The sequence below is a fragment of the Pseudomonas sp. UBA3149 genome, assembly GCF_002364655.1.
GTDB lineage: Bacteria > Pseudomonadota > Gammaproteobacteria > Pseudomonadales > Pseudomonadaceae > Chryseomonas > Chryseomonas luteola.
This window is the reverse complement of the sequence record NZ_DEYV01000026.1, coordinates 272,889-330,559: the sequence shown is the minus strand read 5'-3', so window position 1 is coordinate 330,559 and position 57,671 is coordinate 272,889. Positions and strand designations below refer to the sequence as shown.

Genomic DNA, 57,671 nt, shown 5'->3' with positions numbered 1-57,671 from the left:
CTCGCCCCAGCGACCTGCCGGAATGCGCCCCAGGATTTCTGCGTTGCGCTGCTCATCGGCACGCAAGGCTGCCGTGTTGTTCGTTACCATATAGCCGGGCGCAATGCCATTGACGTTGATACCGTGCTTGGCCCACTCGTTGGCCAGCGCCTTGGTCAGCCCCATCAAGCCACTCTTGGAGGCTGTGTAGGATGGGACACGGATGCCGCCCTGGAAAGACAGCATCGAAGCGATATTGATGATTTTGCCGCCGTCCTGCTGCGCTATGAATTGACGCGCCACGGCTTGAGAAAGAAAGAACACCGTCTTGAGGTTGACGCCCATGACATCATCCCAATCTTTTTCGGTGAAATTCAGTGCATCCTCACGCCGGATCGTTCCGGCATTGTTGACCAGGATATCGATACGACCAAAAGCCTGTAGCGCCTCATCCACAATAAAGGGCACCGCATCCGTGGCGCTGAGATCTGCCCGGATGCTCACGAATCGTCGGCCCTTGGCCTCTACCTCACCCTGGGTGTCATGGGGTTCGCGCCGGCTGATCCCAACAATATCGCAACCGGCACTGGCCAGAGCTACACACATGCTCCTTCCCAATCCGGCATCACACCCGGTGATGATCGCGACCTTGCCTGACAAATCGAATGGGTTAGCCACCATGATGCCTCCTGAGGGGTGGTAAACGCGGGCTGACCTGTCATCCTGAGCCCACAAAACGTCTGTTCGACCCGCCAGACGCCCGGCGCGTTCAGCCGGCATCCAGAGAAAAGAGCAGCATAAGCAATGCCGCTCCCCTACACTGACGCCTTTGTCGTCAGCTCCGATCTTCTGCCATGGTTCTACTGTCCACACCCTTTGCCCAGCTTGACCTGCACCGCCAGCCACCCCGTCGGGACGATCCGTTACAGGCTTTCGATGCGGCGGATGAATACCTGCTTAATCATCTGGCCGAACAGGGCCTGCCAGACAACGCCCGAATTCTGGTGTTAAACGATAGCTTCGGCGCCCTGGCGGCAAGCCTGGCTGATCAGGGTCACGTTGTTTCCAGTGGAGATTCCCACCTTGCAGCCCTTGCTCTTAACGATAACCTGCAGCGCAACGGGCGTGATGGTCGGGTGCTATTCGTGCCATCCAGCGAGCCGGTTAAAGGCCCCTTTGACCTGGTGCTGATCCGTATTCCAAAAACCCTGGCCTTGCTGGAGGAGCAGCTGATTCGCCTGCATGATCAGCTGGCACCGGGTGCGCGAGTCATCGCAGCAGCCATGATCAAGCATCTGCCGCGCGCGGCAGGAGATCTGCTTGAGCGTCATATCGGCAGTGTCCAGGCGTCGCTGGCGGTCAAGAAGGCGCGCCTGCTGTTTGCCACCCCCGAACCCAGGGAGCGGATAGCCTCACCCTACCCGACCCGCTACCGACTGGACGACCCAGCGCTGACACTGATCAATCACGCCAACGTGTTCTGCCGAGAAGGGCTCGATATCGGGACACGCGCCTTTCTTCCACATCTGCCTACTGACTTGGGCAATGCACGCGTGGCCGACCTGGGCTGCGGCAATGGCGTATTGGCCATCACCAGTGCACTGACCAATCCCCAAGCACAGTACACGCTGGTAGATGAGTCCTATATGGCTATCCAGTCGGCACATGAAAACTGGCGTGCCGCCCTGGGTGATCGTCCCGTCACGTTGCGCGCCGATGATGGGCTGGCCAGCCAACCGGCTCGCTCGTTGGATGTAGTCCTGTGTAACCCACCGTTTCACCAGCAACAGGTGGTGGGGGACTTTCTGGCCTGGCGGATGTTTCAACAGGCGCGTGCTGCTCTCGACCGCCAGGGTGAACTCTGGATCGTCGGTAATCGCCACCTCGGTTATCACCTCAAGCTCAAGCGGCTGTTCAAGCGCGTCGAACAGGTTGCTGCCACCCCGAAATTCGTGGTGCTGCGTGCGGTCGAAGCTAACTGAGCATGATGCTATGCCCTATGCCAGACCTTATTCAAGCGGGCTGGCATAGCGGGTAACGTGCCTCAGAGCAGTATCCAGACTGGATGATTCCGCCTAGGCTGGGTCGCCACCGTTTTAAGATAGGCGCCAGGTGATGCCTTTTGCCTACTGACAGGACGAACATACGCACCGGATGGGATCTTACGTGCCAGGGTTACCTTTCGATCTTCACATCTTTGCCATTTTGATAGAGATCTGCGGCGTTCTGGCGGCTATCCATGCCGTCATCACCGTTCGTACGGCTCAGGGCGCCATGGCTTGGGCCATTGCATTGGTCTTCATGCCGTTTCTGAGCCTGTTGCCTTATCTGGTTTTTGGTCGGCGTCGTTTCGATGGTTATGTAAAGGCGCGCCGACAGGCCGATGAAGAGATGGCCCGCGTTGCTGCCGAGCTGAACTGGCGCCCGTGGATCGCTGAGGCCCTGGCTGCCCAGCAATGCAGCGCGGCAAACCGCAAGCTCAAAGCCATGACGGCGCTGACCCGCACCCCCTGTGTAGCCAGCAACAAGGTGCGTCTTCTGGTCAACGGATCGGAAACCTTCAGCGCCATTCTGGGCGCTATTCGGGAAGCCCGGCAGGTCGTGCTGGTGCAGTTCTTCATCATTCATGACGACGCTCTTGGCCGGGCACTGCAAAACACGCTGATCGAGCGGGCCAGGGAAGGTGTTGAGGTGTTTCTCCTTTACGATGCCATTGGCAGCCATGCCCTGCCGCGGAGCTACGTGTCAAAGCTTCGTGAGGCAGGCGTGCAGGTCAAGGCATTCAGCAACCGCCGAGGACTGATCAACCGCTTTCAGGTCAACTTCCGCAATCACCGCAAGATCGTTGTGGTGGATGGTGAAGTAGGATTTGTCGGCGGACACAACGTGGGTGAAGAATACCTGGGGCACAAGCCACCGTTGGCTCCGTGGCGCGACACCCATATCGAAATTCGTGGGCCCGCTCTGGCGACTCTGCAGGAAACCTTTGCCCAGGACTGGTTCTGGGTGACCAAAAAGCTTCCAACCCTGGTGCTGCCTGAACGTTATGAGGATGGCGGCATGCTGTGCCAGGTGGTTGCCAGCGGTCCGGCGGACGATCAGGAGACCTGCTCGCTGTTTTTTGTCGAGGCGATTCACTCGGCGCAGCGGCGAATCTGGATCACAACGCCCTACTTCATCCCTGATGAGGCCGTCTCAGCCGCACTGCATCTGGCCGCTCTACGCGGCGTCGATGTGCGCATCCTTCTGCCGTCACGCCCGGATCATAAGGTCGTGTACGCCGCATCCTACCTGTATGCCTTCAAGGCGGTGGATGCGGGCATTCGAGTCTTCAGTTATCAACCAGGCTTTCTGCATCAGAAGGTGGTGCTGATCGATGAGGAGGTTTCCGCCATCGGTAGCGCCAATCTGGATAATCGCTCGTTCCGGCTGAATTTCGAGATCATGGTCATGACCGTGGATACTGACTTCGCCTGGGAAGTCCGCTCGATGTTGGAAGTCGACTTTTCCAAGTCGGTCGAGCTAACGCCCAAGGACAATGCCAATGTTCGGCGTCTGCACAAGGCAGCCATGCGGGTAGCCCGACTGTTCTCGCCGGTCCTTTAGCCCAGTGGAGCGACACCCAGGCCATCCACGAGTCGCTCCAGGGCACGCAGACCGGCAACGGAATTGCCGTAGCTGTCCAGGCGGGGCGACCAGACGCAAATGCTCATGCGGCCGGGAACGATGGCCACAATACCGCCACCCACGCCGCTCTTGCCGGGCAGCCCGACGCGCCAGGCAAAATCCCCCGCGGCGTCATACAGGCCGCACGTCAACAGTAATGCGTTGAGCTGCCGCGTCTGCTGAGGCGACAATACCTCGCTCCCATCGTGGGGATTGATGCCCCGGTGAGCCAGAAAGGCGAACGCGCGGGCTACATCCACACAGCTCATGGACAGCGCACAGCCATGGAAATAGGTTTCCAGCACCTCATCTACTTCGCCATGCAGGTTTCCATAAGCCTTCATGAGGTAGGCCAGTGCAGCGTTACGCGCCTTGTGATCCATCTCTGAACGCGCCACCCGCGTATCGAAGTTGATGGTCGGATTGGCACTTAACCGCCGCGCCTGTTCGCGCATCAGGTATTGGATGGACATGATGCGCGACACCAGGATATCGGTTACCAGCAACGCACCGGCATTGATGAAGGGATTGCGCGGGACGCCCCGCTCCACTTCCAGCTGTACGATGGAGTTGAACGCCTGACCGGAGGGCTCCCGGCCTACACGCGTCCAGATGTCCGCTTCCGGCAGCCGCTGCATGGCAATGACCAGGTTGAGCACCTTGGAAATGGACTGGATGGAAAACGGTGTATCCCCTGCCCCCGCCTGGAAGACTCGACCCTCTACATCGCATAGGGCAATCCCGAATTGATCGGGTTCTACCTGGGCCAGTGCCGGGATATAGTCAGCAACCTTGCCTTCTCCCATGTCTTGCCGTGCCTCCTGGGCAACACGATCAAGCAGGGTTTGCAGGACTTCAGGGGAGCATGTCTCGGGCATGGGCGGCTTCGCTGCTTACAAAGGAGTGCCAGTGTAAGAAAGCGCAGCCGCAACGCCTAGTGATCTGTCGTTAAAGTCCCAAATCACTCAGTCCTGGATGATCATCCGGTCGACGTCCCTGCGGCCAGCGGAACAGGCGCTCGGCCTCGGTGATCGGCAGATCGTTGATGCTGGCATGCCGCTCCACCATGAGCCCTTGCTCATTGAACGCCCAGTTCTCATTGCCATAGGCGCGAAACCAGTTGCCGGAATCGTCATGCCATTCATAGGCGAAGCGTACGGCGATCCGGTTGCCCTCATGGGCCCATAGCTCCTTGATCAGCCGGTAATCAAGCTCGCGCTGCCACTTGCGCGTGAGAAAATCCACGATGGCTTCGCGTCCCTTGATGAACTCGGCCCGGTTACGCCAGACACTGTCGTTGCTATAGGCCTGTGCAACCTTGTGGGGATCGCGGCCATTCCAGCCATCTTCCGCTGCGCGGACCTTTTGGCGTGCAGTTTCCTGCGTAAAGGGTGGCAATGGGGGTCTGCTTTCCATGGACGTGTCTCCAAAACGGTAAGACAGATAGCGTAGATGAAAGCCTACCGTGCAAGCGGACAATCTGCCTGGAGAAACGGACAAAATAAGACCCCGGCGAGTGCCGGGGTCTGGTGTATCAGGATTTAAGGCCGGCGGCAGTCATGACCAGCCGCAGCCCGTAGGACACAATGCCCAGGGCCACGATACTGCAGGCCCAGATCAGGACCATCCAGCCGAGACGCTTGATCAGCGGTTGGTTGTCAGCTGGATTGGGTTCACGCTCTTTGCCGGCCATGATCAATGATACCCCTCGCCTGTACGAACCTTACCGCGGAACACGTAGTAGCCCCACGCCGTGTACATCAATGTGATCGGGATGATGAACAGCGTACCGATGAGCAGGAACAGCTGGCTCTGCGGTGGCGACGAGGCTTCCCAGATCGAAATCGCCGGCGGGATGATGTTCGGCCACAGGCTGATGCCCAGGCCGCTATAGCCCAGGAAGATTAGGATCAGCGTTAGTACGAAGGGAGATACATGAGCCTCTTCCTTCAGGATCGCGCGCAGCAGGAACACGACTGTTACCAGCACGAGAATTGGCACAGGCAGGAACCAGAACAGGTTCGGCATGGTGAACCAGCGCTGGGAGATGGCGTCATGGGACAGCGGCGTCCACAGGCTGACGGCTACTATGAACAGCAGCAGCAACAGCACCAGCGGCTTGGTCATGCGACGCATGGAAGCCTGTAGCGGGCCTTCGGTTTTCATGATCAGCCAAGTACTGCCCAGCAGTGCGTAGGCAGCGATCAGGCCAAAACCACAGAACACCGAAAAAGGCGTCAGCCAGTCCAGCGAGCCACCGGCATACTGACGATTCTCCACATGGAAACCGTCGATGAAGGCACCCAGCGCGACCCCCTGACAGAAGGTTGCCAAGAGCGAGCCGAAGATAAAGGACTTGTCCCAGAGCCCTTCTTTGCCTTCCTGCACCTTGAAGCGGAACTCAAAGGCTACGCCACGGAAGATCAGGCCGATCAACATGAAGATCAGCGGCAGGTAGAGGGCCGGCAGAATGACGCCATATGCGAGCGGGAAGGCGCCGTACAACCCGGCCCCTCCCAACACCAGCCAGGTTTCGTTGCCGTCCCAGATCGGAGCCACGGTGTTCATCATGACATCGCGTTCTTCCTTGCCCTTCACGAAGGGGAAGAGAATGCCAATCCCCAGATCGAAGCCGTCCATGACTACGTACATCATCAGGCTGAAAATGATGACCACCGCCCAGATCAGCGCGAGGTCAATACCAACAATTCCAGAAGCCATGTTCAGTGCCCCGTCAGTTGATCATGGGAATGAGCCTTTTCGGTACCTTCATCAGTAGCCGAAAGGGGGCGCTTCGGATGACGATCGTGTCCCGGTCCACCCTGGGTGGGCAAGTCGCCTTCACCGGTATGTGGTCCCTTGCCAATCATGCGCAGCGCATAGACCGTACCGATACCAAAGACCGCGAAATACACAATTACGAAGCTGACCAGGGTAATGCTCAGTTGCGTCACGCTGTGATTGGCTACACCATCCTTGGTACGCAAGAGGCCATATACAATCCAGGGCTGACGACCCACTTCGGTGGTAAACCAGCCTGCCAGCAGAGCGATGAGACCGGCCGGCCCCATGCACATGATCAGGCGCAGGAAGGCCTTGGTTTCATACAGCTTATGTCTCCAGCGCAGGAACAGGCTCCACACACCGGCAGCAATCATGAGCAGCCCCAAGGCCACCATGATGCGGAATGACCAGAACACCACATACGCCGGCGGACGATCCTCTTTCGGGAAGTCCTTGAGTGCGGGAATCTGCTCGGTAAAGCTGTGCGTGAGGATCAAGCTGCCCAGCACCGGAATCTCGACCTTGAAGCGGGTTTCCTCACGCTCCATATCCGGCAGACCGAACAGAATCAACGGCGTTGCCTCACCGGGCGGATTCTCCCAGTGGCCTTCGATCGCCGCGATCTTGGCTGGCTGGTGCTCCAGCGTGTTCAAACCGTGGGCATCCCCCACGAACGCCTGGATCGGCGCCACGAACAGGGCCATCCACATGGCCATGGAGAACATCTTGCGAATGGCCGGGTTATTGTTCCCACGCAACAGGTGCCAAGCCGCCGATGCGCCGACCAGGAAGGCCACCGACAGGTAGGCCGCGATGGTCATGTGCGCCCAGCGGAAGGGGAACGATGGGTTGAAGATTACTTCCAGCCAATGGACTGGCACTACGCGGCCATCGACAATCTCGTACCCAGCCGGGGTATGCATCCAGCTGTTCGAGGACAAAATCCAGAACGTGGACATCAGGGTGCCAATCGCCACCATGATAGTGGACAAAAAGTGCAACCCACGTCCTACGCGGTTCCAGCCAAACAGCATGACCCCGAGAAAACCCGCTTCGATAAAGAAGGCGGTCAGCACCTCGTAGGTCAAGAGCGGACCCGTTACGGCACCGGCGAAGTCGACAAAGCCGCTCCAGTTGGTACCGAACTCATACGCCATGACCAGTCCGGACACTACACCCATTCCAAAGAAGACCGCGAAGATCTTCAACCAGAAGTGGTACAGGTCCTTATAGGTAGAGTCGTTGGTTTTGAGCCATAGTCCTTCGAGAACGGCTAGAAAGCTCGCCATTCCGATAGACAAGGCAGGGAAGATAATGTGGAACGAGACGGTGAATGCAAACTGGATCCTCGCAAGATCCAGAGCCTCCAAGCCGAACATAGGCGGTCCTCTTCAGGCAGCCGGTGCGTTTATCACGCAGGCGGTCAATAACGTTAAGCAAATCACAAGGCAATGTTTCGAGCGCTTGCGTGCTCAATTCGTTCTAACGGAACGCTTGAAAGGTGGTCCGACTATCGCATTTTAAGCCGCAAGGCTCTGACGCAGGTCAACGTCTGGATTCATTCTAGACCTCTAAAACGCAGTGGGGTCCGTGGTCAGATGTCGCGCGTCAAGGTGGCGCACACAACTTGTTACCCACCAACTGTTTCAGAATATATCTCGATCAGTGCACAAAAAACGCTTGCCGAGACTATGATGAGAGACCTCTCGAAGAGCCCCATCATGACCTCAGACCCTTTATATTTGCGTCATCACCGACCCTTTCTGGCGTTCTGGTTTGCCCGCGTCTGTACCGCCAGCAGCTTTCAGATGCTCACCGTAGCCATTGGCTGGCACATCTATTCACTGACACATAATGTGCTCGACCTAGGCCTGGTCGGCCTGGTGGAGTTCCTGCCGCGCCTGTTCTTCATGTTGTATACAGGGCATGTGGCGGACCGCTACGACCGACGTAAGGTAGCCGCACTCTGCCAGACAGGTCAGGCCCTTACCGCACTGGTGCTGGTCTACGGCAGCCTGACCGACAACGTGACTCGTGAGCTGATCTTTATCCTGGCCTTCATGCTGGGCACCTGCCGGGCCTTCGAAATGCCGGCGACCCAGGCGCTTCTGCCCAACATCGTCCCCGCCTCGTTATTTCCCCGGGCCGTTGCGGCCTCGGCCTCCGCCATGCAGGGTGCGACAATCGTGGCGCCAGCGTTGGGTGGTTTTCTGTACGCCTTGGGTGCCTTCTGGGTCTATGCACCGGCAACGGCCCTGTATGGTGTGGCAATTCTCCTCGTGCTGAGCCTGCCTGCGCGTGAACAGCAACCGCGTAAGGAAAAGGCCAGTCTGGATTCGCTACTGGCCGGGATTCGCTTCATTCGCAGCCGCCGCGATATTTTCGGCGCTATCTCCCTGGATCTTTTTGCCGTTCTGCTGGGCGGCGCAACGGCACTGTTACCCGTGTTTGCTCGGGACATTCTGATGACCGGCCCATGGGGGCTGGGCCTGTTGCGCTCAGCACCCGCCGTGGGCGCCCTGCTGATGTCGTTTTGGCTCGCGCGCTTTCCCATCGAGCGAAACGTCGGACGCATCATGTTTATCTCGGTAGGTGTGTTTGGCGTGGCAACCATCGCCTTTGGTCTTTCCACCTCGTTCTGGTTCAGCCTGGCCGTGCTGGCGGTTCTGGGTGCGGCTGACATGATCAGCATGGTCATTCGCGGCGCCTTTGTGCAACTGGAGACGCCGGATGAAATGCGCGGCCGCGTCAGTGCCGTCAACGGCCTGTTCATCGGTGCCTCAAACCAACTAGGCGAGTTCGAGTCCGGTGTAACGGCAGCCTGGCTGGGCACAGTGCAAGCGGTCGTGCTGGGCGGCGCAGGAACGCTGATCGTGACAGGCCTTTGGATCAAGCTCTTCCCTACCCTCGCCAAACGCGACCACTTGCATACCCTCAAACCCAGCTGATCTGCTGGAGGGCTGCCTGCGAGTCGGCAGGCAGCCCTTTACCCCTCTGAACTCTCGCAAGCTGCCAACGGTCAGGTGACAAGGACTTTTCACCGAATTGCTTGAGGGTTTGCCATGAAAATTTCACTCGATGGCCAGGTTGCACTGGTCACCGGCGGCAGTTCAGGGATCGGCGCCGCATCAGCCAAGGCCTTGGCTCAGGTAGGCGCAGCCGTTGTCATCAATTACCACTCCAATGCCGAGCCGGCTGAACAGCTTGCGGATGAAATCAAGGCGGCTGGTGGTCAGGCCATTGCCGTGGGCGCTGATGTCGGTGATGAGCAGGCCGTCGAACAGCTCTTTGCCAAGACGATTGAAGCTTTCGGCCGTCTGGACATCCTGGTCGCCAATTCCGGACTTCAGCGCGATGCACCCTCCCATGAGATGACCCTCAAGGATTGGAACATGGTCATCCAGACCAACCTGACCGGCCAATTCCTTTGCGCACGTGCCGCCATCCAGCAGTTCCTGAAGCAAGGCGTCAATGCCGAACTGTCACGCGCGGCGGGCAAAATCATTCACATGAGCTCGGTACATGAGGTCATTCCGTGGGCAGGCCATGTCAATTACGCGGCGTCCAAGGGCGGGGTCAGCCTGATGATGAAGACCCTGGCTCAGGAAGTGGCTGAAAAGCGCATACGCATCAATAGTATTGCGCCCGGCGCTATCGCTACGGCCATCAATGAAGACGTGACTGGCAATGAGGAAGGTCGCCGCGAGTTGCTCAAGCTGATCCCCTACAAGCGTGTCGGGGATGTGGAGGACATTGGTAATGCCGTCGTCTGGCTGGCATCCGACCTGTCTGACTATGTGGTAGGTACCACCCTCTTTGTCGATGGTGGCATGTGTCTGTATCCAGGATTCCAGGACAATGGTTGATCACAACGCCGGAATCCGGTCCATCGATGCCCATGGAGTCATCGGCGACATGCGTACCTGCGCGCTGGTCGCCGATGACGGCAGCATCGACTATTTCTGCTGGCCTGACCTAGATAGCCCCTCGGTTTTTACCGCCTTGCTCAATGGTGACGAGGCCGGACTGTTCACGATTGCACCCGACCGCCCTAATGCCAGGCGGCAACAGATCTACCTCCCCGACAGTAACGTCTTGCAGACCCGCTGGCTTGATGACGACGGCGCCGTCGAGTTGACCGACTGGATGCCCATCCTGACGGAAGAGAACACCATGCCCCGTCTGGTGCGGAGGGTTTATGCCGTCAAAGGCGACTCGCGCATTTGTCTGAAGTGTTCACCGCGGCTTGATTACGCCCGGGCTGAAACCAGGGCTACGGTAGAGCAAGGCAGCATTGTGTTTCAGGCCGAGGGCCAGCGCAGTATGCGCTTGGCCGGTTCCGAGACGCTTACGCTCGACGGGAATACGGCCGTAGCGGACTTCACCCTCAAGGAAGGAGAAAGCGCGACATTCGTCTTTGGCTGCGCCGAAGATCGACAGGTCATGGAAGAAGATCTTGATCTCTGCCTGAAGCATACACTCAGGTTCTGGCAGCGATGGGCTCGTCAAAGCAACTATACCGGCCGCTGGCGGGAAATGGTCTCGCGCTCGGCTCTGGTGCTCAAGCTTCTGGTCTCGCAGCAGCACGGTTCCATTGCTGCTGCGGCAACCTTCAGCCTGCCGGAAACACCAGGTGGCGAGCGAAATTGGGATTACCGGGCTACCTGGATACGGGACGCCTCGTTTACCGTCTATGCTTTCATGCGCCTGGGATACACCGACGAAGCCAACCACTTCATGAGCTGGGTGGGCGACTGTATCGAGCGCAGCAGCGATCTGCCGCAAAAGCTTCAGATCATGTATCGCCTCGATGGTGGACGGGAACTGCCCGAACAGGAACTGGACCACCTGAGCGGCCACGGCGGGGCAAAGCCTGTGCGTATCGGCAACGATGCATTCGGACAGGTTCAGCTCGACATCTATGGCGAGCTGATGGATGCCGTCTACCTGTCAAACAAGTACGGCCAGGCCATATCCCACCGCGGTTGGAAACATGTTGTCAGTATCATCGATTATGTCTGCAATCATTGGCAGACCAAGGATGCCGGCATCTGGGAAATTCGTGATGAGCCCAAGCACTTCCTACACTCGCGCCTGATGTGCTGGGTTGCCATTGACCGAGCCATTCGCCTGGCACAGAAGCGTTCCCTTGCCATGCCCTATGAACGATGGCTCAAGGCACGGGGCGATATCCAGAAAGATATCTGGACCCACTTCTGGAACAAGAAAAAAGGTCATTTCACAGCCATTCTGGGCCAGGATACGTTGGACGCATCTCTTCTCCTGATGCCCTTGCTGCGCTTTGTCAGCGCAACAGACCCGGCGTGGCTGGCAACTCTAGATGCCATCAAGGAGCGTCTGGTCTGCGATGGTATGGTCAAGCGCTACGATCAGTCTGAAATGTCCGATGGACTCTCAGGTGAAGAGGGCTCCTTTGCGGCCTGCTCATTCTGGTATGTGGAGTGCCTGGCGCGGGCCGGCAGGATAGACGAGGCGCATATGGAGTTTGAAAAACTCATGAAATACGCAAGCCCTGTGGGACTCTTTGCCGAGGAGCTTGACGCCCGTGGACGTCACCTGGGCAATACTCCTCAGGCCCTGACCCATCTGGCCCTGATCAGCGCCGCCTATTTCCTGAACCGCAAACTCTCCGGCAGTGATACCCAATGGCAACCTTAGCAGGCCTGCTTCCGCTCTGACTCAGGCCCTTCGGTTTCGCCCCTCCTCGACCGACTATAGCAAAATGACATATGGAGGCGATTCAAGCTCCGCTTGAACGTCTTTTCGTGTTATCTTTTTATATTGAACGATCAATTAATAAAAAATGACTACAAACGACGGGCAAGGAATGTCCCCTTTTCGAATCACCTTGAGCTACTAGCCCGACAGCATCGCGAGTGACCGGAAACCCGCGACTCGACTGTACGGACTCTTTGGCACCTGCCCTATAGGAGAACATGCTCCATGAGCAGCACGACCCCATCCGGTAACGTACGACTCAATCCGCCCGCTTTTTACAGCGCGGCCACAGCGATCCTGGTCTTTGCTCTGGTGGTAATCGCCTTTCCCGAGCGCGCCGGAGCCTGGCTGCTGGAAGCTCAGACATGGGCCTCACAGACGGTAGGCTGGTACTACCTACTGGCCATGACGCTTTATCTGGTCTTTGTCATCGTCACGGCCCTCTCAGGGTACGGCAAGATCAAGCTTGGCGCCGATCACGATCAGCCTGAGTTCAGTTACCTTTCATGGGCCGGCATGCTATTCGCAGCCGGTATCAGTATTACCCTGTTCTTTTTCTGCGTGTCAGAACCCCTGACGCATTTCATGCATCCCCCTCAAGGCGAAGGCGGCACGCAGGCTGCTGCACGTCAGGCCATGCAACTGCTCTTTCTGCACTGGGGATTGCATGGTTGGGGGGTCTTTGCACTCGTTGCCATGGCATTGGCCTATTTCGCCTATCGCCATAACCTGCCCTTGGCCTTACGTTCAGCGCTATACCCGCTGATCGGCAAGCGCATCAACGGCCCTATTGGCCATGCGGTAGATTGCTTTGGCATCATTGCCACCGTTTTCGGCCTGGGCGCCGATATGGGCTTTGGTGTGCTTCAGCTCAACTCGGGCCTGGACTATCTGTTCGGTGTACCCCATACCCAATGGGTACAAGCCCTGCTGATTGCCGTGATGATGGGAGCCGCCATTCTTGTTGCCGTATCAGGTGTGGACAAGGGTGTGCGCGTCATGTCCGATATCAACATGCTCCTGGCGGTCGGTCTGCTGTTGTTTGTCCTGTTTGCCGGGCCGACCCAGCACCTGCTCAATACGCTGATCCAGAACATCGGCGATTATCTGGGCGCTGTTCCCACCAAGAGCTTTGACCTTTATGCCTATGACAAACCGTCCGACTGGCTGGGCGGCTGGACCGTATTCTATTGGGCCTGGTGGATCGCATGGGCACCCTTTGTAGGCCTGTTCATCGCGCGAATTTCCCGTGGTCGTACCATTCGTGAATTCGTTTTTGGCGTACTGTTCATTCCGCTTGGCTTTACCCTCGCGTGGTTGTCCATCTTTGGTAATAGCGCGCTGGATCAGGTGCTAAACCACAACCTGACCAGCCTGGCCGAAACGGCTATTCGCGAGCCATCCATGGCGCTCTATCACCTCCTGGAAACGTATCCTGCCAGCCGTATTGTCATTGCGGTGGCGGTATTCGTAAGCTTTGTGTTCTTCGTGACATCGGCGGATTCGGGCACTGTGGTGCTGTCGACCCTGTCCTCGACAGGCGGCGAAGCGGACGAAGACGGTCCCAAGTGGCTGCGCGTCTTCTGGGGAACGGCTACTGCCCTTGTCACCGGTGGTCTGCTGGTCGCCGGTAGCATGGATGCACTAAAGTCTGCGGTGGTCCTGACCTCTCTGCCCTTCTCGCTAGTAACCCTGCTAATGATGTGGGGTCTGCACAAGGCGTTCTACACCGAATCGCAGCGGCAACGGGCACGATCACATTCCCTGGCCCCGGTATCCCAGGCCAACCCACGCCGCAGCGGTGGCTGGCGTCAGCGCCTTGCCAAGGCTGTTCACTTCCCGTCGCGCGATGAGGTCTATCGGGTAATGGATACCATTGTTCGCCCGGCAATTGAGGAAGTGGCCGAGGTATTCCGGGAAAAAGGACTGGCCGTACAGACCGAGCTTGATCCTACCAATGCCAACCTGAGCCTTGAGGTTGGTCATGGCGAACAGCATCCCTTTATCTATCGGGTCATCATGCAGGGGTATTTCACACCGAGCTTTGCCCGAGCCGGTATGGGCGGGCTGCACCTGAAAAACCGCCGCTACTACCGTGCAGAGGTCTATCTGGCTGAGGGCAGCCAGGATTATGACCTGGTGGGCTACACCAAGGAGCAAATCATCAACGACATGCTTGACCAGTACGAGCGGCACCTGCAGTTCCTGCATCTGGTCCGCTGACCTCAACTTACCCGGGCCGTCACTTGGCGGCCTGGGTGAATACCGGGGTTGCCCTTCTGGGCATGGCAGTGGTGAATGATGCTTCTTGCCCCGAATGCTGTTAGCAAGAACGGCTCGAACAGCCGAGGCATAAAGATCCGGGAGAATGCTTTGTTTCGTGGTCGTAACGCCCTCCCCACAAGGAATAACCCAAATACATCCGGCAATGCCTGCGATTGCTTCAGGACTGCCATTACGATTCGTGATCGTTTCGTTAGTTATCTTACTATCAAACTTTAGATGGAAGGCGCGTATAATAAGGCTCTAGCGCGGCTACGCCGTCTGTGGCTGCCACCTCTTGAGGAGGACGTCATTGCCTCACGCCCCTGTTTCATCTGCAGCACCGCCATCACGACATCCTGCCCTGCAGTGGGCTGCCCTGATTGTTGTATCCAGTCTGGCTTCCTTTTGCCTTGATCGTGCCGGTATCCCTGCGGCCATGTTCCTAGGGCCCATGCTGGTCGCCATCTGCTTTGGCGTCAAAGGGGCCACGATCCGTCTACCCAAACCACTGTTCCAGCTAAGCCAGGGCGTGGTGGGCTGTCTGATCGCCCACTCCATGACAGCGGCCGTTCTGCTTATGGTCGCTACGCACTGGCCAGTCATGCTGCTGGCCACTGCCATTACCGTTCTGCTCAGCGTACTGGTGGGTGTCATCCTGGTTCGCTTCGGCGGTTTACCCGGCTCCACCGCCGCCTGGGGTACTACGCCCGGCGCGGCCTCCGCCATGGTTGCCATGGCGGAAGAATACGGGGCGGATTCCCGCATCGTGGCAACCATGCAGTATGTACGTGTTGTTTGTGTGGTCGTGATCAGTGCCCTGGTTGGCCGCTTTTTAGGGGCTGAAGGTACAGGAGCAGCCTCTCACTCGGCCGCTATCACCTTTGACTGGAACACCCTGCAGTCATTTGGGATTACGCTGGCCGTCGTGGTGGTAGGCGTCTGGTTAGGCAAGCGCCTGCCAGCCGGTGCCCTGATGGTGCCTATTGCGTTGGGCACTGTCCTGCAGCTCAACGGTTGGGTAACCATTACCCTTCCCCACTGGTTGCTGGCCATCGCGTTTGGCTCGATGGGTTGCTATGTAGGCTTGCGGTTCGATAAAACCACGGTGCGCTATGTCACCCGAGCCCTGCCCAAGATGATCATGGCCTCGCTGATGTTGATCGCCATGTGCGCTCTTTCGGCCCTGTTCCTGGCTCATCTGATGAACAAAGACTTTTTGTCCGCCTACCTTGCGACCAGTCCTGGCGGCCTGGACTCGATGGCGATCATCGCTGTAGACAGCCATGCGGACGTCGGGCTGGTACTGGCCATGCAGGCCTTGCGCTTGACTGGCGTGATCGCATCCGGGCCGTTCCTGGCCAAACAGATCGCCCGCGTGGCGCGAGTCTGATTTGTAAAGCCTCGACACTAACGCCGAGGCTTGGCCCGTGCAGTCGCCTCCGCAACGAGCGGGTCATCCGGCCAATAGTGCTTTGGATAGCGGCCTTTCAGATCCTTCTTTACCTCGGCATAGGTGCTGCGCCAGAAGTTAGCCAGATCCTGGGTAACCTGCACCGGGCGCTGCGCAGGGGACAGCAGGTGCAGCTTTACAGCAAGCCGTCCGCCGGCGATCCGAGGGGTGTCGGCCAGGCCGAACATCTCCTGCAATCTGACGGCCAGCACGGGCGGCTCCTCGGTGTAGTCCAGCCGGATACGGGAACCTGAAGGTACCTCTATCGAGCGGGGCGCCAGCTCGTCCAGGCGGCTTGGTAGCGGCCAGGGTAACAAGCCCTGCAGGATGGCGCCCAGATCGAGCTGAGCGAAATGGGACAGGCGAGTCACCCGTCCCAGATATGGAAGCAGCCAGTTCTCCAGCGTTGCCAGCAGCGCCATATCGGTCATGTCAGGCCACTCGCTGAGACCGCCCTGCTCCAGGTCCAGCCGCCGCAGAAGCATGACCCGTGCCTGCCACTGGCGCAGCTCCGGTGTCCAGGGCAGGAGTTCAAGCCCTTTACGCCTGACTAGCCCCAGTAATGCCCGGCTGCGCGCGTCATCATCCAGCGAACTCAATGGCTCACGAGCAAGGATCAGCTCACCGATTCGCACCTGCCGCTCGGCGCACAGTACGCCCTCCCGCTCGTCCCAGTCCACCTCCTCATGGGTCGACACCTGCTCGGCCAGGGGTCCTTCAAACAGGAAAGGATCAAGCTCGGCAGCCAGATAGATACGCTCTTCACGCTGCCCTTGTCGGCTCCCAAGATTGGCAATCACCAACCACGGTGATTTCATCAGCGAATCGACATCAGCAAACAGTGCCGCACGGCCATTGGCCAGCCGATATTCTGCACCGCCGGATCGGCGCTGGTGTGCGACCCGCTCCGGGTAAGCAAAAGCCAGCAGACACCCTACCCAGCGTGGATGATCCGGATCGCTCACAGGCATTTCGGAAGCGCCACGCAGCAAGCCCTTGAATTGTCTTGCCAGCTGGCGAATGCGCGCGATACCACCTCGCGGCCCTTTCCCCTCGCCTGCCAGCAGCGCAAGGCGAGTCTGTATATCCGCACCCTCGCCACGCACGATATCCCGCTCGGACAAAATAGCCGCCAGATCACACGCCAATGGCACCAACCCCAGGGCCTGTCCCCGAAGCAGAAGATGGGCCAGTCGCGGATGAGCCGGCAGGGTACTCATGGCTTGTCCATGGGCTGTCAGGGCCGTTCGATCAGCATTGAGCGCACCCAGACGCACAAGCAGATCCTGAGCCTGTGCCTGAGCCGCAGCAGGAGGTTTGTCTAACCAGACCAGCTCATCTGCATCAGCGCCCCAGCGCGCCAGCTGAAGCGCAAGCCCCGCCAGATCGGCCTGCAGAATTTCTGGTGAATCATAGGCGGGCAACTGGTCATGCTGCGTCTCCGACCACAAGCGATAGCACACCCCTGGCTCCAGACGCCCCGCCCGTCCCGCTCGCTGGGTGGCCGAGGCGCGAGAGATGCGTCGCGTCGCTAGCCGCGTCATGCCACTGCCGGGATCGAAGGCGGGCTCCCGGGCAAGTCCGGCATCTATCACCACCCGAACGCCTTCGATGGTAAGACTGGTTTCGGCGATATTGGTCGCCAGCACAATCTTGCGAATACCGGCCGGTGCCGGCTCAATCGCTGCTCGCTGGGCAGCCAGATCAAGCTCACCGTAGAGCGGCGCGATCCGGATATCCACCCTGCCAGCCAGCGCATCATCCAGCAACTCCTGAACCCGCCGGATTTCAGCCTGCCCCGGCAAAAAGACGAGCAGGCTCCCGTCCTGCTCATCCAGTGCCTGCTGGATGGTTTGAACAACCCTGGGCTCCAGGCGCTCATCCGTCGAAGTGGCCCCCCCCCATTTGATCTCCACCGGAAACATGCGCCCCTCGCTGCGCACCACCGGAGCCCCTTGCAGCAAGGCCGAAAGCCGCTCACCCTCAAGGGTTGCGGACATGACCAGGACCTTGAGCGGAGTGTCACGCAAGAGCTCACGCCCATTCAAAGTGAGTGCCAGCGCCAAATCGGCATCCAGGCTTCGCTCATGAAATTCGTCGAAAATGACTAAACCAACGCCTTCGAGGGCAGGATCATCCTGCAGGCGACGCGCAAGAATACCTTCCGTAACGACCTCGATCCGTGTCCTGGGCCCTACCTTACTCTCCAGGCGAATGCGGTATCCCACCGTCTCGCCCACGGGTTCGCCATACTCGGCTGCCAGCCGCTCCGCCGCTGCCCGAGCAGCCAAGCGCCGTGGTTCCAGCATGAGAATCCGCTGACCCGCCAGCCAGGGCTCATCCAGCAGCGCCAGCGGTACACGTGTGGTCTTGCCTGCACCTGGAGGTGCCTCCAGCACAGCTTCGTCGCGCTCGACCAGGGCGGCGCGCAGGGTAGGCAATACGGTATCGATGGGTAATGGCGTCATTCTGCTGTGCACGTGGTCATATACGGTGGCTGCTGATTATAACGACTCCAGCGGCCCGCTTCCGGCCTCTCGCAACGCCGGTTATAGTGCGGTTTCCTGACCTATGGAGGTGTTTATGCCAATGCGCACTCGCCTGATCTGTGGCGCCCTTGCTGCAGCAGTGCTGACCCAGATTTCGGCCTGCGGTACGCTGTTTTACCCTGAGCGTCGCGGCCAAATTACTGGCCAGATCGACCCGGGCATTGCCATCCTGGATGCGGTAGGCCTGCTGTTCTACATCATTCCCGGCCTGATTGCATTCGGTGTTGATTTTACGTCCGGAGCCATCTACCTGCCCAACGACCAGCACGCCTCGGTCGACCCGGAAAAGCTAAAAGACGCTATCGACGCGGATGGCAAGGTGGACAAGGCGCGCCTCAAGGCCATTATCGAACAGGAAACCGGCCGCTCCCTGCCACTGACCGATCCACGCCTGATTCAGCACAGCGGCAGCCCTGAGCAACTGGCCGCCTTTGGGTTGCGCCCTGCGGCATAACACCTGATGAAGAGCCGTACCGAACACGCCAGGCTGTTGCGCCTGGCCACCACCGCCTCACTCGCGGTGGCTGGCCTGCTCATTACCGTGAAGGCCATCGCCTGGTGGTTCAGCGGGTCGGTCAGTCTGCTGGCCGGGCTGACCGACTCCGTACTCGATGGCGCGGCCTCCCTGTTCAACCTGCTGGCGGTGCGCTATTCCTTAAAGCCTGCCGATGACGACCACCGTTATGGTCATGGCAAGGCGGAGTCGTTGGCGGGTATTACCCAGGCCCTGTTCATTGGCGCCAGTGGAATCCTGATCGGCATGCAGGCCATCGGACGCCTGAAAGAACCTGAACCCCTGGGAACGCCTCTGCTGGGCATTGCAGTCATGATCGTTTCATTGATTGTGACTGCGGGCCTGCTGATGCTACAGCGGCACGTCATTCAGATTACAGGGTCCGCAGTGATTCGCGCCGACTCCCTGCATTACCGCTCTGATCTTCTGCTCAACACCAGCATCCTGATTGCCCTGATTGCTGCCAGCTACGGCTGGGATCAGTTGGATGCCATCTTTGGCCTGGGTATTGCGTTGTATATCCTTTGGAGTGCCATTGGAATCGCACGCGACTCGCTAAGTGTGCTGATGGATCAGGAATTGCCCTATGAAGTCAGCGAGCACATGTTGACGCTGGCGTGCAGCGTGCCCCAAGTCTTAGGGGCTCATGATTTGCGCACGCGTATTTCGGGAAGCCACTGGTTCGTCCAACTGCATCTGGAGCTACCGGGAGAAATGACCCTGTCCGAAGCCCATCGCCTGTGCGACGAGGCCGAAGCGGCGATCATGGCGGAGTATCCGCAGGCCGAAGTGCTGGTACATGCCGACCCGCTGGATGCACCCGATGTCCCCCATCGGCATCCGCTGCCTCCGAGCTGAGGGCTCAAGGGCGTCTGACCTTTTCAAATTACAGTCAGACGACTCTACTCAATAGGTCACGTTATATCCCCTGCCACTCAGGCAGGCGCCCAGCGAACGTCGATAACGATCCGCCACATCAGCCGGTGGCGCAGTGGTTGCTCGGGATGGATCAAAACCTGACTCGCTGACCGCCCAACGCTGGCAGTCATAACGATCCTGCTCCATCTGGGCCTGTGTCTGACCATAGGCAGGGGTTATGGCGACATCAAAGGCATTGCTGCTAATGGCATAGCCACCGTTTTGCACAGGCGGCTCCACGACAATGTAACGGTTGTATTCCGGTTGCGGCTGGTAATAGGTGCCAGCGGCAAAGTAGTAGGTCAGCCCGCCGATCACCAGAGTTTGCGCATAGTTAGGCAAGTTGCTGACATACACCCCGCGCGGCGGGGTCACGATGACATAGCTCGACCCTTGTGGGCGGTACCAGTACCCGTCGGAATAGTAATACTCATAGCGTTGATGCCAGATACGGGTGTACCGAGGCGGTGGGCGGCGTAGCACATAGCCGGGACGCCAATCAGGGTTTGGTCCCCAACCACGACGATCAAAGTCGTTGTGCCTGTGCGGGCGATTCCAGTTGCCGTACGGCCCATAGTCAGGATGATCAATGACACGGGGCTGATTTTCCCAGCCTCGATTCAGATCATTCGGCCCGGATCGCTCCCAACGAGCACGCTCATCGCCACGCCGAACGGCATCGGGTCGATTCCAGCCGTCTTCCCGGGAGTGGTTCGCCTGCCCTGTGACCTCTCGCGGAGGCGCGGTAATAAACCGTACACCGTTTTCATCGACCCGCTCGACAGGCCGCCGGGGAAAATCATAGCGTTGATGGGGAAGATCCTGGCCACTGCCGGTCTGCCAGCGCGAGCCATCCTGCCCGATAGGGCGACCCGCCCCCGGACGAGGCCCGGCATTAGGATCCATTCCCCGAGAGGGCGAGTAGTCCGGGTGATCTCCAACGCGACCCTGCCCCGCCTGAGGCTGAGGCGCAGCGCCGCCGGACGGATTGCCGAACTGCGTCTGTCCGGCCTCAAAAGGCCCTGCCAGCACGTGGCCTGCGCTCAATGCGACTATCAGACCGATACCTGTCAAACGCCCGCGGCGCTTCATGACCCTATCTCCTGCTTACCGCCGGTCGCTCCGAAAATGGCGAGGCGGCGGTCGAATCCTCAATCTAAGCCAGGAGTATGCGCGAGGCGAGCATTGACGGATAGGCGGAGCACAGGCGTACACTTTTATCAGGCGCACAAAAAAGGAGGCTTTCGCCCCCTTCCGGAATTCTGTCCTCTGAGTCGCTTTTGGCGACTGCTGCGATCACACAGCCTTTTGGGCGGTGAGTGGCCCGGGAGCGGCACGACCTGATAGGTCGGCGGCATTATCGGCTTGCCCTCCTGGAGCTCACCGTTGGACTGTTCGTCCGGGCCATCGAAGTAATGAGTTCAGCTTAGCCCTGTTGCACCGACCAAAGTTTGCGTTTTTTGCTATATCCTCTACCGTTTAAGCAACAGAACACTAAAAAAACCTTTTAAACGCAATTTTCCAAAGGATTGGTTTCAAAATGGACAAACTAGACCGCTACGACTTACGTATTCTTGCCGAACTCCAGCGTGATGCACGCATCTCGAACCAGGAACTGGCAGAGCGCATCGGCCTGTCTCCTTCGCCCTGCTCACGACGGGTCAAGCAGCTGGAAGATGATGGTTACATTAATCGTCAGGTTGCCCTGCTCGACCGCAAGAAACTGGGCCTTAGCCTGACAGTTTTCGTACTGATCGGCATGGACCGGCATACCCCTGAACGCTTCGAGCATTTCCAGTCGATCATTCGGCAGTGCCCTGAGGTGCTGGAATGCAGCCTGGTGACCGGCATGGATGCGGACTATCAGCTCAAGGTGGTCGTTCCGGATATGGACCACTACCAGAAACTGCTGCTGGGCACCCTGACCCGTATAGAAGGCGTTTCGAGCGTGCGCTCAAGCTTCGTTCTCAACCAGGTCATCTCCAGTACCGAGCTGCCGCTTGAGCACCTGCGTGGCTGAGTATCGTCTCGATTTACATGGACCTGTCTGAGGCCGCGGATTTGCACGAATTCGATGCCGATGCTGGTGTTTCTTGCCAGAAGATGGATAAATCAGATTTATTTATCTAAATTTTTCCAAGGGCACGGAATGAAGCACCGCTCATTCTGTCCTGAATAAACCAACGATCGACTCGCAGCCCTTCCCGTCGGCATGACCTTGCCTGACGGCGTTCCGGCATGACGAGTCGACTGTCCTACCGTGCTCATGAGGTTGCAATGCTTACGCTCAACATCAACGGGGCCGACCATCAAGTCGACGTCCCCGACGACATGCCCCTGCTTTGGGTTCTACGTGACGTGCTGGGAATGACCGGCACCAAGTACGGCTGCGGGATCGCACAGTGTGGCGCTTGCACGGTGCATCTGGACGGTACGGCTGTTCGCGCCTGCGTCTTGCCTGTGAGCAACATTGCACAAGGCCAGAAGATCGTGACCATCGAAGCCGTGGGCGAGTCCGACCTGGGCAAGAAAGTGCAGGATGCCTGGCTTGAGCATGAAGTCGTGCAGTGCGGCTATTGCCAGTCCGGCCAGATCATGTCGGCCGTGGCGCTGCTGTCCCAGCACCCGAACGCAGGCGATGCTGAAATCGATGCGGGCATGTCCGGCAATATCTGCCGCTGCTGTACCTATACCCGTATCCGCGGCGCGATCAAAAGCGTTTCCCAGGCCTGAGCGGAGCACACTCCATGACCAAGAATGTATCGGCGCAGGCCATAAGCCTGTCGCGCCGCAAGCTGCTTCAGGCCAGTGGTATCGCCGCAGGTGGTTTGCTGTTGGCAACCGCACTGCCTTTTTCCCGCCGCAGCTATGCCGAACAGTATGTCAACAAAGGGCCAGAAGACGCACCGCTGGACACCCCTACGGCCTTGGGAGCGTTTCTTCGGATAGGCCACGATGGGCAGATCACGCTGATTTCGCCCAAGATCGAAATGGGCCAGGGTGTACAGACCGGTTTTGCCATGATGGTAGCCGAAGAGTTGAACGTTACTCTGGATCAGGTCAGGGTGCAGGAAGCACCGCCAGACGAAAAATTGTATGGGGACAAGCTTCTGGGCTTTCAGGCCACCGGCGGTTCCTCATCGACTCGCAGCAACTGGCAACCCCTGCGGGAAGCCGCTGCGGCGGCCCGCGTAATGCTGATCCAGGCCGCGGCCAACCAATGGAAGGTGTCGCCGGATGAATGCCGCGCCGAAAATGGCAAGATCATCGGCCCTGGCAATCGCGAACTGGCCTACGGCGCGCTGGTGGATGCAGCTGCCAAACTGCCCGTTCCGGAAAACGTCCCGCTCAAAAAGCCGGAAGACTACAAGGTCATCGGCCAGCCGCTGCGTCGCCTTGATACGCCTGGCAAAGTAGACGGCTCAGCCAAGTTCACCATCGACCTGCACGTGCCAGGCATGAAGATCGCTACTGTCAGCGCCTGTCCGGTCGTAGGTGGCACGCTTGCCTCAGTGGACGACCGTCACGCTCGTGCGGTTCCCGGTGTCAGGGATGTGGTCAAGCTGGATAATGCCGTTGCCGTGATCGGCGACCACATGTGGGCAGCCCTTAAAGGCTTGAAAGCGCTGGAGATCCAATGGGATCTGGGCCCAAACGCCGGTATCGACTCCGCCCAGATCGAACGCGCCCTGCATACAGCCTTTGATCGCGAAGGCGCCATTGCCGCCGAGGTTGGCGACATCAACAAGGCCATTGCCGGTGCGTCCAGCAAGATCGAGGCGGAATACGAGATGCCCTTCCTGGCTCACGCCACGCTGGAGCCCATGACCTGTGTGGCCCAGGTCCGCGAAAATGCCTGTGAACTATGGGTCGGCACCCAAGTGCCGGTTATGGCCCAACAGGCGGCTGCCAAGGCAACCGGCCTGCCGCCGGAAAAGATCATCGTCAACAACCAGCTCATCGGTGGAGGCTTTGGCCGTCGCCTGGAGGCGGACTTCATCGGTCAGGCCGCAGCCATAGCCAAGCAGGTCGACTACCCCATCAAGCTGGTCTGGACGCGTGAAGAAGACACCGCCCATGACCTGTACCGTCCTCATTATATCGACCGCTTCAGCGCAGGCCTGGATGCCAACGGCATGCCGGTGGGCTGGTCGCATACCATTGTCGGGGCCTCGGTCATGGCGCGGTTTGCGCCAGCCGCCGTACCACCCAATGGGCTGGATGCCGACGCAGTAGAGGTTTCCAACAAACCCGTCTACTCGCTTCCAAACCTCAGAGTCCGTTACGTCCCTGAAGCGCCCAAGGCCATTCTCAATTCCTGGTGGCGTGGGGTAGGCCCGCTGCATGGCGCCTATGTGATGGAAAGCTTTATCGATGAGCTGGCCTACGCAGCCAAGCAGGACCCGGTCGATTACCGGATGAAGCTGCTCGGCGAGCATCCCCGTGCGCAGGCGGTACTCAAGCTTGCCGCCGAAAAAGCCAACTGGAGCCAGAAACTGCCAGCGGGCCATGGTCGGGGAATTGCCGTACAGGAAGTCTTTGGCAGCTACCTCGCTACCGTAGTGGAAATGCAGGTCGATGCGCAGAACGGCATCCACATCACCCGCCTGATCTGTATTGCAGATTGCGGCGAGGTAACCAATCCGACCTCTGTTCACTCTCAGCTGGAGGGCGGCACACTGTTTGGCCTGTCTGCTGCGCTCTATAACGAGATTACCGTCAAGGATGGACATGTGGAACAGAGCAACTTCCACGACTACCGGCAGTTGCGCATGAGCGATGCCCCACCGGTCGAGACGCACATCATTCCAAGCCATGAAATACCTGGCGGGATTGGAGAGGCCGGTACCGCCATGATTGCACCGGCTCTGGTCAATGCTCTGTATGCGGCAACCGGCAAGCGCATTCGCCGTCTGCCGGTAGTTCGCGCCGGTTACCACGTGGCTTAAGGAGCTCCTATGAATCGTTTCACTTCTATCTGGGGCACCATGACGCGTACGGTGTTGAGCAGCGTGGCGCCTGTAGCGCTGGCCCTCACAACGCTGTCTGTCCAGGCTGCTGACGAGGCCACGGTCCAGCGCGGCGAATACCTGGCCCGTGCAGCTGACTGCGTGGCCTGTCACCTTGACGAGAACGGCGGTAAACCATTCGCTGGCGGTCGTGGTTTCAAGCTGCCGTTCGGTATGCTGTATTCCCCCAACATCACGCCGGACAAGGAAACCGGGATCGGCACCTGGAGCGATGACGACTTTGTCAGCGCCATGCAGGAAGGCGTCGGCAAGGACGGCAAGCACTACTATCCAGCCTTTCCCTATACGTCTTACACGCTGATGTCGCGGGAAGATATTCTGGCGATCAAGGCGTATCTGTTCAGCCTGGAGCCCATCAGGCAGCCGAACAAGGAAAATGACATCAGCTTCCCCTTCAACCAACGCTGGGGAATGATGTTCTGGAACATGATGTTCAACCCGAACGAGCGCTTCGAGCCGGACCCGAGCCAGTCGGCTGAATGGAACCGCGGTGCGTATCTGGTGGAAGGTGCGGGGCACTGTGGCGAATGTCATACCCCCCGTAACATCTTCCAGGCGCGTGACAGCTCACGAAACCTGGGTGGCGCGGTGATCCAGGGCTGGAAGGCCTACAACATTAGCGGTGACCAGAAGACCGGCATCGGTGCCTGGCCGGACGAGGCCCTGGCCTCTTACCTGTCTACAGGCCATGCCGAAGGGTATGGCGTTGCGGCTGGTCCCATGGCCGAAGCCGTCAATCACAGCCTGCGCTTCCTGACGCCTGAGGATATCCGCGCCATGGTGGTGTACTTGAAGTCGGTCCCCAGTCAGCCGTATGGATTGATGCGACCGGAGCCCAAGGCACTGTCATCTGACGCACCGGCCAAAGGAAACAACCCGCTGGGCCAGAAGGTGTTTGCCGACGCCTGCGTCAGCTGTCACCTGTGGGATGGTTCGGGCCGGCAGAGCACCTTTGCCGCGCTTAGTGGCCTGCGCACGGTGAACGATCCAGAAGCAACCAATCTGGTGCAGGTCCTGCTGGGAGGAGACAAGCTGGAGAATCCCCACGGCGATCACTTCATGCCGGGCTTTGCCCGCGGATACTCCAACCAGGAGCTGGCGGCGGTCACCAATTTTGTCTTGGAGCATTTCGGCCATGCCCAGAGCGAGATGACGGCTGAAGAGATCGAGAAGCGTCGCCACCCCGAATAAGCCATTCACCTGCCGGCCGTGCCTCACACAGGGGCACGGCCAATAACCCTCCATATCAAAAGGCCTTTAAGACTATTGTCTTAACCTGATAGGCTTGCCACCCGTTTACACTTCGCTCCCCATCCGCTGTACCCACAAACGTGGACGAAACACTCGCAAGGACTTGCCATGAAACCCGCCGACCAGGTGATGCAGAGCTACGGCCGCTGCTGCGCCAGCGCTGACTTTTTCGATGACTTCTATACCTGCTTTCTTGCCAGCTCGCCGCTGATCCGCGAGAAGTTCGTCAATACCAACATGCAGGCCCAAAAGCAGCTCTTGCGACAGGGCATCATGAACCTGGTCATGGTGGCGCGCGGAATGCCGGATACCAAGTTGCGCGCGCTGGGCGAAACCCATTGCCGCCATCAGATGGATATTCGCCCGGAACTCTACGGCATCTGGGTCGATACCTTGCTCGCCACCATTTCAAGCCACGACCCGCAGTGCACGGACGAGACGCTCAAAGCCTGGCGGGACGTGTTGAACGAAGGCATCGCGGTTATCACGTCACATTACTGATCGCTACAGCTGATCCGCTGGCGCGGTTACAGCCGCGCCGGCACCTCGCGCCATTCACCCGGCGCCATACCCTCCAAGGCCCAAGGGCCGATGCGTACTCGCACCAGGCGCAATGTAGGCAGGCCGACGGCTGCCGTCATGCGACGTACCTGCCGGTTGCGGCCTTCACGAATCACAAGCTCCAGCCAGGCCGTTGGAACACTCTTGCGAAAGCGCACGGGAGGGTTTCTCTCCCATAGTTCCGGCTCCTCCAATAAGCGCACCTCTGCGGGAAGCGTCGGTCCGTCATTCAGCTCGACGCCTGTTCGCAGCGTTTGTATCTGCTCATCCGTAGGGGCGCCTTCCACCTGAACCCAATAGGTCTTGGGCAGTTTGTGCCTAGGGTCGGCAATGCGCGATTGCAAGCGCCCGTCATTGGTCAGGAGGAGCAGCCCTTCGCTGTCGCGGTCCAGCCGTCCTGCCGGATAAATGCCTGGAATCGGAACGAAGTCCTTGAGCGTAGCCCGCCCGTCCCCATCGGAAAACTGGGTCAGCACATCAAATGGCTTGTTCAACAAGATCAGCCGCGGCTCGGCCGGCGGGGCCTTGGCAACACGACGAGGACGCGGGGTTTGAGGGGAGCGGTAGGAACGAGGCATGATGAAGACTGGCACTTGAGGCACGGGCACGTTAAAAACGCGGTGCAACGATAAAAGATATCCGCGAGTGTACCGAAAAACCGGCACTCGATTTTCACTTACCGGCAACGTGAGTCCTTCATGAGAATCTTTCGCTCCCTCTGGCTGGTCAACCTTCTCGCTCTTGCAGGCTGTGGCGGCCCGGAATACAAAGGCCCGCCTTCGGATCACTTCGACGGGCAGCAGTTTTACAACCAAGAGCCCTTTACCAAAAAGAGTTTCTGGACTCTGATCAAATGGCAGCTGACCCGCGAGCGTCCCGAGTGGGTCTGGCAGGCGCTTCCGCCGCGTCAGGAGGAGCTGCCCGAGCGCGTGACAGGCGATGACCTGCGCGTCACCTATATCAACCATGCCACTCTGCTCATTCAGTACCACGGCTTGAATATTCTGACCGACCCGGTCTGGTCCGAGCGGGTTAGCCCGTTCAGCTTCATAGGTCCCAAGCGCTACCATGACCCAGGCGTAGCATTGGAAAAGCTTCCACCTCTTGACCTGATCTTCGTCAGCCACAGCCATTACGATCATATGGACTTGGCGACGCTTCGCCGTCTCGCCGAGATCAACCCGCTCACGCCCGTCGTCACGCTGCTGGGAAACGCCGAACTCATCCGCAAGGAGGCCGGCTTTGGCACTGTAACGGAGATGGACTGGTGGCAGAGTCAGCCCCTGAACCAGCAGGTAACCTTGCATATGGTGCCTTCACAGCACTGGTCGGCCCGCACCCGCTTCGATACCAACCGTACGTTATGGGGCGGCTTTGTACTTGAGTCCGCCAGCGGTCCTGTCTACTTCCCCGGCGATACCGCATGGGGCGGGCACTTCCAACGGATTCACGACCGTTTCGGTCCCATGCGCTTTTCGGCTTTGTCTATCGGGGCCTATGAGCCACGCTGGTTCATGGTGTCGAGCCACATGAATCCACAGGAGGCAGTAGCCGCACACAAGATTCTTCACTCCAGCACCAGCATGGGCATTCACTTCGGTACCTTCCCGCTCAGTGACGAAGCCCAGTTTGCGCCTCCCCAGGACCTTGCCAAGGAGCGCGAAGCCCAAGGACTGCCGGAAGAGGTCTTCCGCGCACCGCTGCCTGGCGAGAGCTGGGCAGTGCCCGTCATCACGGCTGGACACTGATAATCCAGGGCGCGGCGGTAACTCCTCCGCGCCTTTCATCCAGCGATAGACGCTGATGCCAACAGCGTTGATTCAGGACAATAGCGCGCCCTCCCAAACGCTCCATAGTCAGGCTAATCCACTTCAGAGGAGCCTGCCCCATGCTCACGACGGCGATATTTCCTTCCCGCTATGTTCAAGGTAACGGAGCCTTTAACCACCTGGGTGAGGAGCTTGCACGCTTCGGTAAACGTACCCTGATCCTTCTTGACCCCTTTGCCGACGACCATCTGGGGGCAGCGCTCAACAAGGCCTGTCAGCATCAGCTCGAATGCCAGCGTATCCGCTTCAACGGCGAGTGCAGCGACGAGGAAGTCGCACGGCTGGCTGGGGTGGCGCGTCAGCACCTGCCTGACTCCATCGTCGGGATCGGTGGTGGCAAATCACTCGACACCGCCAAGGCGCTGGCCCACGAACTGAACATACCTGTGGCCGTTGTGCCTACCCTGGCCTCTACCGATGCTCCATGCAGTGCGCTTTCAGTAATCTATACCGCAGAAGGTGCTTTCAAGCGCTACCTGTTTCTGCCGCGAAACCCGGATCTTGTACTGGTAGACACCGGTATCATTGCCCAGGCCCCTGCGCGCTTTCTGGTATCAGGAATGGGCGACGCCATGGCGACCTGGTTCGAGGCAGAAGACTGCCGTATCCGCGGCGCTGGCAACATGACAGGAAGACCCGGCCCTCTCACCGCCTATGCCCTGGCACGCCTGTGCTATGACACGCTTCTGGAATATGGCCCACTCGCACTGCATGCCTGTCAGCAACAGGTCGTCACGCCAGCCCTGGAGCATATCGTCGAAGCCAATACCCTTCTTTCCGGACTAGGCTTCGAAAGCGGCGGCCTGGCAGCTGCTCACGCGATTCACAATGGCTTCACCGCCCTGTCCCAGACCCACAGCTACTGGCACGGCGAGAAGGTTGCGTTTGGCGTATTGACCATGTTGATCCTGAGTGGCCGCAAGCCTGCCATCATTGATGAAGCCTTCACGTTCAGTCAGCGAATCGGCTTGCCGCTTACTCTGGCAGATATCGGTCTGGCCAATGCGTCTGATGCAGACCTGCTCAAGGCTGCGGAACTGGCCTGCGCGGAAGGGGAAACCATTCACAACGAGCCCTTCAGGGTCGATCCGCTTTCGGTAGTTGCCGCTATGAAGACAGCCGACGCCGAGGGACGTTTTCGCAAGCAGGCCTGATGATTAACTGGCAGACGCCATAACGATCATGGCAGCATTCCTGACGGATTTCCCCGCCAGGAATGCACTCCAATACCCCATGACAGCCATACCCCCTGCGCCGCGCCAGCCTTGGCGACACCGGGCGCTCAGCCTTTTTCAGTACAGCTCCCGGGCATTGGGCCTCGTGTGGTCGACCTCTCCTGCCCTGACCCTGGGACTTGCCCTGGCTACCGTGGTAGCAGGTGTGTTGCCAGCGCTGGCCGCCTGGCTCGGCAAGCAGATCGTGGATTCGGTCGTGGCGGCCATGCAGTTGCATCAGACACAGGGGAACGTTCTGCTGTCGCCCGTGCTCTGGCTGTTGGCCATGGAAGCCGGCGTGGTCGCCTTGATCGCAGCGGCGCAGCGGGGCCTCTCCGTCCAGCAGTCCTTGCTGCGCGTCCTGCTGGGGCAAAAGGTCAACCTGATGATCCTGGAAAAGGCCCAGCAACTGTCACTGGTCCAATTTGAAGACTCGGAATTCTACGACAAGCTCACCCGCGCCCGCCGCGAGGCCTCGATCCGGCCGCTGTCCCTGGTCAACAAGCTGTTCAGCCTGATGCAGAACGGCCTTTCACTAGTCAGTTTTGCCATCCTGCTGATTCATTTTTCACCCTGGGCGCTGCTTATCCTGGTGGTCGGGGCATTGCCTGTCTTTTTTGCCGAAGCCAAGTTTTCGGGTGATGCCTTTCGCCTGTTTCGGCGGCGCTCCCCTGAGGCCCGCATGCAGGGTTATCTTGAAGCGGTCCTGGCGCGGGAAGATCATATCAAGGAGGTCAAACTCTTTGGCCTTGCGCCACGTCTACTCCAGCGCTACCGCGATATCTTCACTCAACTCTATGCCGAAGACCGCGCCCTGACGATCCGCCGGGATACCTGGGGCTTTCTGCTCGGTCTGCTCGGAACACTGGCATTTTATGCCGCATATGTCTGGATCGTGGTGGACACTGTACAAGGGCGCATCAGCCTGGGTGAAATGACCATGTATCTGCTGCTGTTCCGACAGGGCCAGGCGGCAGTGAGCAGCAGCCTGACCGCCATCAGCGGCATGTATGAAGACAACCTCTATCTTTCCAACCTGTATGAATACCTCGAACAGCCTGTGGCCGCTGAGCATGGCAGCTTGAAACAAGGCAATACCCCAGGCGATGGCATCCGCTTCGAGCAGGTCAGCTTTCATTACCCAGGCGCCTCCCGGGCCGCCCTCGAGGGGATTACGCTGCACCTTCGGCCTGGCGAAAGCCTGGCGCTGGTGGGCGAGAACGGCTCAGGCAAGACCACATTGATCAAACTGCTCACCCGGCTCTACACACCTAGCGAGGGCCGTATCCTGCTGGACGGCAGCGACCTTCAGGAATGGAACACAGAAGCCTTGCGGCAACGTATCGGTGTGATTTTTCAGGACTTCATTCGCTATCAGTTCAGCGCTGGCGAAAACCTGGGCGTGGGCGATGTTGAGGCCTTTGACGACGAGCAGCGCTGGCAGGAAGCAGCCGAACGTGGACGCTCCAGCGACTTCATCGAGCGGCTCGACCAAGGCTATCAGACACAACTGGGTCGCTGGTTCAAAGGCGGGCAGGAACTGTCAGGCGGACAATGGCAAAAAATCGCACTGTCACGCTCTTACATGCGTACCCAGGCTGACATTCTCGTACTCGACGAACCTACGGCTGCCATGGATGCTGCCGCCGAGGCAGAGGTTTTCGAGCAGTTTCGTCAGCATGCCCAAGGCAAGATGACGATCCTGATCTCTCACCGATTCTCTACGGTTCGCTCGGCTGATCAGATTGTGGTCCTGGAGCATGGCCGTATCATCGAACAGGGACGCCACGACGCGCTGGTCGCCCAGGATGGCCGGTACGCTCATCTATTCCAGCTGCAGGCCCAGGGGTATCGATAGGCCGTTTGACGACCCGAGAAGCAATCCTTTTTGTGCCTTTTTCTTCATTTTTTGAAACATATAAGGCATCCTCGGCGCCCTCCCTGTAATGATTGGAAAAGGTTTCGACCTGACTCCCTGCCCTGGAAAGCCGCTCATGTATGTCTTCATGGCCTTAACCTTCGTGCTCGGATACCTCTGTATCGCCTGCGAGCACACCCTGAAAATCGATAAAGCCGCCTCGGCGCTGCTAACAGCCGTTGTCAGTTGGACGCTGCTGGTGCTGGGCGCAGATCAAATCCTGCCGCATCTGCAGCCCGGCAGCGACAACACTCATTTCGTGGTCGAGGAGCTGCGCCACCACCTGGGCGAGGTCTCGGAGATCCTGTTTTTCCTGATGGGCGCCATGACCATCGTCGAACTGATCGATGCCCACGAAGGCTTCACGGTCATTACCGACCGTATTCGTACCAACAAGCGCGTCAGCCTGCTATGGCTGGTAGGCCTGATCACGTTCTTCCTGTCTGCCGCGCTAGACAACCTGACGACTACCATCGTCATGGTTTCCCTGCTGCGCAAACTCATTGCCGATGCCAAGGAGCGCTGGTTCTACGCCGGGATTGTGGTCATTGCCGCGAATGCGGGTGGCGCCTGGTCACCTATTGGCGATGTAACGACTACCATGCTGTGGATTGGAAACCAGATCTCGGCCAGCGGTATCGTCATGAGTCTGTTCCTGCCCAGCCTGGTCTGCCTGCTTGTTCCCCTGGTGCTGCTCAGCTTTAGGCTCAAGGGCGAAGCCGAGCGACCGGCAATGGATGAGCATGAGAATAATGCGAATCCAACCACTCCGTTCGAGCGCAACCTTGTCTTTGCTCTGGGCATTGGCGCCCTGCTCTTTGTGCCGATCTTCAAGACCGTGACACACCTGCCGCCCTACATGGGTGTTCTGCTGGGCCTTGGCGTACTGTGGGTCGTGACTGAAATCATTCATCGCGGCAAGAACGATGAAGACAAGCACCCGCTGTCCGTGATTGGCGTACTGCGCCGGATCGATATGCCAAGCGTATTGTTTTTCCTGGGCATTCTGCTGGCAGTCTCCAGCCTGGCGACGGCAGGCCATCTTGTGCAGGTCGCCACTTGGCTGAAAGACGGCTTAGGCGATGTCTATGCCATCAATATCGCGATCGGTCTCCTGTCATCGGTGGTCGATAATGTACCGCTCGTAGCAGGCGCCATGAAAATGTATCCGCTGGTCTCCCCTGAAGCGCTGACGGCGGCCAGCTCAGCTGACGCCGGCTGGCTCACCCATTTCCTGGCCGATGGGCGATTCTGGGAAATGCTGGCCTATTGCGCCGGTACAGGCGGCAGCTGTCTGATCATCGGCTCAGCCGCTGGCGTAGCAGCAATGGGCATGGAGAAGATCGACTTTATGTGGTACCTGAAACGCATCAGCCTGCTGGCGCTATTGGGTTACCTGGGCGGTGCCGCCACTTACATCGGCCTAGCTAGTCTAGGCGTATAAGAAAAAAGGCCAGCTTTATGCTGGCCTTTTTGTTTTCAGGTATCAACGGAAAGGCGGTTCGTCAAAGCTGCGCAGCTTGCGCGAGTGCAGCGAGTCCAGTTGCGCCCGGAGCAGGTCCAATGCCGCGATACCGATTGCCAGGTGCTGACTGACGGCTCGCTCGTAGAACGCATTGGCCGAGCCCGGCAGCTTGATCTCGCTGTGCAGGGGCTTGTCTGACACACACAGCAAAGTGCCGTACGGGACGCGCAGTCGATACCCTTGAGCCGCAATAGTGCCGCTCTCCATATCCACCGCAATGGCGCGGGCCAGATTGATGACCGGACGCTCCTGCGCCCATCTCAGCTCCCAGTTACGGTCGTCATAGGTCAGCACTGTGCCGGTTCGCAGCCGGCGCTTGAGCGCCTCGCCACGGTCGCCCGTCACCTGAGCTGCCGCTTCGGCCAGGGCCACCTGCACTTCGGCCAGGGCCGGGATTGGTATGTGAGGCGGCAATACACGGTCCAGAATGCCGTCACGACGCATATAGGCATGCGCGAGTACGTAATCGCCGATGTTCTGTGACTGCCGCAGCCCGCCACAGTGGCCGATCATCAGCCAGCAGTGCGGGCGTAAGACGGCCAGATGATCCGTAATGTTCTTGGCATTGGATGGCCCCACCCCGATGTTTACGAGGGTAACGCCATGACCATCCGCGGCGATCAGGTGATAGGCCGGCATCTGAAAGCGATGCCAGGCGATACCGCCAATGATGGACTGGGCCTCGCCATCATCCAGGCCGCGCTCGATGGTGACATTACCCGGCAGCACCATACGCACGAACCGAGGATCGTCCCGCAGCTGCTGTAAGCCATGACGAATGAATTGATCGACATAGCGGTGGTAATTGGTCAGGAGAATCCAGGGCTGCACATGGCGCCAGTCACTGCCGGTATAGTGCACGATACGACGCAGGGAAAAGTCCGTCCGGGCGGCATCGAACAGCGATAGGGGAAGAATGGTCTCCTGAGCCCAGTCATACAGGCCATCGGCGATATCGTCGTGGGCGGCGGACAGGTCGGTACTGGGAAAGACGCGCGCCAGCTCGGCGGCCGTCACGCCCGACCCGGCCAGTTCATCCCCCTGCTCCACCACATAGGGATAGGGGATATCCTGCTCGCTCGGCCCCACCTCGACCAGAATGTCGTATTCCGCCATGAGCGGTTCGAGCTGCTCAAGCAGGTATTTGCGAAAGGCAGCCGGGTGCGTAACGGTGGCCCGGTAAGTACCCGGAAGCTGCACCTTGGCATAGGCCCGCGTGGTAGTCGGCACCGCCTGGGAGGAGCGGTAGCACAGACGGATCTCGGGATACCGGAACAGCTGTCGCTCGGCCTCGGTCGGCTCGATACGATCCTTGAGGTAGCGCTTGAGCGCACTGCTCAAGGCTTGGGTTGCCTGCTGATGCAGCGCAGCCAGCCGATCCACCGCCTCGCTAGCCGAATGGGCTGCAACAAAACCATCTTCGAACGTCTGAGGCATGCACGATTTCCTTACTCAAGAATGAACGAGGCAATCTGGCTCCTGCGTCGACTCATCAGCAGGCCAGACAGCCCCTTTGCCAGCATTTAGTCAGAGAGTAGCTGAGTTGGATCACGGTTATCTGACAATTGCTCAGAATCCCTGCGCTGATTCCACAGGTGATGATAATGCCCTTCGGGGTTGGCCAAGAGCTGCGCGTGATTCCCCTCCTCCACCAGCCGCCCTTGCCGCAGCACAATGATGCGATCGGCATCACGGATCGTCGAAAGCCGGTGCGCCACTACAATCATGGTCACCTTGCCGCGCAAATCATGCAGCGCTTCCTGCAAGAGCGTTTCGGTTTCACTGTCGATACTGGCCGTCGCCTCATCCAGCAGCAACACCTTGGGCTGGCGCAGCAGGGCTCGCGCCAGCGCCAGCAATTGCCGCTCACCCGTGGAAAGCGTAAAGCCACGTTCACCCAGCCGGGTTTCCAGCCCCTCGGGCAACCGTGCAATCAGGGGAGACAGGTGAGCATCATCAAGCGCCTCCTGAAGACGCCACGGCTCTGCCTCACTGCCCAGCAGCAGGTTATCGCGCAGGGTGCTGGAACGAATGAATGGCTCCTGCGGTACGGTAGCAATGGCGGCTCCCAATGCTTCAGGCGTCAGGTTTGACAGCTCACGACCATCCAGTAACAGCTGGCCACCCGTTACCGGCTGCAAGCCAGCCAGAAGATCAAGCAGCGTCGACTTTCCGCTGCCGGTCGGCCCGACGATCGCCAGAAACGTGCCGGGGGCAATCTCCAGATTGATATCGCTCAACGTGTCGTGATCCGCACCTTCATGGCGGAAGCGAACCTGTTTGAGCTCAAAGCAGGCTTTGTCCACCGGCCGGCTATCAGTACCCTGTAGTGCCTGGGCCTGATCGAGCAGATTAAGCAGTCGCGTACCGGCAACGCTCGCCTGCTGATAGAGATTGAACCGCTGAGTGATTTCCATCAGTGGCTCGGTCACTCGCCCCAGGTAAGTCACAAAGGCGTACATCACCCCGATCTCGGCTCCTCCACCCAGGTGATTCAGACCATAGGTCAGGAGCAATACTGCCAGCACAATCACGCTCACCAGATCGAGCGCCGAACGCAAGAGCAGGCCCGAGAAACGTACCGTACTGATTCGTGCCTCGTACTGTTGCTGGTTAAGATCATGGAAGTGCTTGCGGAACGGCGCGGTCTGGTTGAAGGCCTGGATAATAGCCATTCCGCCAATCGCCTCATTGAGACGCGCGCTCTGCTCGGAGCGCAGCGCCCTCACCCGCATGGCAGCCGGCCCGCTCAAGCGTTGATACAGCCAGACGATAAAGGCGGCCGCCGGGATAAGCAGCATGGCGATCATCATGAGATGGACATTCATCAGCGCCATGGCCACCAGAATGCCGATCAGCAGCACAATATTGCCGACAATGGTGCCCAAAAACGCGACATAGAGTTCACGCAGGGCATCTGTGTCATTGGTTACCCGCGCGACCAGCTCCCCGGTTGCCGTACGGTCATGAAAACTCTGCGGCAAGTGCAGAACATGGCGGAACAACCGCCGACGCAGCAGCAGTACCGTATCCATGGCGATGCCGGCAAACCGCAGGCTTTGCAGGTAACGCCCGAGTGCGGCGAGCGCCTGGGTTACTACATAGATCAGGAACAGTACGATCAGGGGCTCAGCCCGCAGATCGCCAGGCACCAAGTAGGTATCCAGATAATGTTTAGTTAGCCAGGGGCCCATCACGTCCATGACAGTTGCCCCAATCAGGATAGCCACAGCCGCCATCAGCCGGCGCGGATTGGCCAGCACCGGCCCCAGCAGCAATTTGATAACACGATGCTTAGGCATGTTCGCCTCCTGCCTGTTGCAGCTGCCAGAGTCGGGCGTAGACACCACCCTGCGCCAGCAACTGTTCATGCGAGCCTCGCTCGGCAATACGGCCCTCCTCCAACACAATCAGCTGATCAGCCTCCCGTACGGCAGACAGACGGTGGCTCACAATGATGCGCGTCCGATTGCCCAGGCGAGCCAGCGTCTCGAGCAGACGTGTTTCGGTCGCGGTATCAACGGCCGACAGCGTGTCATCCAGCAGCAGGATAGGCGCATCGGATAACAGTGCACGTGCCAGGGCTACTCGCTGTCGCTGGCCTCCAGACAATGTCACACCGCGCTCACCTACCGGCGTTTCAAGCCCTTCGGGGAGCTGATTGAGGTCTGTGGCAAAGGCCGCGTCGGTCAGAGCGCCCCGGATCTGCTCGGGTGTAGCCTCAGGTCGTCCAAGTGCAACGTTTTCAGCCAGACTGCGGGCAAACAGGAAAGGATCCTGGGGAACGTATGCAAACTGAGCCCGTAACGCTTCCAGTGAGTACGCCTCAAGAGGATGATCGCCCAGGCGAATCTCGCCGTCCGTCAAAGGGTACTGACGGAGCAGCAGCCGCAGCAAGGTACTTTTCCCGCTGCCTGTGGCGCCCACAATGCCCAGCGTACTTCCTGCCGGAAGCTCGAAGTGAATATCCTGCAACGCAGGCGTCTGGCCTTGAGGATAGACAAAGGAAGGAATATTCACGCTCAACGTCGATCCGGGCTCGGGCGTCAATGTCCCCTCGTCTCGGATGCTTTCTACAGAGGCGAAAAACTCGCGCAGGCGACGCCCTCCCGCCTCTCCGCGCTGGAGGATATTGAGGCACCAGCCAATGGCAAACATTGGCCAGATCAGTTGTACAAGGTAAAGGCTGAAGCTGGTCAGCTGTCCTAGCGTAATGGCGCCCTGCATGTAGCGTCCGGTGCCCACGATCAATGTCAGCAGTGTGGCGCAGCTTAGCGCTACGAAGATGATGGGCTCGTACTTGGCTTCGGTTCGCTGAACAGCGTAGTCAGCCTTAGCCGCCGCACGGGCGCGCTCGTCAAAATCATCCAGCTCCGCTTCGATCAGCGCGTTCTGTCGCAGCATACGCAGCCCGCTCAAAGCCTCCTGAGTGCGATCATTGAGGCCTGAGAAGCGCTGCAAGGTCTGCCCGAAGCGTTGCTGAACCCGCTTCGCCACATGGTAGAACCCCCAGGCCATGAACGGAAACGGCAGCAGGGCCATGAGCGCCAACGGCGCATCGATACCGACCAGCATGACTGCCAGTACAAGCACCAGGGTCATGGCCCCGTCAAAACTGGACAACACGCCCTCACCGGCAGCCATCTCTACTGCATCGATATCCTGGGTAGCCCGTGCCAGTAGATCGCCCGTACGACTCGCCTGAAAAAAGCCGGGATCCAGTCGGGTAAGCTTGGCGTAAAACGCATCGCGCAGCTCCACGCCTACCTTGTACGCGGTTCCGAACAACCGTACCCGCCAGTGATAACGAAGCACATAGAGCCCAAGACCAACCACCGCCAGCAGGGCGACACGCCCTAGCAGCTCCGTTTGCCCAAGCTCACCGGCCCGTAGTGCATCAATGGTTTTGCCTACCCACCAGGGCAGCGTCAGATTCAAGAGGCCTACGCCCAACAGGCAGGTGATTGCCCCGCAATAGGCCAGTCGATGGCGAAAGAGAAAATCGCGCAGTAACGTCCAAAGCGCCATGTAAAGAAATACCTGAACATAAGTAGCTGCCCAGTATAGCCCTCTATGACGTCTGAACCGGAGCCTGACAGAGCAGCCAATCCTGTAGAAGAGTTTGCAGTTCACCCAGCCTGACCGGCTTGGCCAGGTAATCGCTCATCCCGGCCGCTAGGCAACGTTCCCGATCACCATGGTGTGGATGGGATGACAACGCCAGCACCGGCAACTCCTCGCAATCGGGCAATGCTCGAATGGCCCGACAGATGGCAAACCCATCCATGACCGGCATCTGGCAATCGAGCAGGACGGCATCCACCGTTACCTGATCCAGAAGTTCGAGCGCCTGAGAGCCGGAATCGGCAGTCCGCACCTGATAGCCCAGCCGGAGCAGCATGCCACGCAGGATCATCTCGTCATGAGCATTGCTCTCCACGATCAGAACCGTGCAATTGGCGGGCTGCCGTGTCGTCAGCACACAGGCGCGGCGCGCAGGTGCCGGCAGCGCCACACGCCCCGGTAGCGGCAAGGTAATAGCCATGCGAAAGCGACTTCCAGCCCCCACCTGTGAGGAATGGCTGAGCGTTCCCCCCAGGAGATGGATCAGCTTGCGACACAGGGCCAGGCCAATTCCCAATCCGCCATAGCGGCGCGTCAGGGAACCATCGAGCTGATGGAAGCGCTGATAGAGCTGCTCGCTCTGCTCCGGTGTAAACCCGATACCCGTATCGACCACCTCAATCAGCAGCGGCTGGCGATAAGCATCTGCCTGCGCATCCGGATGCGCCTGTACGCGTACCGTTACCGATCCTTCATGCGTGAACTTAATGGCGTTTTCGATCAGATGCCCCAAGGCTCTGGCCAGCTTTGGTGCGTCACCTTCCAGGGTATCGGGCAATGCCGGGTCGATCTCCACCTGGAATGCCAGACGCTTGGCCTCGGCACTCGGGGTATAGCGCGCACGCAAACTGTCAAAGAGTCCATGCAGACTGAACGGCACCCGCCGAGCTACCTGCTTGCCGGCACGCAGCTCGGTGAGGGTCAGGATGTCATCCACCATGCGCATCATTGCTCGCGCGGACTCGCTGGCGGACTGGTGGTACTGCTCCAGCTCCACCGTCATGGGCTGCGTCTGGATCAGTTCCAGCGAGCCGATAACGCCGTTCATGGGCGTTCGCAACTCATGGGTCACGGTAGCCAGAAACTCATCCTTCAAGCGATTACTGTTGGCCAGCTCTTCGTTCAACCGCTCCAGTGCACGGCGAGACTCTTCGAGAATCCGCGCCCGTTCCTCGCGCATGGCATTGATCCGGTCAGCCAGAGCCAACGAAAGCAAGGCTACCTCAAGCGCCGAGCCAATCTGGCTCGCATAGACCGTGAGGAAGTTATAAGGCAACAGACCGGCTACCATCAGAATATTGGCCAGCCCGCCAAGCAGGAAAATCGACCATGCGATGATGAAGTAACGCGCGGTACGCATACCATCGAACCAGGCCCGGATACCGGCCGTGAACACGACAAAGATAAAGATCAGTGCCAGGAGCGTAGCCAACCGCATCGCCGTCGCGTAGTCACAGGTCAGTGACGTCAGGACGCACAGGCAGGCCAGTAGGATCAGGCCCTTCATGCAGAGGTCGATTCGACGACTGTACTGGCGGGTCTGCAGGAAATGTCGGGTGAACTGGCTACCAAAGATACCTGCCATGCCGACAAAGAATGGCGTTGCGATGTTGGCCCAGCGAGGACCGTCCGGCCACAGGTACTCGGAGCCGGTCCCGTTGATCGACAGCAGATAGCAGCCGAACGAGCCGACATAAAAGATGTGATACAGATAACTGGGATCGCGAACGCTGAGGAAAATGAGCAGGTTGTAGAGCATCATCACCAGCAGAACACCGTAGATGATACCTAGCAGATAAACACGTGCCGGCTCGGCCTCGATAAACGCCCTGGTGGTCCAGAGCACCAGCGGGGCCTGAACGGACCCCTGACTTTCAACCCGCAGATACAGCCGCTTGGTCTCTCCCGGTGCAAACGACAGCGGATACAGATAGCTGCTGTGCCGAATCAGACGACTGCTGAACGGCAGTGTATCCCCCATGCGCTGGGCCAATCGGTACACACCTTGCGCATCGGGTGCGTAGATATCATAGCGGTCGAGTGGTGGGTAGGAGAGTTCGAGCAGCCAGCTCTTGGGCCCAATGCCGGTCTTGGGTCGATACGCAAGGTCCAGGCGAATCCAGTAGGCCGAGCGTGAATAGCCGGCCCCAAAAACATCTTCGCCATGCCGGATAAAGCTGCCACTTAATGCCGGTGATGTGATGTCTTCGATAGTCGATGTGCCACGAACATCCTCGAATACCTCAATCGACTGTCCGAGGGACAATCGTTCGATCGACTCATCGAACTCAACGGCCTGTACCCACCAGGGCCATGCGAGCAGAATGAAAAAGAACCAGTTGCGCATATAAAAGGCTTCGCCAGAAAAGCCCGCAGGCAGCATCATGCACAAACTGCCCTCTCGTGCGACGCATCCCTTCAAGCATTGAGTTAGGTGCGGCACTCTATCACAGGCCGGCCCAGCAGCTACACTGCCGACCGGAGCCTTTGTTCAGCCTGTTTAGTGATAAGCTTTTTGCCATGAATACACACAACGCTCGTCCCGTCGTCCTTTGCCTTTCCGGTCATGACCCCAGCGGCGGCGCTGGTCTGCAGGCAGACATCGAAGCCCTGATCGCCCAAGGCTGCCATGCGGCACCCGCCGTCACCGCGCTGACCGTTCAGGATACGATCAACGTGTCCGACTTTCGTGTACTGGACCGTGCCTGGGTGATGGCCCAGGCCAACGCCGTGCTGACGGATCTTCCTGTCGCAGCCGTCAAGCTGGGCATGCTTGGTTCTATCGAAATGGTTGAAACAGTACTGGATATCCTCGCGGATCATCCACAGTTGCCACTGGTGTGCGACCCGGTGCTACGCGCCGGTGGTGGTGGAGCCCTTGGCAAGGATGAGGTGGGTTATGCCATCCGCGAGCGGCTGTTGCCGCGCGCAACGATTGTCACGCCTAACCTCCCCGAGGCCCGCATCCTGGCCGAGCTGCCGGAAGGGACGGCAGACGCGTGTGCCGACAAACTTCTCCCCTACTGCGAGCATTTGCTCATCACCGGCGGTCATGGTGACGAGCAGGAAGTGCACAATCGCCTGTACACCCGTGACGGGCATCAGGAAACCTTTATCTGCCAGCGCCTTCCCGGTAGCTATCACGGTTCGGGCTGCACGCTGGCCAGCGCACTGGCCGGTCGGCTGGCTTTGGGAGAAGCCCTGCCCAGCGCAGTTCGCTCAGCTCTGGACTACACCTGGCGCACCCTGCGTGATGCCGAGCGTCCCGGCCGCGGCCAGTATATTCCCCGTCGCCTGCCACTGGACTTCTGCTCATGACTCCACTGCGTGGTCTGTACGCCATTACCGACAGCCAGCTCCTGGCCGACGACAAGCTTCTCCCCTATGTGGAAGCCGCATTGAAGGGCGGTGCTCGCCTGATTCAATATCGGGACAAATCCAGCGACCAGGTCCGCCGTCGGGACGAAGCTCAGGCACTGTCCGAGCTGTGTAGACGCCACGGCGCAGACCTCATCATCAATGACGACCTTGAGCTTGCACTCCAATTGGGTGTGGGCCTGCATCTGGGGCAGGAAGATGGATCCCTCGCCGAAGCACGCCAACAGTTAGGTCAGGCGGCAATTCTAGGAGGTACCTGCCATGCCCAGCTGGCCCTGGCGGAACGCGCTGTCCTGGAAGGCGCCAGCTACATCGCCTTTGGTCGTTTCTTCAACTCAAACACAAAACCCGACGCACCGGCGGCCACGCCTGAATTGCTGATCGAGGCGCAACGCCGCTTCACCGTGCCGGTGTGCGCCATTGGAGGCGTTACCCTCGATAATGCCCCCTTATTGATCGAGCGTGGAGCCAGTCTGATCGCCGTCATTCATGCATTGTTTTCCGCGCCCTCTGCCGAAGAGGTAGAGCGCCGCGCCCGGGCATTCAGTGCACTGTTCAACCCCATTTCGTAGAGAATTCGCCATGTCACGCTCCGAAACACTGTTCGCCGATGCCCAGAAGCATATTCCAGGTGGCGTCAACTCCCCAGTTCGCGCCTTCAAAAGTGTGGGCGGCACGCCCCTTTTCTTCAAGCATGCCGCAGGCGCCTATGTCATCGACGAAGACGACAAGCGTTACGTTGACTATGTAGGCTCCTGGGGCCCGATGATTCTGGGGCATAGTCATCCCGACGTACTGGATGCTGTGCGCCGCCAGCTTGAACATGGTTTGTCCTATGGCGCACCAACTGCCATGGAAACCGAAATGGCCAATCTGATCTGCCAGCTGGTGCCCTCCATGGAAATGGTGCGCATGGTCAGCTCAGGCACCGAAGCTACCATGAGCGCCATTCGCCTGGCACGTGGATATACCGGTCGCGACACCATCATCAAGTTTGAAGGGTGCTATCACGGCCATTCGGACAGTCTTCTGGTAAAAGCGGGCTCTGGTGCCCTCACCCTGGGCGTTCCCAGCTCTCCTGGCGTACCCGCTGCGTTTGCCCAGCACACCCTGACCCTGCCCTACAACGACCTGGACGCCGTCAAGGAAACCCTGCAGAAAGTAGGCGCGGATATCGCCTGTATCATTGTCGAGCCCGTGGCCGGCAACATGAACTGCGTACCGCCTGCCCCCGGCTTCCTGCAAGGCTTGCGTACCCTGTGCGATGAACATGGCGTGGTGCTGATTTTTGACGAGGTCATGACTGGCTTCCGCGTTGCCTTGGGTGGTGCCCAGGCTCATTACGAAATCACACCGGATCTCACCACCTTTGGCAAGATCGTGGGTGGAGGCATGCCTGTCGGGTGCTTTGGCGGTAAGCGCGCCATCATGGAAAAGATTGCACCGCTTGGCCCGGTCTATCAGGCCGGCACGCTGTCCGGTAACCCACTCGCCATGGCAGCTGGCCTGACGACGCTTAAGCTCATCAGCCGTCCCGGCTTCCACGACGAGCTGACCGCTCTGACAACCCGTCTGCTGATCGGGTTGCGCGAACGTGCCCAGGCAGCCGGCGTTCCGTTCGTCACCACCCAGGCAGGCGGCATGTTCGGCCTTTATTTCAGCACGGCAGACGACATCGTGACCTTCGATGACGTTATGGCCAGCGACGTCGAGCGCTTCAAGCGCTTCTTCCATCTGATGCTGGAAGGCGGCGTCTATCTCGCACCCAGCGCTTTCGAAGCCGGCTTCACCTCCATTGCACATGGCGAAGCGGAACTCGACATCACGTTCAAGGCAGCCGAACGTGCCTTTGCCGCGCTGAAAAATTGAGTACCGCCTATCGATGGTTTCGCTTGTAGGCAAACGGAGCGGAACCATCGTTTGCAATGAGCCTCTCAGTTTGAAACAGCCGATATCAGGCAATTACAAAAAAAGTTCATCGTAACTGCGTAAATTTTTTGTAAGGTGGTATCGGCTTCACTCATAATGTGCGAGCCGGCGCGTTTCGCCGGTCGGGTTTCCAGAAAAACCTGCCTCGATCCTGGAGGCGTTCCATGCACCGCGCCGGCCGTTTCATCATTACCAGCTTGCTTCTGTTCCCGCTGCTCGCCTTTGCGGGCGGTAATTCCCTGCTCATTCCCAGCACCAGCCGCTGCAACCTCAATGCAGCCCCGGAAGAGCTTCCGCAAGCCCTCTCCAAGTGCCAGCAGACTGCCCGCGCCGGTGATGCGCAGGCGCAATATGAGCTAGGCAGCTTTTACTACGATGGCAAACAGACCCCAAAGGATTTGAATCAGGCTCGTATCTGGTTCGAGCAGGCTTCGCTGAAGGGCCATGCTGATGCGCAGTACCGATTGGGCACCATGTTTTTCCGTGGCGAAGGTGTTCAGGCCAATACCGTGCAGGCCTATATCGTACTCAAGATGGCTGCCATCAACGGCTCGGAAGACGCCATGGACACCGCGGATCTGGTAGCTGAGCAGATGAGAAGGGATGAGCTGGAAATTGCAACCCAGGTGCTGGGTCAGATTTTCAGGGACTACCTGCAGGATTTGCAGACGGCAGGCACCGGAAATCCTTTCGCGCCACTTCCCTGACAAACCGGTAGACGCAGCCGCATGGTATGACGGCTGCGTTTTGCGGCATTATTTCTCCGGCATTGGTACCGGAAATGGCATGACGTTCGTTCCGCCCTTGGCTTCGCTGATCTTGGCCTGGCCAAGACGCTCCACTTCGTCGATCCGGATGACCGAGTGCAAGGGAACGAAGCTGCGGATAACGCCTTCGAACTGGGACTTCAGTTTTTCTTCACTGGGGTCTACGACGACTTGTGTACGCTCGCCAAAGACGAATTCCTCGACTTCGAGAAAGCCCCACAGATCACTTTGATAGATCTGCTTGGCATACATCTCGTAAACCTGTCCCTGGTTATGAAAAATCACCTTATAGATCGCTGGTTTGCTCATGATGATGGGTAACAGGAATGAAAACGGGGACGGATAATAGCAGTGAGGAGACGATCAGTGCTAGGAAGCAAGGACTCTCATCCTTATAATATGCGGTCCTCAATTTTTTCCCCGACGAAGCGCGCATGACCAAGAAGCTTTTCATCGAAACTCACGGCTGCCAGATGAACGAGTATGACTCGTCCCGCATGGTCGACCTCCTCGGTGAGCATCAGGCGCTGGAGCTGACCGCAAATCCGGCCGAAGCCGATGTGATCCTGCTCAATACCTGCTCCATTCGTGAAAAGGCTCAGGAAAAGGTCTTTTCACAACTGGGCCGCTGGCGCGAACTGAAGTTACAGAACCCCGAGCTGGTAATCGGCGTGGGCGGCTGTGTGGCCAGCCAGGAAGGCGCCGCGATTCGTGATCGTGCGCCCTACGTGGACGTAGTGTTCGGCCCTCAGACGCTGCATCGCCTGCCCGAAATGATCGACGCGGCCCGTGCTACTCGCGTGCCACAGATCGACATTTCCTTCCCGGAAATCGAGAAATTCGATCGCCTGCCCGAACCTCGTGTCGATGGTCCCAGCGCATTCGTCTCGATCATGGAAGGCTGCAGCAAGTACTGCACGTTCTGCGTCGTGCCCTATACCCGTGGTGAAGAGGTCAGTCGGCCTTTTGATGACGTCCTGGCCGAAGTGATTCACCTGGCCGAGAACGGCGTTCGCGAAGTCACTCTGCTCGGACAGAACGTCAATGGCTATCGCGGCCTGACCCACGATGGCCGGATCGCCGACTTTGCCGAGCTGCTGCGCGTAGTGGCGGCCGTTGATGGTATCGACCGGATTCGCTACACCACCTCGCATCCGCTGGAGTTTTCCGACGCCCTGATCCAGGCACACGCCGAGATCCCGGAGCTGGCCAAATTCGTGCATCTGCCGGTGCAGTCGGGTTCTGACCGAATCCTGGCAGCCATGAAGCGCAATCACATGGCCATCGAGTACAAATCACGTATTCGCAAACTCAAGGCGGCGGTTCCTGATATTTGCATCAGCTCTGACTTCATTGTTGGCTTTCCGGGCGAAACCGAGAAGGACTTCGAGCAGACCATGAAGCTGATCGAGGACGTCGGCTTCGACTTCTCCTACTCCTTCGTCTACAGCGCACGCCCCGGCACACCGGCAGCGGATCTGGTGGACGATACCCCGGAAGAGGTCAAGAAACAGCGTCTGCAGATCCTGCAAGCCCGCATCAACCAGCAGGGCTTCGAGATCAGTCGTCGCATGGTTGGCACGGTCCAGACCATCCTGGTCAGCGACTTTTCCAAGAAGGACCCAGGCATGCTCCAGGGTCGTACGGAAAACAACCGCATCGTCAATTTCCGCTCTAGCAATGCCTTGCTGATTGGCCAGTTCGTCCAGGTTCATATTGATGACGCACTGCCCCACTCCCTGCGAGGCACCCTTCTAGCAGAAATTGCACAGCCGCATGCAACTTCCGGTGCCATAGTCACTGTCTGACTATTGGTAGAGTGCGCACTTTGCCAAGTGCGCACAACCGATTACTCTTCAAGTAAACATCATCAGCTATAGGGCGATTATTCCTTCCTTGAATACACCTCAAGAACCTCGGCGCTTTACTCTCGAACCGTTTGATGCTCAACGCTTTGCCAAGCTTTGCGGCCAGCTCGACGAAAACCTTCGGCAGATCGAAAAACGGCTCGATATCGAAATCCGCAACCGCGGCAACCAGTTCGAACTGGTCGGCCCGCCGGAGCGTATCCAGTCGGCTGAAAATCTGCTGCGACGTTTGTATCGCGAGACCAAGACCGAAGATGACCTGACGCCTGACATGGTTCATCTGTTTCTGCAGGAGTCCGGCCTTGAGGGGCTTTCCGAGCCTCAGAGCGATCTGAATGTCTCGCTGCGCACCCGCAAAGGCATGATTCGTCCTCGCGGTGCCAATCAGCAGCGGTATGTCAAGTCGATCCTCGACCATGACATCAACTTTGGCATTGGCCCGGCGGGCACCGGCAAGACCTACCTCGCCGTAGCCTGTGCCGTCGATGCTCTCGAACGAGAGCAGATCCGCCGTATCCTGCTGGTTCGCCCCGCGGTTGAAGCGGGCGAGAAGCTCGGCTTCCTACCGGGTGATCTGGCTCAAAAGATCGACCCGTACCTGCGTCCTTTGTATGACGCCCTGTACGAGATGCTTGGCTTTGAGACCGTAGCCAAACTGATCGAACGGCAGGTTATCGAAGTGGCGCCACTGGCTTACATGCGGGGTCGAACACTCAACAACAGCTTCATCATTCTTGACGAGAGCCAGAACACTACCGTCGAGCAGATGAAAATGTTCCTGACACGTATCGGCTTCGGCTCTACAGCCGTCATCACCGGCGATATCACCCAGGTCGACCTGCCCCGCGGCACGCGCTCAGGTCTGGCCCATGTCATCAACGTCCTGAAAGACGTGCCGGGCATTGGATTTACGCACTTTCTGGCAAAGGACGTGGTACGTCATCCTCTGGTACAGCGCATTGTCGAAGCTTATGATCGCTTCGAACAACAGCAGACTGACAAACGTCAGTCGCGGGAAAACACGAATGACGATTGAGCTTGATGTACAAATCGCCAGCGAAGCGCCCGATCTACCTGAGGAACCTGAGTTACGTCGCTGGTGTGAGGTCGCCCTCCGCCAGCGCACCGCTGATTCAGAACTGACCATCCGCCTGGTGGATGAGCCGGAAGGTCGCGAACTCAATCGCACCTACCGACACAAGGACTATACCACCAACGTACTTACTTTCCCGGCCGATGTACCCGACGAGCTGCTGGATATTCCGCTGCTGGGTGACGTCATCATCTGCGCACCAGTCATCGCGCGCGAGGCTGCCGAGCAGGGTAAGCTTCTCAAGGCCCATTGGGCTCATATGGTTATTCATGGCTGCCTGCACCTGCTTGGCTATGACCATATCGAAGACGAAGAAGCGGAAGAAATGGAAAGCCTGGAACGAGAATTGCTGGCAGAACTAGGTCATCCCGACCCATATGGCGACGAACAAAACTGACATGAACGAAGATCGATCGAGTAACGGGCACAGGTCCTGGCTGGAACGGATTGTCCAGGCTTTTGCCCACGAGCCCAAGAGCCGCCAGGAACTCCTGGAGCTGCTCCGTGAGGCTCACGAAAACAAGGTGCTCGACAGTGAAGCCTTATCCATTGTCGAGGGCGCTATCTCTGTTGCCGACCTGCAAGTACGCGACATTATGGTGCCGCGCTCACAGATCATTAGCGTCAAGGCCCACCAGACGCCCCAAGAGTTTCTGCCGGCCGTTATCGAGGCCGCTCACTCCCGCTATCCGGTCATTGGCGAGACGCCTGACGATATCCTCGGCGTCCTGCTCGCCAAGGATCTGCTGCCCCTGATCATTCACGGGGACCAGGCCTTCGATCTTAAGACTATTTTGCGCCCGGCCACCTTTGTTCCAGAATCCAAGCGGCTTAATGTGCTTCTGCGTGAGTTTCGTACCACGCACAACCATATGGCCATTGTGGTGGATGAGTATGGTGGTGTGGCAGGCCTTGTCACCATTGAGGACGTGCTTGAGCAGATCGTGGGTGACATTGAAGACGAGCACGATGTCGAGGAAGAGAGCTTCATCAAACCGCTTCCCAGCGGGGACTTCATCGTCAAGGCGCTGACACCTGTCCAGGCCATCAATGATTTCTTCGACACAGAGTACCCCGATCAGGATGTAGATACAGTGGGCGGTCTTGTCATGAGCGCCTTCGGTCATCTTCCTCGCCGAAACGAGGAAGTGGTCATCGACGACTTCCGCTTTCGTGTACTCAACGCAGACGGTCGTCGCATCCATCTGCTGCGCATGACTCCGCTCACCGAGCGCTAAGCTGTAACGGCCTGTCTGCTCGCCTGAGCAGGCAAGCCGCTGAATAGCCCCGTATATACCTCTCTTAGTAGCTAGCAGCACCTGGCATCCATTAAGCTTGCGCACCGCTGCATAGACCAAGGATTTCCGATGCGCTGGATGATTACCCCCGGCTGGAAAGGCAATTTGCTGGCACTGGTTGCCGGCGCGCTAACGCCCCTCGCACTGGCGCCGTTCAACTTCTGGCCGCTGGAAATAGTATCGATCGCCTTCTTCTATCTTTCGCTGCGCGAATTGCGCGCCGGATGGGCCTTTCTGCGAGGCTGGTGCTATGGCCTGGGGGCCTTTCTGGCGGGTACGAGCTGGGTATATGTCAGCATCCACGACTACGGTGCGGCATCCATGCCATTGGCGGCGGGTCTCACGTTTGGGTTCTGTGCCGGTATTGCCCTGTTTTTCGCGCTGCCAGCCTGGTTATGGGTGCTTTGTTTGCGCCGCAATCATGCACCCGCCAGTGACGCCCTGGCCTTTGCAGCGCTTTGGTTTGGCCTGGAACTGTTCCGCAGCTGGTTCCTGACCGGCTTTCCCTGGCTGTTTGCAGGCTATAGCCAAATGGATGGCCCGCTGGCCAGCCTTGCTCCAGTGGGTGGCGTCTGGCTTCTGTCATTCAGCGTGGCGTTGATCGCCGCTCTGCTCGTCAATATTCCCTGGCTGATTCGCAGACCCGTCAGCCTGGTTGCAGGTATCGTCCTGCTGATTGCACCCTGGTTCGGCGCCATTGCCTTCAAAGGACAAGTCTGGACTCAGCCAGCCGGCGAGCCGCTCAAGGTAGCCGCCATGCAAGGCAATATTGCCCAGGAACTCAAGTGGGATCCGGGCCATGTGCAGGATACGCTGGCCCTGTATCGCCAGATGACTATTCGGGAAGGCAAGACCGACCTGATTGTCTGGCCGGAAAATGCCATTCCAGTGCTCAAGGAATATGCTGACGGCTATTTACAAGACGTTACGGCTATCGCCAACCAGCGCGGCGCAACGCTTATCACGGGCATTCCGGTACGTGAGCGTGACGACAAGGGCCAGGATCGTTTTTATAACGCGCTAACGGTCAATGGCGACAATACAAACACGTATTACAAACAGAAGCTGGTGCCGTTTGGCGAGTATGTTCCCTTGCAGGAGCAGCTGCGCGGACTGATCACCTTCTTCAACCTACCGATGTCCGATTTCGTCCCGGGCCCAGAAGGGCAGCCGTTATTAACAGCCAAGGGATACCAGATCGCCCCGTTCATCTGCTATGAAGTGGTCTATCCGGAATTCGTGGCAGACATGGCCACCCGTAGCGATCTTCTGCTGACGGTAAGTAACGACACATGGTTCGGTAAATCATTCGGTCCTCAGCAGCATCTGCAAATGGCCCGGATGCGTGCATTGGAAAGTGGTCGCTGGATGATCCGGGGCACCAACAATGGTGTCACGGCCCTGATTGACCCCTTTGGCCGCATCACCACCCAGATCCCATCATTCCAGTTGGCTACGCTGCACGGGTCGGTCGTACCGATGAAGGGAGCTACACCCTACCTGACCTGGCGCCTCTGGCCGCTGGCCATTCTGTGTGGCCTGCTGACGCTTTGGGCGCTGGCTCGTAGAGGCCTTGAGCGCTCCCGTCCTATCGTCTAATGGAAGACAGTGGCAGGCCAGATATGACTGGCCTGCCCTTCTTCAGCGGTAGGCCAGCGGATAGGCTATGAGCCCTATCGCTTCGTTCATCAGAATCATGCTCTGGGCAATTGCCTTGGCCTCGGGCATCCATCCTCCCAGCGGCTTGCCGTTAGGCGTGCTCATGAATCCCATTGGCGCAGCGATCACCTCGAACCCCTGGCGCTCGAAGCACCACCGGGCACGCGCCATATGAAACGCCTGGGTAACCAGCACGATTCGCTTAACACCTGCTGGTTTGAGAATAGCCGCACTGAGCGTCGCATTTTCCCACGTGGTACGGCTGTCTTTCTCCTGCCACCGCACCGATACGCCCAGGTCTTTTTCCATGACCTCGGTCATCAATTCCGCTTCGCTGGGAGGCGAAGACAAAGGTGAGCCTCCAGAAATAAGAATCGGCAGCTGAGAGACCTTGGCGATACGTGCCGCATAGCGAACACGTTCAATGCCCATCGCGCTGGAGACATCGCCTTCCCACGCCGGATCGTTACGCTCCCGGGAAGCACCCAGGATAACAATGGCATCTGCCTGCTGAGCCAGAGACGACCAATCAGCCTGAGCCAGAGGCGGATCACGCTCGATCAGGCGCGCCTCCCATTCAACCGCAATCGGCAGACTGATCAGCCAGAAACCACCTGCGCCCATGATCAGGCAGGCAACCGAAATTCGGGGCCAACGCTTGCGAAGCACGATACCGGCCCATAACAGCAACAAAAACAGGCCTGGCGGCATCAACAGCTGCTTGCAAACGTAGCGAATCAACATCGAGACATCCATGACGTCAGGCACATCCCTGGTCTAGCTGGAAAAACGAGACGTGATAATAACGCGTAGGAAGCGGATTACCGAGGTGCAGGCATTCGAAGCGAAGTCAGATAGCGCAAGTATCCGTGCTGCAGACCTTGTGAGTCATGCACAGGGGGCACCGCTCGATTTGTTGTCCAGCGTTAACTTGCAGCCCGCAACGCAGGCAGCGCACTGCCACTGACGACTTTCCCAGACGGGAAGGCCTCGGATAAATCAGCTCCTGACAGGCATGAACCCATTGATCATTTCTGACCAGCCACGCCCTGATGATGTCCAGATCCTCCTGATGAAGGCCGGAAATTTCTATCTCCTGCTGCGCCCTGCGGTGCAAACGCTCCGCCGTGGCAGCCTCGTCCAGAGCACGCTCCAGACGCCGTTGCAAACGCTCCAGCGGAAGTCTCGCCAGGCGCTGCGCTGTGTCATGACTCATAGATAGCCTCCGGAAAGTCCTATCCTGCTGTTACCCAAGCGTAGTGCGCGATTGGCGAAACCGCGAGCCGATAAAATGACGAATTTCACTTTTATGAAATAAAACGCTTTCTGGCTAAAGGTTCCTTGCGTGGAGACGGTTCATGTATGCTTACCGGCTTATCTAATTGCTTTTCGTAGCCGCAGATCACGCCATGCACGAACATTACCAACCCCGTGAGATAGAAGCCGCCGCCCAATCCTGGTGGGAACAGAACAATGCCTTCTCTGTGACGGAGCAGCCGGGAAAGGAGAAGTACTACTGCTTGTCCATGTTCCCCTACCCAAGCGGCAAGCTGCACATGGGGCACGTCCGCAACTACACCATCGGTGATGTGATTGCCCGCTATCACCGCATGCAGGGCAAGAATGTCCTGCAACCCATGGGTTGGGATGCCTTCGGTATGCCGGCGGAAAACGCCGCGATGAAAAATAACGTCGCCCCTGCCAAGTGGACGTATGAAAACATCGAATACATGAAGAACCAGCTCAAGAGCCTGGGCCTTGCTATTGACTGGTCGCGCGAAGTTACAACCTGCAAGCCCGACTATTATCGCTGGGAACAGTGGCTTTTCACGCGTCTCTTCGAGAAGGGCATCATCTACCGCAAGAACGGCACCGTAAACTGGGACCCGGTCGACCAGACCGTACTGGCGAACGAGCAGGTCATCGACGGTCGCGGTTGGCGCTCAGGCGCGCTGATCGAAAAGCGTGAGATTCCGATGTACTACTTCCGCATCACCGATTATGCGGAAGAACTGCTGGCGTCTCTGGATGATCTGCCCGGCTGGCCCGAGCAGGTCAAGACCATGCAGCGCAACTGGATCGGCAAGTCCCGTGGCATGGAAGTTCAGTTCCCCTATGACCAGGCCTCCATTGGTCATGCCGGCGCACTCAAGGTCTTCACAACGCGCGCCGACACCCTGATGGGTGCCACTTATGTGGCTGTCGCGGCCGAGCATCCGCTGGCTACCCAGGCAGCGCAGAACAATCCCGAGCTGCAGGCTTTCATTGACGAATGCAAGCGTGGCGGCGTGGCAGAAGCCGACATCGCCACCCAGGAAAAGAAAGGCATGCCGACGCCCTTGTTCGTCGAGCATCCGTTAACGGGTGAAAAATTGCCGGTATGGGTCGCCAACTACGTCCTGATGCATTACGGTGAAGGCGCGGTCATGGCCGTTCCGGCACACGACGAGCGCGATTTTGAATTCGCGACCAAATACAATCTGCCTATCAAGCCGGTCGTACGTACCAGCGCAGGTGACGAGACCTCTGCTCCCTGGCAGGCTGCCTATGGCGAGCACGGCACGCTGATCAACTCCGGCGAATATGACGGCCTTGACTTCAATGCGGCGTTTGAAGCCATCGCTGCGACCTTGCAGACCAAAGGTCTGGGCGAGCCGCGCACTCAATTCCGCCTGCGCGACTGGGGCATCAGCCGTCAGCGTTACTGGGGATGCCCGATCCCGATCATCCACTGCAATAGCTGTGGTGATGTTCCCGTTCCGGAAGATCAACTGCCGGTCGTTCTGCCAGAAGATGTGATTCCAGACGGTGCAGGCTCTCCTCTGGCCAAAATGCCGGAGTTCTACGAGTGCTCCTGCCCCAAATGCGGCAGAGCTGCCAAGCGCGAAACCGACACCATGGACACGTTTGTCGAGTCGTCCTGGTACTTCGCCCGCTACGCATCGCCCAAGTTTGAAGGCGGTATGGTCGATAAGGATGCTGCCAACTACTGGCTGTCCGTCGACCAATATATTGGCGGTATCGAGCACGCGATTCTTCACCTGCTCTATGCACGCTTCTTCCATAAATTGATGCGTGACGAGGGGCTTCTCTCCTCCGATGAGCCGTTCAAGAACCTGCTGACCCAGGGCATGGTAGTCGCTGAAACCTATTACCGCATGGATGAAAAAGGCGGTAAGGACTGGTTCAACCCGGCTGACGTGGAAGTCGAGCGTGACGCCAAGGCCAAGGTTATTGGTGCCAAGCTGAAGACAGACGGTCTGCCGGTAGAAATCGGCGGCACTGAAAAGATGTCCAAATCAAAGAACAACGGAGTGGACCCGCAGGCCATGATCGATCAGTACGGCGCCGACACATGCCGACTGTTCATGATGTTTGCCTCCCCTCCGGACATGAGCCTCGAGTGGTCCGACTCCGGCGTTGAGGGCGGTAGCCGCTTCCTGCGTCGCGTCTGGCGTCTCGCCCAGGCGCATATCAGCCAGGGCCTTACCTCTGCTCTGGATGTGGCAACGTTGACAAACGAGCAGAAGGAAGTCCGTCGCGCCATTCACCTTGCGATCAAGCAGGCCAGCCAGGATATTGGACAGAACCACAAGTTCAACACGGCCATTGCAGCTGTGATGACATTGATGAATGTGCTGGAAAAAGCGCCGCAGGCCACCGAGCAGGACCGCGCGTTAATGCAGGAAGGTCTGGAAACCGTCGCGTTGCTACTGGCACCGATTACGCCCCATATCTGCCATGCATTGTGGAATGAGTTGGGGCATGCCGATGCCGTTATCGATGCCCGCTGGCCAAGCGTGGATGAAAGCGCCCTGGTACAGGACACCCTGCAGATCGTGATTCAGGTAAACGGCAAGTTGCGTGGCCACATTGAGGTCGCAGCCCAAGCCAGCCGTGAAGACATCGAGGCTGCTGCCCGTACGAACGAAAATGTTCTGCGCTTTACTGAGGGACTGACAATCCGCAAAGTGATTGTTGTTCCTGGCAAGCTGGTCAATATCGTCGCCAATTGAGGCTGAACGGAGTGAAAAAGATCATGATGAAACGGAGCTTTCCCTGCCTTGCAGCGATTGGAATGACCGTGTTGTTAAGTGCTTGCGGTTTTCAGCTGCGAGGTACAGGCGACACCGAACTGTCGCTGCGTGAGCTGAGTCTTTCCGCCCGTGACAGCTACGGTGAAACGGTCAAGCAGGTAAGAACCATGCTTGAAAGCAATCATGTAAACGTCAACCCGGGCGCAACCTATACGTTGTACCTGGCAGGTGAGCAGCAGACGCAACGCACTGCGAGCTATACCGCGGGCGCACGTAGTGCTGAAATCGAGCTGACGACCAAGCTGCCCTATGAAATTCGTGGCCGCAACGATGCCGTGCTGCTGCATGATGATCTGGAAACGCAGCGTTACTACGTGACGGATGAAAACAACATCATCGGCTCCGAGCAACAGGCTCAGCAGCTCCGTCGGGAAATGCGTGCAGAACTGGTCCGCCAGCTGGCTTCGCGCCTGCAGACCATTACACCCCAGCGGCTCGACAAGTTGCAAAGCGAGGCTGATGCACGAGCGCGTGCCGAGGCCGAGGCCGCACGCGCAGCGCAGCAGAACATGCCGCCACAACAATCTCCGATCGAAATACCCACCCGCTAACGACTACGGGGCCTTATGGCCCCGTATTTTTATCCTATGAAACTGAACCCTGCTCAACTCGCCAAGCACCTGCAAGGACAGCTGGCGCCAATTTATATAGTCAGCGGCGACGAGCCCCTGCTTTGCCAGGAGGCAACCGATGCCATTCGAGCCTCGGCGAAAAGCCAGGGGTTTGATGAACGTCAGGTGTTCAACGTAGAAAATAACTTTGACTGGAGCCTGCTTTACGAAGCAGGGGCAAGCCTGTCTCTGTTTGCCCAGAAGCGTCTGATCGAATTACGCATTCCAAACGGCAAGCCTGGTGATAAAGGTGCCGAAGCGCTACTACGCTATCTATCGCGCCCTGCTGAAGATACATTGCTGCTCATCAGCCTGCCCAAGCTGGATGGCAGCGCCCAAAAGACCAAATGGGCCAAGGCCCTGATTGAACATGCTGACGTTCAGTTCATTCAGATCTGGCCCATCGATGTTCATCAACTGCCTCAATGGATCCGCCAACGCCTTTCTCAGGCAGGTCTGGCCGCCTCGCAGGAAGCGGTCGAACTGATTGCCGTCCGGGTAGAAGGCAACCTGCTTGCAGCCGCCCAGGAAATTGAAAAACTCAAGCTCTTGGCCGAAGGCAACCAAATTGATGTCGCCACTGTACAGGCAAGCGTTGGTGATAGTGCCCGCTTCGACGTTTTTGGTCTTATCGATGCGGTTCTGGCAGGGGAAGCCAATCACGCGTTACGTATTCTGGAGGGTCTTCGCGGCGAGGGTGTCGAGCCGCCAGTGATCCTGTGGGCACTGGCCCGAGAGCTGCGGCAACTGGCCAACCTTGCGCAACAGCAGGAACAGGGTATACCACTTGACCGCGCGTTTGCGCAGGCAAAGCCCCCGGTCTGGGAGAAAAGACGTCCACTCATAAGCCGCGCCCTGCAACGACACTCTACGGCCAAACTAAGTCGCCTATTGCTGGATGCCCAGCTTGTGGATGCGCAGATCAAGGGCCAGGCCCCGGGTGATACTTGGACAACCCTGCGCCAGTTGACCTTGCTGTTGGCGGGTCAACGCTTCTCCTTGCCTTCTGCCGCTCTGGATACATTCTCACGATAATCGTAAGATGCCGGTCTTCGCGCAACCGCGCATTCAGACCGAGTACTCTCATGACCAAAAAACAGCGAAGGCCCAACAAGGCCAAATCCACCATTGCCCAGCCCCTATTTCGCTGTCGACAGGAAAAGCCCAAGAAAGGCAAAGGCAGTTATCGCCGTGAAGCCTTCCCAACTGATGATGGGAAGGCTTTTTTATTGGTAGCCGCATAATTCCATCCGTACTCCCTTCTCCAAACGAAGACGCCTCGATTCAGGCATGTTATGGTGACGAGTCTGTTGACGCACCCGGTGGAGATTCATGCAACACGGGAAAAAACGCAGGCTGAAACACGGCAGCCTTATCGCAGGCACTCTCGCGACATTGATCACAGGGGTCATTGCTGCCTGTGCACAAACACAGACGCAGAGCGAAACGGCCACGAACGCACCTACCTCTGCCTCACAAAGCCGCTCCGCCAGTACGACGCCTGAGCCTGCTCCTCAGGAAAGCTTCGAGCAATGGCGAGACCGCTTCCGGCAGGACGCTCAAGCGGTCGGTATTACTACCGCAACCTTCAATCAGGCTTTCGCAGGCGTGACTGCTGACGATGCCGTGATTGCAGCGGACCGCAGCCAACCCGAATTTACCCGTCCTGTGTGGGAATACCTGTCGTCTGCAGTTTCCCAGCAGCGCATTGCAAACGGCCAGAAGCTACTAACCCAATATTCGAGCCTTCTGGCGCAACTCGAGGCACGTTACGGCATCGAGCCAGAACGCCTTGTGGCCTTCTGGGGTATCGAAAGCAACTATGGCAACAACATGGGCACCAAGAGCGTTATTCGTTCTTTGGCAACCCTGGCTTATGAGGGACGACGCCCCGCCTTCGCGCAGGCGCAACTGCTGGCCGCACTGACCATCATCCAAAATGGCGATATTACGCCTGAGCGCATGATTGGCTCCTGGGCTGGTGCCATGGGTCAAACGCAGTTCATTCCAACGACCTACAATGAACATGCCGTCGACTTTGATGGTGACGGTCGTCGGGATATCTGGGGCTCCAATGCTGATGCATTGGCCTCAACGGCCAACTATCTGAAAGCCTCCGGTTGGCAGGACGGAAAGCCATGGGGTTTTGAAGTTCGCCTGCCGCAGGGCTTCGATTATGCTCAAGCAGACATGGACATCCGCAAGCCCTTGTCAGATTGGCAGGCCATGGGTGTTCAAGGCGCAACGACGCCCCTCTCCCCTGCGTACTCCATGGAGCAGGCTTCTCTACTGCTTCCAGCGGGACATCGAGGGCCAGCCTTTTTGGTCTTCAACAATTTCCGGACCATTCTTCGATATAACAACTCATCATCCTATGCGCTAGCCGTGGGACTTCTATCGGATAGCTATAAGGGCGCCGGGAAAGTCAGCGCAGCTTGGCCGCTTGAGGACGTTCCACTCAGCCGCAGCGAGCGAGTCGAACTTCAGCAGCGCCTGGCAGACCGAGGTTTTACGCCTGGTGCTGCTGACGGCATCATAGGTGCCAATACCCGTAAAGCCATACGAGCGTTCCAGCAGACGCTGGGCTGGCCAGCAGACGGCTACCCTACCCCATCCCTGCTGGCTCGTTTACGTTCCTGACAGGCAATAAAAAAG

Annotated in this window: 48 protein-coding genes (1 of these 48 only partly in view); 32 read left to right on the top strand and 16 right to left on the bottom strand. The window is 58.4% G+C overall.

The window, feature by feature from the left end; genetic code table 11:
- On the bottom strand, nt 1-660 hold the 5' portion of the coding sequence (gene kduD / locus B3729_RS16030) for a 2-dehydro-3-deoxy-D-gluconate 5-dehydrogenase KduD (RefSeq protein ID WP_286788362.1). The gene continues 102 nt to the left of window position 1, outside the view; only the first 660 of its 762 coding nucleotides appear in the window; its start codon is at nt 658-660; its stop codon lies beyond the left edge, outside the window.
- Nucleotides 661-833: 173 nt separating this feature from the next.
- Between kduD and B3729_RS16025 the strand changes: the two genes are divergently transcribed.
- Nucleotides 834-1,961 (top strand): methyltransferase, encoded by a 1,128-nt coding sequence (locus tag B3729_RS16025; protein WP_074822933.1) that lies wholly within the window; start codon nt 834-836, stop codon nt 1,959-1,961.
- A gap of 184 nt (nt 1,962-2,145) precedes the next feature.
- Nucleotides 2,146-3,585: a cardiolipin synthase gene (gene cls / locus B3729_RS16020; protein WP_037030761.1), complete on the top strand. Its 1,440-nt coding sequence runs from the start codon at nt 2,146-2,148 to the stop codon at nt 3,583-3,585.
- Here cls and glsB read toward each other — a convergent pair.
- From glsB to B3729_RS15995, 5 genes are all read right to left on the bottom strand, one after another.
- Complete coding sequence (gene glsB, locus B3729_RS16015; protein WP_409438606.1) at nt 3,582-4,496, bottom strand: glutaminase B; 915 nt, start codon at nt 4,494-4,496, stop codon at nt 3,582-3,584. The two genes, cls and glsB, sit on opposite strands and share 4 nt — an antisense overlap.
- A 97-nt stretch (nt 4,497-4,593) precedes the next feature.
- Nucleotides 4,594-5,061: a DUF1348 family protein gene (locus B3729_RS16010; protein ID WP_010797146.1), complete on the bottom strand. Its 468-nt coding sequence runs from the start codon at nt 5,059-5,061 to the stop codon at nt 4,594-4,596.
- A gap of 118 nt (nt 5,062-5,179) precedes the next feature.
- A complete protein-coding gene (locus B3729_RS16005) occupies nt 5,180-5,338 on the bottom strand; it encodes a DUF2474 domain-containing protein (protein ID WP_010797145.1) in 159 nt (52 codons plus the stop codon).
- A gap of 2 nt (nt 5,339-5,340) precedes the next feature.
- On the bottom strand, nt 5,341-6,366 hold the full coding sequence (gene cydB, locus B3729_RS16000; RefSeq protein ID WP_010797144.1) for a cytochrome d ubiquinol oxidase subunit II: 1,026 nt from the start codon (nt 6,364-6,366) through the stop codon (nt 5,341-5,343).
- A gap of 2 nt (nt 6,367-6,368) precedes the next feature.
- On the bottom strand, nt 6,369-7,808 hold the full coding sequence (locus B3729_RS15995; protein ID WP_010797143.1) for a cytochrome ubiquinol oxidase subunit I: 1,440 nt from the start codon (nt 7,806-7,808) through the stop codon (nt 6,369-6,371).
- 342 nt (nt 7,809-8,150) lie between these two features.
- Between B3729_RS15995 and B3729_RS15990 the strand changes: the two genes are divergently transcribed.
- The 5 genes from B3729_RS15990 (at nt 8,151) to B3729_RS15970 (ending at nt 15,823) form a co-directional block, all read left to right on the top strand.
- On the top strand, nt 8,151-9,377 hold the full coding sequence (locus B3729_RS15990; protein WP_122043398.1) for an MFS transporter: 1,227 nt from the start codon (nt 8,151-8,153) through the stop codon (nt 9,375-9,377).
- A gap of 114 nt (nt 9,378-9,491) precedes the next feature.
- Nucleotides 9,492-10,295 (top strand): SDR family oxidoreductase, encoded by an 804-nt coding sequence (locus tag B3729_RS15985; RefSeq protein WP_286788360.1) that lies wholly within the window; start codon nt 9,492-9,494, stop codon nt 10,293-10,295.
- Nucleotides 10,288-12,108: a glycoside hydrolase family 15 protein gene (locus B3729_RS15980; RefSeq protein ID WP_286788359.1), complete on the top strand. Its 1,821-nt coding sequence runs from the start codon at nt 10,288-10,290 to the stop codon at nt 12,106-12,108. The genes B3729_RS15985 and B3729_RS15980 overlap by 8 nt, the downstream gene beginning before the upstream one ends.
- Nucleotides 12,109-12,393: 285 nt before the next feature.
- Nucleotides 12,394-14,391, top strand: coding sequence for a choline BCCT transporter BetT (gene betT / locus B3729_RS15975; RefSeq protein WP_010797139.1), 1,998 nt, complete (start codon nt 12,394-12,396; stop codon nt 14,389-14,391).
- 352 nt (nt 14,392-14,743) lie between these two features.
- The gene (locus B3729_RS15970; RefSeq protein WP_286788358.1) at nt 14,744-15,823 is read left to right on the top strand and encodes an AbrB family transcriptional regulator; all 1,080 of its coding nucleotides are present in this window, start codon (nt 14,744-14,746) and stop codon (nt 15,821-15,823) included.
- Between the two features lie 17 nt (nt 15,824-15,840).
- Here B3729_RS15970 and hrpB read toward each other — a convergent pair whose 3' ends face one another.
- On the bottom strand, nt 15,841-18,351 hold the full coding sequence (hrpB, locus tag B3729_RS15965; protein WP_286788357.1) for an ATP-dependent helicase HrpB: 2,511 nt from the start codon (nt 18,349-18,351) through the stop codon (nt 15,841-15,843).
- 115 nt (nt 18,352-18,466) lie between these two features.
- Between hrpB and B3729_RS15960 the strand changes: the two genes are divergently transcribed.
- On the top strand, nt 18,467-18,886 hold the full coding sequence (locus B3729_RS15960; RefSeq protein WP_074822957.1) for a polyribonucleotide nucleotidyltransferase: 420 nt from the start codon (nt 18,467-18,469) through the stop codon (nt 18,884-18,886).
- A gap of 6 nt (nt 18,887-18,892) precedes the next feature.
- Nucleotides 18,893-19,804 (top strand): cation diffusion facilitator family transporter, encoded by a 912-nt coding sequence (locus tag B3729_RS15955; RefSeq protein ID WP_125887201.1) that lies wholly within the window; start codon nt 18,893-18,895, stop codon nt 19,802-19,804.
- A gap of 48 nt (nt 19,805-19,852) precedes the next feature.
- Here the strand turns inward: B3729_RS15955 and B3729_RS15950 are convergent, their stop codons facing one another.
- A complete protein-coding gene (locus B3729_RS15950; protein ID WP_286788356.1) occupies nt 19,853-20,956 on the bottom strand; it encodes a DUF6515 family protein in 1,104 nt (367 codons plus the stop codon).
- A 448-nt stretch (nt 20,957-21,404) separates the two neighbouring features.
- Here B3729_RS15950 and B3729_RS15945 point away from each other — a divergent pair, with 448 nt between their 5' ends.
- The 5 genes from B3729_RS15945 to B3729_RS15925 all read left to right on the top strand — a co-directional run bounded on the left by B3729_RS15945 (nt 21,405) and on the right by B3729_RS15925 (nt 26,646).
- Nucleotides 21,405-21,884, top strand: a complete 480-nt coding sequence (locus B3729_RS15945; protein WP_010797133.1) for an Lrp/AsnC family transcriptional regulator — start codon at nt 21,405-21,407, stop codon at nt 21,882-21,884.
- 257 nt (nt 21,885-22,141) lie between these two features.
- Nucleotides 22,142-22,597 (top strand): (2Fe-2S)-binding protein, encoded by a 456-nt coding sequence (locus B3729_RS15940; RefSeq protein ID WP_010797132.1) that lies wholly within the window; start codon nt 22,142-22,144, stop codon nt 22,595-22,597.
- 14 nt (nt 22,598-22,611) lie between these two features.
- On the top strand, nt 22,612-24,813 hold the full coding sequence (locus tag B3729_RS15935; protein ID WP_286788355.1) for a xanthine dehydrogenase family protein molybdopterin-binding subunit: 2,202 nt from the start codon (nt 22,612-22,614) through the stop codon (nt 24,811-24,813).
- A 9-nt stretch (nt 24,814-24,822) separates the two neighbouring features.
- The gene (locus tag B3729_RS15930; protein WP_286788354.1) at nt 24,823-26,085 is read left to right on the top strand and encodes a cytochrome c; all 1,263 of its coding nucleotides are present in this window, start codon (nt 24,823-24,825) and stop codon (nt 26,083-26,085) included.
- A gap of 168 nt (nt 26,086-26,253) precedes the next feature.
- Entirely contained in the window at nt 26,254-26,646 is a 393-nt protein-coding gene (locus B3729_RS15925; protein ID WP_286788353.1) for a globin, read from the top strand.
- 26 nt (nt 26,647-26,672) lie between these two features.
- Here B3729_RS15925 and B3729_RS15920 read toward each other — a convergent pair whose 3' ends face one another.
- Nucleotides 26,673-27,284, bottom strand: a complete 612-nt coding sequence (locus tag B3729_RS15920; protein WP_286788352.1) for a pseudouridine synthase — start codon at nt 27,282-27,284, stop codon at nt 26,673-26,675.
- Nucleotides 27,285-27,404: 120 nt separating this feature from the next.
- Between B3729_RS15920 and B3729_RS15915 the strand changes: the two genes are divergently transcribed.
- The 4 genes from B3729_RS15915 to nhaD all read left to right on the top strand — a co-directional run bounded on the left by B3729_RS15915 (nt 27,405) and on the right by nhaD (nt 33,111).
- Nucleotides 27,405-28,454, top strand: coding sequence for an MBL fold metallo-hydrolase (locus B3729_RS15915; protein WP_286788351.1), 1,050 nt, complete (start codon nt 27,405-27,407; stop codon nt 28,452-28,454).
- A gap of 140 nt (nt 28,455-28,594) precedes the next feature.
- Complete coding sequence (locus B3729_RS15910; protein WP_286788350.1) at nt 28,595-29,689, top strand: glycerol dehydrogenase; 1,095 nt, start codon at nt 28,595-28,597, stop codon at nt 29,687-29,689.
- A gap of 28 nt (nt 29,690-29,717) precedes the next feature.
- Nucleotides 29,718-31,607, top strand: a complete 1,890-nt coding sequence (locus B3729_RS15905) for an ABC transporter ATP-binding protein (protein ID WP_409438604.1) — start codon at nt 29,718-29,720, stop codon at nt 31,605-31,607.
- 136 nt (nt 31,608-31,743) lie between these two features.
- Nucleotides 31,744-33,111, top strand: a complete 1,368-nt coding sequence (nhaD, locus tag B3729_RS15900) for a sodium:proton antiporter NhaD (RefSeq protein WP_197872193.1) — start codon at nt 31,744-31,746, stop codon at nt 33,109-33,111.
- A 42-nt stretch (nt 33,112-33,153) separates the two neighbouring features.
- On the opposite strand, the gene amn is transcribed toward nhaD, so the two are convergent.
- The 4 genes from amn to B3729_RS15880 form a co-directional block, all read right to left on the bottom strand.
- A complete protein-coding gene (gene amn, locus B3729_RS15895) occupies nt 33,154-34,629 on the bottom strand; it encodes an AMP nucleosidase (protein ID WP_010797123.1) in 1,476 nt (491 codons plus the stop codon).
- 86 nt (nt 34,630-34,715) lie between these two features.
- Entirely contained in the window at nt 34,716-36,494 is a 1,779-nt protein-coding gene (locus B3729_RS15890; protein WP_074822987.1) for an ABC transporter ATP-binding protein, read from the bottom strand.
- The gene (locus B3729_RS15885) at nt 36,487-38,220 is read right to left on the bottom strand and encodes an ABC transporter ATP-binding protein (RefSeq protein ID WP_286788349.1); all 1,734 of its coding nucleotides are present in this window, start codon (nt 38,218-38,220) and stop codon (nt 36,487-36,489) included. Before B3729_RS15885 ends, B3729_RS15890 begins: the two co-directional genes overlap by 8 nt.
- A 43-nt stretch (nt 38,221-38,263) precedes the next feature.
- Complete coding sequence (locus B3729_RS15880) at nt 38,264-40,663, bottom strand: hybrid sensor histidine kinase/response regulator (RefSeq protein WP_286788427.1); 2,400 nt, start codon at nt 40,661-40,663, stop codon at nt 38,264-38,266.
- Between the two features lie 173 nt (nt 40,664-40,836).
- On the opposite strand from B3729_RS15880, the gene B3729_RS15875 reads away from it, so the two are divergent.
- From B3729_RS15875 to B3729_RS15860, 4 genes are all read left to right on the top strand, one after another.
- On the top strand, nt 40,837-41,634 hold the full coding sequence (locus tag B3729_RS15875; protein ID WP_026003714.1) for a hydroxymethylpyrimidine/phosphomethylpyrimidine kinase: 798 nt from the start codon (nt 40,837-40,839) through the stop codon (nt 41,632-41,634).
- A complete protein-coding gene (gene thiE / locus B3729_RS15870) occupies nt 41,631-42,266 on the top strand; it encodes a thiamine phosphate synthase (RefSeq protein WP_286788348.1) in 636 nt (211 codons plus the stop codon). Before B3729_RS15875 ends, thiE begins: the two co-directional genes overlap by 4 nt.
- Before the next feature lie 10 nt (nt 42,267-42,276).
- Nucleotides 42,277-43,563, top strand: a complete 1,287-nt coding sequence (gene hemL / locus B3729_RS15865; protein ID WP_010797117.1) for a glutamate-1-semialdehyde 2,1-aminomutase — start codon at nt 42,277-42,279, stop codon at nt 43,561-43,563.
- Nucleotides 43,564-43,787: 224 nt separating this feature from the next.
- Nucleotides 43,788-44,330 (top strand): tetratricopeptide repeat protein, encoded by a 543-nt coding sequence (locus B3729_RS15860; RefSeq protein ID WP_010797116.1) that lies wholly within the window; start codon nt 43,788-43,790, stop codon nt 44,328-44,330.
- A gap of 48 nt (nt 44,331-44,378) precedes the next feature.
- Here the strand turns inward: B3729_RS15860 and B3729_RS15855 are convergent, their stop codons facing one another.
- Nucleotides 44,379-44,699: a DUF1820 family protein gene (locus tag B3729_RS15855; RefSeq protein WP_010797115.1), complete on the bottom strand. Its 321-nt coding sequence runs from the start codon at nt 44,697-44,699 to the stop codon at nt 44,379-44,381.
- Nucleotides 44,700-44,824: 125 nt separating this feature from the next.
- On the opposite strand from B3729_RS15855, the gene miaB reads away from it, so the two are divergent.
- The 5 genes from miaB to lnt all read left to right on the top strand — a co-directional run bounded on the left by miaB (nt 44,825) and on the right by lnt (nt 50,248).
- The gene (gene miaB, locus B3729_RS15850) at nt 44,825-46,198 is read left to right on the top strand and encodes a tRNA (N6-isopentenyl adenosine(37)-C2)-methylthiotransferase MiaB (protein ID WP_286788347.1); all 1,374 of its coding nucleotides are present in this window, start codon (nt 44,825-44,827) and stop codon (nt 46,196-46,198) included.
- Between the two features lie 88 nt (nt 46,199-46,286).
- Nucleotides 46,287-47,294, top strand: coding sequence for a PhoH family protein (locus B3729_RS15845; RefSeq protein ID WP_125887212.1), 1,008 nt, complete (start codon nt 46,287-46,289; stop codon nt 47,292-47,294).
- Nucleotides 47,284-47,748, top strand: a complete 465-nt coding sequence (gene ybeY, locus B3729_RS15840) for an rRNA maturation RNase YbeY (RefSeq protein WP_286788346.1) — start codon at nt 47,284-47,286, stop codon at nt 47,746-47,748. Before B3729_RS15845 ends, ybeY begins: the two co-directional genes overlap by 11 nt.
- 1 nt (nt 47,749) lies before the next feature.
- A complete protein-coding gene (locus tag B3729_RS15835; RefSeq protein ID WP_019364055.1) occupies nt 47,750-48,589 on the top strand; it encodes an HlyC/CorC family transporter in 840 nt (279 codons plus the stop codon).
- A gap of 129 nt (nt 48,590-48,718) precedes the next feature.
- Nucleotides 48,719-50,248, top strand: a complete 1,530-nt coding sequence (gene lnt / locus B3729_RS15830) for an apolipoprotein N-acyltransferase (RefSeq protein ID WP_286788345.1) — start codon at nt 48,719-48,721, stop codon at nt 50,246-50,248.
- A gap of 42 nt (nt 50,249-50,290) precedes the next feature.
- Here lnt and B3729_RS15825 read toward each other — a convergent pair whose 3' ends face one another.
- On the bottom strand, nt 50,291-51,052 hold the full coding sequence (locus B3729_RS15825) for a YdcF family protein (RefSeq protein WP_122043419.1): 762 nt from the start codon (nt 51,050-51,052) through the stop codon (nt 50,291-50,293).
- A gap of 106 nt (nt 51,053-51,158) precedes the next feature.
- Nucleotides 51,159-51,524 (bottom strand): hypothetical protein, encoded by a 366-nt coding sequence (locus B3729_RS15820; protein ID WP_074823013.1) that lies wholly within the window; start codon nt 51,522-51,524, stop codon nt 51,159-51,161.
- A gap of 193 nt (nt 51,525-51,717) precedes the next feature.
- On the opposite strand from B3729_RS15820, the gene leuS reads away from it, so the two are divergent.
- The 5 genes from leuS to B3729_RS15795 all read left to right on the top strand — a co-directional run bounded on the left by leuS (nt 51,718) and on the right by B3729_RS15795 (nt 57,656).
- Nucleotides 51,718-54,324, top strand: a complete 2,607-nt coding sequence (gene leuS / locus B3729_RS15815) for a leucine--tRNA ligase (protein ID WP_286788344.1) — start codon at nt 51,718-51,720, stop codon at nt 54,322-54,324.
- 23 nt (nt 54,325-54,347) lie between these two features.
- The gene (gene lptE, locus B3729_RS15810) at nt 54,348-54,956 is read left to right on the top strand and encodes an LPS assembly lipoprotein LptE (RefSeq protein ID WP_010797106.1); all 609 of its coding nucleotides are present in this window, start codon (nt 54,348-54,350) and stop codon (nt 54,954-54,956) included.
- Between the two features lie 36 nt (nt 54,957-54,992).
- On the top strand, nt 54,993-56,051 hold the full coding sequence (holA, locus tag B3729_RS15805; RefSeq protein WP_074823486.1) for a DNA polymerase III subunit delta: 1,059 nt from the start codon (nt 54,993-54,995) through the stop codon (nt 56,049-56,051).
- 50 nt (nt 56,052-56,101) lie between these two features.
- The gene (arfA, locus tag B3729_RS15800; RefSeq protein ID WP_074823016.1) at nt 56,102-56,260 is read left to right on the top strand and encodes an alternative ribosome rescue factor ArfA; all 159 of its coding nucleotides are present in this window, start codon (nt 56,102-56,104) and stop codon (nt 56,258-56,260) included.
- 88 nt (nt 56,261-56,348) lie between these two features.
- On the top strand, nt 56,349-57,656 hold the full coding sequence (locus tag B3729_RS15795; RefSeq protein ID WP_286788343.1) for a lytic murein transglycosylase: 1,308 nt from the start codon (nt 56,349-56,351) through the stop codon (nt 57,654-57,656).
- The last annotated feature ends 15 nt before the right edge of the window (nt 57,657-57,671 follow it).

Coding starts and splice junctions, on each gene's coding strand:
- B3729_RS15950 (WP_286788356.1), bottom strand. CDS start 20,956: ATGAAGCGCCGCGGGCGTTTGACAGGTATCGGTCTGATAGTCGCATTG.
- holA (WP_074823486.1), top strand. CDS start 54,993: ATGAAACTGAACCCTGCTCAACTCGCCAAGCACCTGCAAGGACAGCTG.
- lptE (WP_010797106.1), top strand. CDS start 54,348: ATGATGAAACGGAGCTTTCCCTGCCTTGCAGCGATTGGAATGACCGTG.
- B3729_RS15820 (WP_074823013.1), bottom strand. CDS start 51,524: ATGAGTCATGACACAGCGCAGCGCCTGGCGAGACTTCCGCTGGAGCGT.
- ybeY (WP_286788346.1), top strand. CDS start 47,284: ATGACGATTGAGCTTGATGTACAAATCGCCAGCGAAGCGCCCGATCTA.
- B3729_RS15915 (WP_286788351.1), top strand. CDS start 27,405: ATGAGAATCTTTCGCTCCCTCTGGCTGGTCAACCTTCTCGCTCTTGCA.
- B3729_RS15955 (WP_125887201.1), top strand. CDS start 18,893: ATGAAGAGCCGTACCGAACACGCCAGGCTGTTGCGCCTGGCCACCACC.
- B3729_RS15905 (WP_409438604.1), top strand. CDS start 29,718: ATGGCAGCATTCCTGACGGATTTCCCCGCCAGGAATGCACTCCAATAC.
- B3729_RS15945 (WP_010797133.1), top strand. CDS start 21,405: ATGGACAAACTAGACCGCTACGACTTACGTATTCTTGCCGAACTCCAG.
- B3729_RS15835 (WP_019364055.1), top strand. CDS start 47,750: ATGAACGAAGATCGATCGAGTAACGGGCACAGGTCCTGGCTGGAACGG.
- B3729_RS15995 (WP_010797143.1), bottom strand. CDS start 7,808: ATGTTCGGCTTGGAGGCTCTGGATCTTGCGAGGATCCAGTTTGCATTC.
- lnt (WP_286788345.1), top strand. CDS start 48,719: ATGCGCTGGATGATTACCCCCGGCTGGAAAGGCAATTTGCTGGCACTG.
- miaB (WP_286788347.1), top strand. CDS start 44,825: ATGACCAAGAAGCTTTTCATCGAAACTCACGGCTGCCAGATGAACGAG.
- B3729_RS15855 (WP_010797115.1), bottom strand. CDS start 44,699: ATGAGCAAACCAGCGATCTATAAGGTGATTTTTCATAACCAGGGACAG.
- B3729_RS16010 (WP_010797146.1), bottom strand. CDS start 5,061: ATGGAAAGCAGACCCCCATTGCCACCCTTTACGCAGGAAACTGCACGC.
- thiE (WP_286788348.1), top strand. CDS start 41,631: ATGACTCCACTGCGTGGTCTGTACGCCATTACCGACAGCCAGCTCCTG.
- B3729_RS15885 (WP_286788349.1), bottom strand. CDS start 38,220: ATGGCGCTTTGGACGTTACTGCGCGATTTTCTCTTTCGCCATCGACTG.
- B3729_RS15860 (WP_010797116.1), top strand. CDS start 43,788: ATGCACCGCGCCGGCCGTTTCATCATTACCAGCTTGCTTCTGTTCCCG.
- B3729_RS15940 (WP_010797132.1), top strand. CDS start 22,142: ATGCTTACGCTCAACATCAACGGGGCCGACCATCAAGTCGACGTCCCC.
- B3729_RS15825 (WP_122043419.1), bottom strand. CDS start 51,052: ATGTTGATTCGCTACGTTTGCAAGCAGCTGTTGATGCCGCCAGGCCTG.
- B3729_RS15960 (WP_074822957.1), top strand. CDS start 18,467: ATGCCAATGCGCACTCGCCTGATCTGTGGCGCCCTTGCTGCAGCAGTG.
- B3729_RS15910 (WP_286788350.1), top strand. CDS start 28,595: ATGCTCACGACGGCGATATTTCCTTCCCGCTATGTTCAAGGTAACGGA.
- B3729_RS15875 (WP_026003714.1), top strand. CDS start 40,837: ATGAATACACACAACGCTCGTCCCGTCGTCCTTTGCCTTTCCGGTCAT.
- nhaD (WP_197872193.1), top strand. CDS start 31,744: ATGTATGTCTTCATGGCCTTAACCTTCGTGCTCGGATACCTCTGTATC.
- B3729_RS15990 (WP_122043398.1), top strand. CDS start 8,151: ATGACCTCAGACCCTTTATATTTGCGTCATCACCGACCCTTTCTGGCG.
- B3729_RS15890 (WP_074822987.1), bottom strand. CDS start 36,494: ATGCCTAAGCATCGTGTTATCAAATTGCTGCTGGGGCCGGTGCTGGCC.
- B3729_RS15920 (WP_286788352.1), bottom strand. CDS start 27,284: ATGCCTCGTTCCTACCGCTCCCCTCAAACCCCGCGTCCTCGTCGTGTT.
- B3729_RS16005 (WP_010797145.1), bottom strand. CDS start 5,338: ATGGCCGGCAAAGAGCGTGAACCCAATCCAGCTGACAACCAACCGCTG.
- leuS (WP_286788344.1), top strand. CDS start 51,718: ATGCACGAACATTACCAACCCCGTGAGATAGAAGCCGCCGCCCAATCC.
- hemL (WP_010797117.1), top strand. CDS start 42,277: ATGTCACGCTCCGAAACACTGTTCGCCGATGCCCAGAAGCATATTCCA.
- B3729_RS15935 (WP_286788355.1), top strand. CDS start 22,612: ATGACCAAGAATGTATCGGCGCAGGCCATAAGCCTGTCGCGCCGCAAG.
- B3729_RS15925 (WP_286788353.1), top strand. CDS start 26,254: ATGAAACCCGCCGACCAGGTGATGCAGAGCTACGGCCGCTGCTGCGCC.
- B3729_RS15980 (WP_286788359.1), top strand. CDS start 10,288: ATGGTTGATCACAACGCCGGAATCCGGTCCATCGATGCCCATGGAGTC.
- betT (WP_010797139.1), top strand. CDS start 12,394: ATGAGCAGCACGACCCCATCCGGTAACGTACGACTCAATCCGCCCGCT.
- cydB (WP_010797144.1), bottom strand. CDS start 6,366: ATGGCTTCTGGAATTGTTGGTATTGACCTCGCGCTGATCTGGGCGGTG.
- B3729_RS15795 (WP_286788343.1), top strand. CDS start 56,349: ATGCAACACGGGAAAAAACGCAGGCTGAAACACGGCAGCCTTATCGCA.
- B3729_RS16025 (WP_074822933.1), top strand. CDS start 834: ATGGTTCTACTGTCCACACCCTTTGCCCAGCTTGACCTGCACCGCCAG.
- arfA (WP_074823016.1), top strand. CDS start 56,102: ATGACCAAAAAACAGCGAAGGCCCAACAAGGCCAAATCCACCATTGCC.
- B3729_RS15930 (WP_286788354.1), top strand. CDS start 24,823: ATGAATCGTTTCACTTCTATCTGGGGCACCATGACGCGTACGGTGTTG.
- amn (WP_010797123.1), bottom strand. CDS start 34,629: ATGCCTCAGACGTTCGAAGATGGTTTTGTTGCAGCCCATTCGGCTAGC.
- B3729_RS15985 (WP_286788360.1), top strand. CDS start 9,492: ATGAAAATTTCACTCGATGGCCAGGTTGCACTGGTCACCGGCGGCAGT.
- hrpB (WP_286788357.1), bottom strand. CDS start 18,351: ATGACGCCATTACCCATCGATACCGTATTGCCTACCCTGCGCGCCGCC.
- B3729_RS15880 (WP_286788427.1), bottom strand. CDS start 40,663: ATGCGCAACTGGTTCTTTTTCATTCTGCTCGCATGGCCCTGGTGGGTA.